Origin of the sequence: Streptomyces sp. NPDC059785 (assembly GCF_042732375.1) — a bacterium.
Classification (GTDB): domain Bacteria; phylum Actinomycetota; class Actinomycetes; order Streptomycetales; family Streptomycetaceae; genus Streptomyces.
In genome coordinates this window covers 1-57,036 of the sequence record NZ_JBHWHV010000032.1, presented here as the reverse complement: position 1 = coordinate 57,036, position 57,036 = coordinate 1, and the positions used below count along the sequence as shown (strand labels likewise).

Sequence of the window (57,036 nt, the reverse complement as noted above, 5' to 3'; positions counted from 1 at the left end):
GGTGTCGAGGGTGCGGCGGGTGCGGCGGAACTGGATGCGGGAGTGGGCGCGGGCGCGGGAGCTGACGGCCGAGCGGTAACGGAAACCGAGACCGGGGTCGGGACCGAGGCCGACTCGCAGGCCGAGACCGCAGCGGAGGCCGCAGCCGAGACCGCAGCGGAGGCCACAGCGGAGGCCGCAGCCGAGACCGCAGCGGAGACCGCAGCGGAGGCCGCAGCCGAGACCGAGGCCGGTTCGGAAGCTGAGGCAGGTTCGGAAGCCGAGGCCGGTTCGGCGGCTGAGGCCGGCTCGCAAGCCGAGACCGGCTCCGCAGCCGCGGCCGACTCCGCAGCCGTCACGGACTCCGCAACCGAAGCCGACTCCGCGGCCCTGACGGACCCCGCAGCCGTGGCCGACTCGGACGCGGTCAGCAAGACGGCCGCCGTGAGCGAGACCCCGGCCGACACCGACACCGCCACCGACGCCGGAACCCCGGCCGTGACCGGCACTCGGACCGAGACCCCGAGCCGGCCTCAGACCCGGACTCAGACCCGGACCCAGACCCAGACCCAGACCCCGGCCGCTTCCGCAGGTACCCACGACGTCACGCCGCCCGACGGTCCGCCTACCGGGCCCGGCCGGCCCGTGCGACCCTCGGGGCACTTCACGGTGCCGACCGCGGTGGCCGTCGTCCCGGCGGCGCCCCGGCGGCGGCCCCGGATCGAGGGCGGCTTCGACTTCTTCGGCACGCAGAAGCAGGACTCGCCGGCCGAGCTGGACGACGTACAGAACGAGGATCTCGCGGACGTCGTCGGCCAGGAGGCGCTCGCGGTGCACAAGGCGGAGTCCGAGGACCGGTTCAAGCCCGTCGACGAGAGCGCGCGCGGTGTCGGCCAGGTCATCGACCTGACCGCGCACGACGAGACGGAGCAGATCAATGTAGGGGAGCTGCGCAGCGCGGTTTCCTGAGCCCGCCAGGGGCGACCGCCGTCGAGCGGACCGCCGTACAGGGGTGGGCGGACGGACACACGGGTGAGGGCAGGAGCGGCAGCGCTCCTGCCCTCACCCGTGTCCGCCCGTGGTCTCCCCCTGCGCCATCCACCGGTCGGGCCGCGCTTCCCGGCGCCCCGTGCGGGAGCGGTCGGCCTGGGACTGGAGGAGCGTGGCGGCCTCCCCGGCGTCCCGCAGCCGGGCCGTCACCGTCTTGTCGGCGCCGGTGTCCACATGGACGTCGGCCAGAGACTTGAAGCGCGCCCAGGGCCCCTGCCGCAGCCGTACGCTCTGCACCTTGGCGTGCGGCACGATCGCCAGGCTGCGGCGCAGCAGTCCGTACCGCGCGATGAAGACGGTGTCGGTGATGGCGAGTCCGTAGCCGCGCCACCACACCGGTACGCACCAGCCGGCCCGCCGCGGAGCCCGCGACAGCGCGTCCGGCACCACCGCGCCCGGCAGCACGCGCGCGACCAGCGACTCGGCGACGTCGCGCGGGGCGACCGGTACGAGTACGGAGTTGGCGGACCCGGCCACGTCCAGCTCGACCCGGACCCAGCCGCGCCTGCGCCACAGCAGCGGTTCGACGATCCGTACCGTCTGCACCCGGCCGGGCGGCACCGTCTCGTGCGTACGGTCGAGGAGGCCGTGGTCGATGCGCAGGCCGTCCGGGGACTCGCCCACCGCCCAGTCGTAGTCGGTGACGAACCGGCCCACGCTGCTCGCGCCCGCCGCGCCGAGCAGGGGCAGGCCCGTCGCCAGGACCGTCCACACGCTGTGGGTGACCCACCACAGCAGGGACGGTACGACGACGGCGGCGGCCAGTGACGCCCAGGTGGCGCCGGTGAGCAGCAGGGAGACGGCGAGGACGGCCGGGGGGACGTGCAGGAGGCGGCGGGCCGGGGCCTCGCCGACCTGGTGCGCCGTCTCGGGTGCGAAGCCGGCGGCGCGGGCGAGGAGTTCGGCGCGCAGGGCGCGGGCCTCGTCCTCGCCGAGGTAGGCGAGCTCGTCCTTCTTGTCGGCGCCTATGACGTCGAGTTTGAGCTTGGCGACGCCCGCGACGCGGGCCAGCAGCGGCTGGGTGACGTCGACGGCCTGGAGCCGGTCGAGCCGGATGTGCGCGGTGCGGCGGAACACCAGGCCGGTACGGATGCGCAGTTCCGTACTGGTCACCGCGAAGTGGGTGAACCACCAGGTCAGGAAGCCGTACAGGGCACCGCCCAGGAGGAGCGCGGGCAGCGCGACGAGCACGGTGGTCGCGGTGAGCCGGGTCAGCTGCTCCTGCGTCTGGGCGGGGTCGTGCGCCGCCCACCCGGCGAGCACGGCGACGGGCGCCCAGGTCCGCCGCAACGGCGTCACGGGATGCAGCCGCCGCTCGCCCGGCGCTGCTTGCGGGCCTCGCGCGCTGCCGTGCCCGGTCGGTGCTGCTTGCGGGTTTTGTGCGGTGTCGTGCCCGGTCGGTGCTGCTTGCGGGTTTTGTGCGGTGTCGTGCCCGGTCGGTGCTGCTTGCGAGCCTCGCGCGGTGCCGTCCTCGCCCGGTGCTGCTTGCGGGCCTCGTGCGCTGCCGTGCCCGGTCGGTGCTGCTCGCGGGCCTCGCGCGTTGCCGTCCCCGGTCGGTGGGGGCGGTGTCGGCGGCGTCGTCACAGGCCCGCCGATCGGGCCTCGCCCAGCTCCGTGAGGCGGTCCCGCAGGCGTTCGGCCTCGGCCGGGTCGAGTCCCGGGATGCGGGCGTCCGTCGCCGCCGCGGCCGTGTGCAGCTGCACGCTCGCGATCCCGAAGTGCCGCTCCACGGGCCCGGAGGTCACCTCGACCAATTGCATGCGCCCGTACGGCACCACGGTCTCCTCGCGCCACAGCACGCCCCGGCTGATCAGCAGGTCGTCCGCGCGCTCGGCGTACCGCCAGGAGCGCCAGTTGCGCCCGAGCATGCGCCACGCCCAGAGCGCCGGTGCGAGCGGCAGCAGCGCGAGGGCCGCCCAGCCGGGTCCGGCGAGCAGCCCGAGCAGCAGCCCCACGCCGAGCGCGGCCACCCCCGCCCACACCACGAGCAGCAGCCGTCGCATGCGCAGCAGCCCAGGTGGCAGGCCGGTCCAGACCGGCTCGGCGTCCGCGCTGCGGGTGATCCCCGCGGTCCCCGTCTCCATGCCGCAAGCGTACGTACGACAGACTGTCCCCATGACTCCTACGACGGAGACCATGGTCGGTATCGGCGGCGCCGCGGAGAGCACCGACATGGTGCTCAACATCGGGCCCCAGCACCCGTCCACGCACGGGGTGCTCAGGCTGCGGCTCGTCCTCGACGGCGAGCGGATCGAGCACGCGGAGCCGGTCATCGGCTACATGCACCGCGGCGCCGAGAAGCTGTTCGAGGCGCGTGACTACCGCCAGATCGTCATGCTGGCCAACCGCCACGACTGGCTCTCCGCCTTCTCGAACGAGCTGGGCGTGGTCCTCGCCGTGGAGCGCATGCTCGGCATGGAGGTGCCGGAGCGCGCGGTGTGGCTGCGCACGCTGCTGGCCGAGCTCAACCGGGTGCTGAACCACCTGATGTTCCTGGGCTCGTACCCCCTCGAACTGGGCGGCATCACCCCGGTCTTCTACGCCTTCCGGGAGCGCGAGGAACTTCAGGCCGTCATGGAGGAGGTCTCCGGCGGGCGGATGCACTACATGTTCAACCGCGTCGGCGGTCTCAAGGAGGACCTCCCGGCCGGATGGACCACCCGCGCGCGCGAGGCGGTCGCCTCCGTCCGCTCGCGGATGGGCGTGTACGACGAGCTGGTCCTCGGCAACGAGATCTTCCGCGGCCGGACGCGCGGCGTCGGCGTGCTGTCCCCACAGGCGGTGCACGCCTACGGCGTGAGCGGCCCGATCGCGCGCGCCTCGGGCGTCGACTTCGACCTGCGCCGGGACGAGCCGTACCTCGCGTACGGCGAGCTCCAGGACACGCTGAGAGTGGTCACGCGGCAGGAGGGCGACTGCCTCGCCCGTTTCGAATGCCTCCTGGAGCAGACGCACGTCGCTCTGGCCCTCGCCGACGCCTGCCTCGACCGGCTCGCCGAGCTGCCGCCCGGCCCGGTGAACCAGCGGCTCCCCAAGGTGCTGAAGGCGCCCGAGGGCCACACCTACGCCTGGACCGAGAACCCGCTCGGCATCAACGGCTACTACCTCGTCAGCAAGGGCGAGAAGACCCCGTACCGGCTGAAGCTGCGCTCCGCCTCGTACAACAACATCCAGGCGCTCACCGAGCTGCTGCCCGGCACGCTGGTCGCGGACATGGTGGCGATCCTGGGGTCACTGTTCTTCGTGGTCGGGGACATCGACAAGTAGGTCCTCACCGGGGACATCGACAAACAGGTCCTCACCGAGGTCCAGGCCGTCGAGCAGGTCCGCCGGTACGGCGACGGGCTGGAGCAGCCAGCCGAAGTCGCCGAGGCCGCCCGCGGCGGTGAGTTCGGCGGCGGCGCCCGCCTCCGCCAGCGCCCGTACGTAGCCGGCGGGGTCCGTGGCGGCCAGCGACAGGGGCGGCCGGATGCCGCTGACGCCCAGGGCGCGCAGCGCCGCCCGCTGGGTGACCGCGCGCCCGCCCGGCAGCGCGCACGCGTCGAGCGCCACGTGCGCCGTGATGTCGCACGACCCGTCGGGCACGGGCGCGACCTGATTGCCCGCCCGGAAGCCGGTCAGGGTGCCGAACGGGGGGCGCGCGGCGGCGGTGTGCGCGTAGTCGGCGGCGACGGCGAGGCCGCGGTCCACGGTGGCGACCGCGCGGGCCCAGGCGGTGTCCCTGGGGAGGCCGATTTCCGCGCGGGAGCCCTCGCCGGACGCCGGCCACCAGCGCGCGAGCCACCGCGCCTCAGCGCCCCCGACGGGCGGCCCGAGCCGTTCGGCGCCGTCCTCGCGCACGAACACCAGGCGGCGGACGCCCGCCGCGTCGGTCTCGGCCACCTCCACGGGGACGTTGTCGAGCCACTCGTTGGCGAACAGCAGACCCGTGGTCCCCTCCGGCGGCTCGGGCAGCCACTCGATCCGGTGGTCAAGGCCCTCGGGGCGGTCCGCGCGCTCGACGGCCCGGCAGCGGGTGCGGGCGGCGACATCGGCGGGCAGCGCGGCGAGGACACCGGCGGCCAGTTCGCCGCGGCCCGCCGCCATGTCGACGAAGTCGAGCCGCGCCGGGTGCCCCAGCGCCTCGTCGACCCGGCACAGCAGCCGCGCCACGGCACGGGCGAAGAGCGGCGAGGCGTGCACCGACGTACGGAAGTGGCCCGCGGGCCCTTCCGGGCGCCGGTAGAACCCGGACGGGCCGTACAGCGCGTCCTCGGCGGCGGCGCGCCAGCCGGTCCAGCCGCCGGTCCGGTCATCGTCCTGCGGGCCGGTCCGGTCGGTCCGGTCGTCCGCCGCCTCGTGTGTCACCGGGCCAGGCTAGTGCCCCGGCAGGCAACGTTTGCCCGTCAAGGAGCGGTGTTCGGTGCGTGCTCTCGGCGTGCCGGGCGCAAGCCCTCGTACTGGACGTACTTGGGTTTGTGCCCGGTGCGGCGAGAGTGCGTGCCGGGCGTCGCGACGGGGCGAACGTTGCCTGTTGGGGCACTAGGCGGTGCGCTGCCCGGCTGATGCCTTGTGGTGCCGGTGGCTCCGGCGGCGGCCGATGCGGATCCGACGGGGGTGCCCGGCGCCGGCCGGACGGGGAGCGGGCCGTGGAGATGCGGCGGAGGTTCCGTGGGGATCCGGCGGGGGCCCGGCAGGCCGACGGGAACCGGGGGCCTCCACCTTGGGGAGTACGAGAGGAGGTTCCGGATCGGTCCTCCGGTTGACCCCCGGGGCCCGCACGCTTCCATACTCTGGGTTACGTGCAGCGCCTCTACGACTTCCTCCGCAGGTACCCGACGTGGGTCGACAGCTTCTGGGCCGTCGTCCTGCTCGGGATCTCGTGCGTGATCCTCACGCAGTCCTTCGGGGCGCCGGACCCGCAGGAGTCGGTCGGGGCGCGGCTGCCGATCATCGTCGTGCTCTGTGTGACGGTCGCGCTGCGGCGCCGGATGCCGGAGAAGATGCTGCTGCTCGGCGCCGCGGCCGGGGTGGCGCAGCTCGTCCTGGACGTCGAGGTGATGGTCACCGACTTCGCGCTGCTGGTGATCATCTACACGGTGGCCGCGAACGGCGCCCGCTGGGCCTCCAGGGTCGGTCTGATCGGCGGTCTGTGCGCGCCGGCCCTCTCGCTCCTGCGCTGGCGGGACGAGGCCGGGACCGCGCCCTTCCTGCTGATAGCGATCTTCCAGACGGTCCCGTTCGCGCTGGCCTGGGTGCTCGGCGACTCCCTGCGCACCCGCCGCGCCTACCTCGCCCAGCTGGAGGAGCGCGCCGCCCGTCTGGAGAAGGAGCGCGAGGCGCAGTCGAAGGTCGCCGTCGCCGCCGAACGCGCCCGCATCGCCCGCGAACTGCACGACGTGGTCGCCCACAACGTCTCGGTGATGGTGGTCCAGGCCGACGGCGCCGCCTACGTCCTGGACGCCGCGCCCGACCAGGCCAAGAAGGCCCTGGAGACGATCTCCGGGACCGGCCGCCAGGCCCTCGCCGAGATGCGCCGCCTGCTCGGCGTGCTGCGCACCGGCGAGCACCAGGAGAGCGGCGAGTACGTGCCGCAGCCCGACGTCGAACAGCTGGAGGACCTGATAGAGCAGGTGCGCACCGCGGGCCTCCCCGTCGACTACAAGGTGGAGGGCACCCCGCGCCCGCTGCCCAGCGGCGTCGAGCTGACCGCGTACCGCATCGTGCAGGAGGCGCTCACCAACACCCGCAAGCACGGGGGGCCCAACGCGGGCGCGAGCGTACGTCTGGTCTACTTCGACGACGGCCTCGGACTGCTGGTCGAGGACGACGGCAAGGGCGCCCCGCACGAGCTGTACGAGGAAGGGGGCGCCGACGGCCAGGGACACGGCCTGATCGGCATGCGCGAGCGCGTCGGCATGGTCGGCGGCACCCTGGACGCGGGCCCGCGTCCGGGCGGCGGTTTCCGCATCAGCGTCCTGCTGCCGCTCAAGCCCGCTCAGTGACACCTGTACATACGTGACCGGTTCACATCGAGTACGTATTGATTCGTGCGCGGAAGCGCCCGGGAAACGCTCAAATTCGGAGAAGGAGAAGGGAACCCGATGGCGATCCGCGTGATGCTCGTCGACGACCAGGTGCTGCTGCGCACCGGTTTCCGGATGGTGCTCGACGCCCAGCCGGACATGGAGGTCGTGGCCGAGGCGGGCGACGGCGTCGAGGCCCTGCAAATCCTGCGCGCCACCGCGGTCGACGTGGTGCTGATGGACGTCCGCATGCCGAAGCTGGACGGCGTGGAGACGACCCGCCGGATCTGCTCCGAGCCCGAGCCGCCGAAGGTGCTGATCCTCACCACCTTCGACCTCGACGAGTACGCCTTCTCCGGGCTGAAGGCGGGTGCCTCCGGCTTCATGCTCAAGGACGTGCCGCCGGGCGAGCTGCTGACCGCGATCCGCTCCGTGCACAGCGGTGACGCCGTGGTCGCGCCCTCCACCACCCGGCGCCTGCTCGACCGGTTCGCGCCTATGCTGCCCAACGCGAGCGGCCAGGAGCCCCGGCACAAGGAGCTCCAGCGGCTCACCGACCGCGAACGCGAGGTCATGGTGCTCATCGCGCAGGGGCTGTCCAACGGCGAGATCGCCGCCCGCCTCGTGCTGTCGGAGGCGACCGTGAAGACCCACGTGGGCCGCATCCTGACCAAGCTGGAACTGCGCGACCGGGTGCAGGTGGTCGTGCTCGCGTACGAGACGGGGCTGGTACGGGCGGGCGGGCGCGGCTGACAGGGCCGGCGTACGGCCCGGCGTGACCGGCGCGTGACCGGGGGCCACTAGGGTCTGCGCATGCTCCTGTGGATCAACGGCCCCTTCGGGGGCGGCAAGACACAGACCGCACACGAGATACAGCGACGGCTGTCCGGCTCGGTCATCTGCGACCCGGAACACGCCGGCTTCGGTCTGCGTCGCATGCTGCCGCCCGAACTGCGCGGCGACTTCCAGGACTTGGTGTCCTGGCGGCAGGGCGTGGTGGAGGTGCTCGATCTCGCCCTCACCAAGCACGACGGCGTGGTGATCGCCCCGATGACGGTCACGGATCCCCGCTACTTCGCGGAGACGGTCGGCCGGCTCCGTGAACTCGGCCACGACGTACGGCACTTCGCACTGCTCGCCGAGCGCGAGACCGTACTGAAGCGGCTGCGCGAGCGCGGCATCAACCGGCTGCTGAAGTACGTCGTGGGCAAGGACGCCCCGCCGCACCGGGAGAGCTGGGCCGTGCGACAACTCGATCACTGCCTGGAGCGGTTGCGCGAGCCGGAGTTCGCCGAGCATCTGTGGACCGACCACACGACGGTCGCCAGGACCGCCGACCGGATCGCCGTGCTGGCCGGGCTGACGCTCGCCCCCAACCGGGACGGCGCGCTGCGGGGCCGCGTGCGCCGGGCGTGGACGGGCGCGAAGCACATCCGGTTCGACTGAGAGGGCGCGTCCGGGCCCCGTAGCCGGCCTCCGGCGTCCCGCCGCCCCTAGGGCGTGTTGCGAAAGTTCCGCCTGCCGCGCGACGCCATGCACGCCCTCTCGCCGCACCGGGCGAAAGCCCAAGTACGTCCAGTACGAGGGCTTCCGCCCGGCACGCCGAGAGCACGCACCTGACGCCGCGCGGCCCGCCCTTCGGGCGAACGACGGGACTTTCGCAACACGCCCTAGCGGAGTATGCCCTCCAGGAAGTCGCTGCCCAGCCGGGCCACGACCGTCACGTCCAACTGGTGCAGCACGTACCGGCCGCGGCGGCGGGTGGTGATCAGGCCCGCCTTCTTCAGCAGGCTCAGGTGCCGCGATATCTCGGGGGCCGACATGCCGTGCACCTGCGCCAGCTCGCCCGTGGTGTAGGCGCTGCGGGCCAGATGGCGGCAGATCCGCATGCGGACCGGGTGGGAGAGCGCGGTCATCCGCAGGGTGAGCTGCTCCACGGAGGGCGGGGCGGCGAGCTCGGGGGAGCCGACCGGGTAGTGCAGCACCGGCTGCCACGCGTACCGGTGCAGCACCTGCAAGTGGGGCCAGCCGAGACTGGTCGGCACGAGCAGCAGGCCGCCGTCCGCCGTGGTCGTGAAGCCGTCGGAGAGCTTGTCCACGACGATCCGGCCGGCCGCCTCGTCCAGCGTCAGGGCGGGGGACACCGAGGGCAGCGCCTCGGCCGGGCCCTTGAGCCGCAGCAGGTCGGTCTTGTGGCGGGCGTCCGCGGCGAGCTGATGGCGCAGCCGGGACCAGGTGTCGGCGAAGAACGCCTCGTCGCAGTCGCGCAGGAACTGCCGCATCCAGGTCCGGACGCTCGGCGGGTCGTCGAGCAGCCGCCGGGCGAACCGCGCCTGCCTGGGGCCCCGCGAGGCCGCGAGGTCCAGGGCACGCGCGCGGACGACGGGGTCGGCCAGCGTGCCGGGCCCCGGCGAGTCGTACGCCGACGCGCAGGTGAACTCCAGGGCGGCGTCGACGAACTGCTCGTCCGAGAGCCGGTCCAGCAGGTCCAGGTCCTCGGCGAGCGTCGCGCCCGGCAGCGTGCGCCCGCCCGGGATCCCCGCGGCGGGCAGGAACAGGTCCGAGAACGTCGTACGCCACAGGAAGTCGGCCTCGCACATCCGGTCCGCGAGATGCGTGTCGAGTCCCGCGGCGACCGTGGTCGTCCAGCCCTGGAGTCCCGGGTGGTGTCCGGGCTCGGCGAGCGCGTGCAGGGCCATCCCCAGCTCGGCCAGCGGCGACGGCACGACGGAGATGCCGGCCCAGGCCCTCGGCTCGGTCCGCCCCGGCAGGTGTCCCCCCTGCCGCAGTCCGCTGATGTCGATGCGCACGCTCATGCCCTCATGGTGCACTCCGCCACTGACAACCCGGCCGCCGATTGACGCCGGGCGTCAAACGGGCCGTCGGGCGGCACCCGGTGTCGAACGGGGCGACAGCGGCCCCGGGCCGGGAGCGGCGGCCCCGGGCCGGGCGCAGTCCCGGCCACGTACCCGGATCCGGGCCGAGGCCGGCCGCGGGAAGCGCTCAGCAGGCTCCGCGCCCGCCGTCCGGTTCGCCGTCCAGCGCTCGTACTCGCTCCACGAAGTCGGCGACCGCCCGCCCGACGTCGTCCGCGGTCCATTCGAGGCCGTGCGACCGTACCGAGATCTCGGTGAACGCCAGCCCGGGGCCGCCGCGGTGCCAGGCGTCGGCGAAGAGCAGGACCCCGGTCTCCTCGGCCTGCCGCAGCGCCGCCTCCTCCAGCACCCCGCAGTCGTACGGCAGCCAGACCTGGAACTCGTGGGTGTGCGGCTCGGCGGGGTGGACGCGCGCCCACGGCAGACCGGCCGCCGCGAACCCCTCGCGCAGGGCGGTGGCGACCACGCGCGCGTGGGCCACGTACTCCGGCAGCCGGGGCAGCTCCCGCTCCAGTCCCGCGAGCGCCGACAGCACCGTGGGGAACTGGCTGATGATCATGCCGCCGTACCGGTGCCGCCAGGTCTTCGCCTCGTCGACGAGGGTCCTGGGGCCGGCGAGTGCGGCGCCGCCGAACCCGTCGAGCGACTTGTAGAACGAGACGTAGACGCTGTCCGCCAGGCCCGCGATCTCGTCCAGGGGACGCCCGAAGTGCGGCGCGCACTCCCAAAGGCGGGCCCCGTCGAAGTGGACCACCGCGTCGCGCTCCCGGGCCGCGGCGACGACCGCGGTGAGCTCGTCCCAGGACGGCAGGACGAAACCGGCGTCCCTGAGGGGCAGTTCCAGCATCAGCGCCCCGAAGGGCTCCTCGAAGTCGCGCACCTCCTCGGCCGTGGGCAGCCGGGGCTCGCCCGTCACGCGGACCGTGCGCAACCCGCTGACCGTGCCGAACGCGTCCCGCTCGTGCACCTCGGGGTGGCTGATCGCGTGCAGGGCGACGGTGCGGTTCCCGGTACGGGCCGCCCAGCAGCGCAGGGCCACCTGCTGGGCCATCGTGCCGGTGGGGAAGAAGGCGGCGGCCTCCGTGCCGAGCAGCCCGGCGACCCGCTCCTCCAGGGCCTCGACCACCCCGTTGCCGTAGACGTCCACGGGCTGGTCCAGGCCGCGCCGTCCAGGAGCGCGAGGCGCCGGCGGAGGGTGGCCCGGTGCCCGGGGCGTGCCAGGACGCGGCGGGCACCGCGGACGGCCGCGCCACGGCGCTCACGCCGCCGCACCGCCGCGGACTTCCCCGCCTCTCCAGCGCCCCCTCCATCCCCTCCGCCCGCACCGGTCGTCTCCCGGTCCGCCTCCCCGGTCTCCGTCCATCTCCGCGTATCGCCCCGCGGCGTCTCGCCCTGCGTATCGCTCATCCCTGAATCATCCCGTGTGCCGTGTCGCACAGGCATCCGCATTTCCGCACGCCGGGGAGCCCGAAAAGAACGCGGAAACCCACAGCCTGTGGACAACCGGCCGCCCCTGCAACCGATCGCGTTAACATGACGAGAAATCGTCCGGTACATCGTCCGGTACCCCGAGCGGACTGGAACGGGAAGGCCGCCGTCGAGTGAGTACATTCCAACAGCCAGACCCCAAGGACCGCCCCGCGCGGCTCACCGTCGGCGTCGTCGGCGCCGGCCGTGTCGGCCCCGCGCTGGCCGCCTCCCTGCAATTGGCCGGACACCGCCCGGTGGCCGTCTCCGGGGTCTCCGACGCCTCGCGGCGACGGGCCGCGCAGCTGCTGCCCGACGTGCCGCTGCTCTCCCCGGAGCAGGTGATGCAGCGCGCCGACCTGGTCCTGCTGACCGTCCCGGACGACGCCCTGCCCGGCCTGGTGGAGGGCCTGGCCGAGACCGGCGCCGTCCGGCCGGGCCAGCTCCTGGTGCACACCTCCGGGCGGTACGGCACGAGCGTGCTCGACCCCGCGCTGCGGGCGGGCGCGCTGCCGCTCGCCCTGCACCCGGCGATGACCTTCACCGGCACCCCCGTGGACGTGCAGCGGCTGGCCGGCTGCTCCTTCGGCGTCACCGCCCCCGAGGAGCTGCGGCTGGCCGCCGAGGCCCTGGTCATCGAGATGGGCGGCGAGCCCGAGTGGATCGCCGAGGAGAACCGCCCGCTGTACCACGCGGCCCTCGCCCTCGGCGCGAACCACCTGGTCACCCTGGTCGCCCAGGCCATGGACCTGCTGCGCGCGGCGGGCGTGGCGGCCCCCGACCGGATGCTCGGCCCGCTCCTCGGCGCCGCCCTGGACAACGCGCTCAGGTCGGGCGACGCGGCCCTCACCGGACCGGTCGCGCGCGGCGACGCGGGTACGGTCGCCGCGCACGTCGCCGAGTTGCACCGGCACGCCCCGGGCGCCGTCGCCGGCTACCTGGCGATGGCCCGCGCCACCGCCGACCGCGCGCTCGCGCACGGCCTGCTCAAGCCGGAGCTCGCCGAGGACCTCCTCGGGGTGCTCGCCGACGGAGCGACCCCGCCCGGCGAGGGGAGCGGCCGATGACCGCCGGACGCCCCACGGCCACGACCCTCGTGCGCACCGCGGCCGAGCTCCACGCGCGCGTACGCACCGGCCGCCGCGCCGTCGTCATGACGATGGGCGCCCTCCACGAGGGCCACGCCACGCTGGTCCGCGCCGCCCGCGAGCTCGCGGGGACCGGCGGCGAAGTGGTCGTCACGGTCTTCGTGAACCCGCTCCAGTTCGGCGCCGGCGAGGACCTCGACCGCTATCCGCGCACCCTGGAGGCCGATCTGAAGATCGCGGAGGAGTCGGGCGCGGACGTCGTCTTCGCCCCGTCCGTGGACGAGGTGTACCCCGGCGGCGAACCCCAGGTCCGTATCGCCGCGGGCCCCATGGGGGAGCGACTGGAGGGCGCGCACCGGCCCGGGCACTTCGACGGCATGCTCACGGTCGTCGCCAAGCTGCTGCACCTCACCCGCCCCGACGTGGCGCTGTACGGGCAGAAGGACGCCCAGCAGCTCGCGCTGATCCGCCGCATGGTGCGCGATCTGAACTTCGGGGTGGGCATCGTCGCCGTACCCACCGTGCGCGAGCCGGACGGGCTCGCCCTGTCCAGCCGCAACCGCTACCTGTCGCGCGAGGAGCGCCGCACGGCGCTCGCGCTGTCCCGGGCCCTGTTCGCGGGCCGCGACCGGCACGCCGCGCAGGAGGCCCTGCGCGCGCGGGCCCGTGAGGTACCCGCCTCGCACGCGCGCGCGGAAGCCCTCAGCGCGATAGGCGAGTCCCGGGCCGCGGCAGACGCGCACGCCGTCGCCAAGGCCGCCCCCGAGGGGACCTCGGGCCCGGCCGCCGTCCGCGCCGCCGCCGCGTTCGTCCTGGACGACGCCTCCCGGCTCCAGCCGCCGCTGGTTCTGGACTACGTGGCCCTGGTCGACCCGGCGGACTTCACCGAGGTCGCGGACGACTTCACCGGCGAGGCGGTCCTCGCCGTCGCCGCCCGGGTCGGCGCGACCCGGCTGATCGACAACATCCCCCTGACCTTCGGAGCCGCCCCGTGACCGGCACAGGCACTGAAACCGGCACTGGCACCGCCACTGCCATACGACTGCACGCGCCCGCTCCGGGCTGGTCCATCGAGGCCGACGTCGTGGTGGTCGGCTCCGGCGTCGCGGGACTCACCACGGCCCTGCGCTGCGAGGCCGCCGGGCTGCGCACCGTCGTCGTCACCAAGGCGTGCCTCGACGACGGCTCCACCCGCTGGGCCCAGGGCGGCGTCGCCGCCGCGCTCGGCGAGGGCGACACCCCCGAACAGCACCTGGACGACACCCTGGTGGCGGGCGCGGGCCTGTGCGACGAGCCGGCCGTGCGCACCCTCGTCACCGAGGGACCCGACGCCGTGCGCCGCCTGATGGCGACCGGCGCGCACTTCGACGAGTCCGCCGAAGGCGCCCTGGCCCTCACCCGCGAGGGCGGCCACCACCGTCGGCGCATCGCGCACGCGGGCGGCGACGCGACCGGCGCCGAGATCTCCCGCGCCCTGGTCGAGGCGGTCCGCGCGCGCGGGCTCCGTACGGTCGAGAACGCGCTCGTCCTGGACCTGCTGACGGACGCCGAAGGACACACCGCGGGCGTGACCCTGCACGTCATGGGCGAGGGCCAGCACGACGGCGTCGGCGCCGTGCACGCGCCCGCCGTGGTCCTCGCCACCGGCGGCATGGGCCAGGTCTACTCGGCCACCACCAACCCCGCCGTGTCCACGGGCGACGGCGTGGCCCTCGCCCTGCGCGCGGGCGCCGAGGTCAGCGACCTGGAGTTCGTGCAGTTCCACCCGACCGTGCTCTTCCTCGGCGCCGACGCGGAGGGCCAGCAGCCGCTGGTGTCCGAGGCGGTCCGCGGCGAGGGCGCCCACCTGGTCGACGCGGACGGCGTGCGCTTCATGACGGGACAGCACGAACTCGCCGAGCTGGCCCCCCGGGACATCGTCGCCAAGGGCATCCTGCGCCGGATGCAGGAGCTGGACGCCGAGCACATGTTCCTCGACGCCCGGCACTTCGGCGCCGACATGTGGGAGCGCCGCTTCCCGACGATCCTGGCCGCCTGCCGCGCCCACGGCATCGACCCGGTCACCGAACCCGTACCGGTCGCCCCGGCCGCCCACCACGCCTCCGGCGGCGTCCGCACCGACCGGCACGGCCGGACCACCGTGCCCGGCCTGTACGCGTGCGGCGAGGTCGCCTGCACCGGCGTCCACGGCGCCAACCGGCTCGCCTCCAACTCCCTCCTGGAGGGCCTGGTCTACGCCGAGCGCATCGCCGCCGACCTCGCCGCCCTCCGGGCTGCGGGCCGGCTCCACGCGCGCGTGCCGCAAGCCGTCCCGCAGCCGGAGCGGCCCGCGCACCCGCTGCTCGCCCCGGAGACCCGGTTCGCAATCCAGCGGATCATGACGCGGGGCGCGGGCGTGCTGCGCTCCGCCGACTCCCTGGCCACCGCCGCCGACCGCCTCCAGCGGCTGCACGAGGACGCCCGGGACGCCCTCGCCGAGAACGGCAAGACGGCCGAGCCCGGCGTCGACGCCTGGGAGGCCACCAACCTCCTGTGCGTGTCCCGCGTCCTGGTCGCCGCCGCCCGGCTGCGAGAGGAGACCCGCGGCTGCCACTGGCGCGAGGACCGGGCGGAGCGGGACGACACCGACTGGCGGCGCCACATCGTCGTACGGCTGAATCCCGACCGGACGCTCGCCGTGCACACCACCGACACAGCAGACTTCCCTCCGACCGTCCCCCGTCCCCGGGGGACCACCACCGTCCAGCCGGCGCACCGTCTTCAGGAGCAGTGACAGAAGTGAGCACCCCCGACCTTCCCCTCGTCCAGAGCGGCGGCTGCGGCGACGGCTGCGGCTGCGGCGCCGACGCGGAGGAGGAGTACCTGGAGTGCGGACTCGACCCCGCGCTCGCCGAGCTCCTCGCCGACGCCGGGCTCGACCCCGTGGAGGTCGAGGACGTCGCGCACCTGGCCGTCGAGGAGGACCTCGACCACGGCGTGGACGTGACGACCGTGGCGACCATCCCCGAGGACGCCGTCTCCACCGGTGACTTCACGGCCCGCGAGGCGGGCGTCGTGGCGGGCCTGCGGGTCGCCGAGGCGGTCCTGTCGGTGGTCAGCACCGACGAGTTCGAGGTGGAGCGGCACGTCGAGGACGGCGACCGCGTCGAGGCCGGGCAGAAGCTGCTCAGCGTCACCACCCGCACCCGCGACCTGCTGACCGCCGAGCGCAGCGCGCTCAACATCCTGTGCCGGCTCTCCGGCGTGGCGACCGCCACGCGCGCGTGGGCGGACGCCCTGGAGGGCACCGGCGCCCGCGTCCGCGACACCCGCAAGACGACGCCCGGACTGCGCTCCCTGGAGAAGTTCGCGGTGCGCATGGGCGGCGGCGTCAACCACCGCATGTCCCTCTCGGACGCCGCCCTGGTCAAGGACAACCACGTGGTCGCCGCAGGCGGCGTCGCCGAAGCCTTCCGGGCCGTCCGCGAGACCTTCCCGGAGCTGCCGATCGAGGTCGAGGTCGACACCCTGCACCAGCTCCGCGAGGTGGTGGACGCGGGCGCCGACCTGATCCTGCTGGACAACTTCACGCCCGCCGAGTGCGAGGAGGCGGTGGCGCTGGTCGCGGGCCGCGCCCTCCTGGAGGCGTCGGGCCGCCTGACCCTGGACAACGCGCAGGCGTACGCGAAGACGGGCGTCGACTACCTGGCGGTGGGCGCCCTGACGCACTCGGCCCCGATCCTGGACATCGGCCTGGACCTGCGCGAGGCACCGACGGACGAGGCGGAGTAGGGAAGATGCTGCTCACCATCGACGTCGGCAACACGCACACCGTCCTGGGCCTCTTCGACGGTGAGGAGATCGTCGAGCACTGGCGCATCTCCACGGACGCCCGCCGCACCGCCGACGAGCTGGCCGTGCTCCTCCAGGGCCTGATGGGCATGCACCCGCTCCTCGGCGACGAACTGGGCGACGGCATCGACGGCATCGCCATCTGCGCGACCGTCCCCTCGGTCCTGCACGAGCTGCGCGAGGTGACCCGCCGCTACTACGGCGACGTACCCGCCGTCCTCGTGGAACCCGGCGTCAAGACGGGCGTACCGATCCTCACCGACAACCCCAAGGAGGTCGGCGCGGATCGCATCATCAACTCGGTCGCCGCCGTCGAGCTCTACGGCGGCCCGGCGATCGTCGTCGACTTCGGCACGGCGACGACGTTCGACGCGGTCAGCGCGCGCGGGGAGTACGTCGGCGGAGTCATCGCCCCCGGGATCGAGATCTCGGTCGACGCGCTCGGCGTCAAGGGCGCCCAGCTGCGCAAGATCGAGGTGGCGAGGCCCCGCGCGGTCATCGGCAAGAACACCGTGGAGGCCATGCAGTCCGGCATCGTCTACGGCTTCGCGGGCCAGGTCGACGGCGTAGTGGAGCGCATGGCGCGCGAACTGGCCGACGACCCGGACGACGTGACCGTCATCGCGACGGGCGGCCTGGCCCCCATGGTCCTGGGCGAATCCTCGGTGATCGACGAACACGAACCGTGGCTCACCCTGATCGGCCTCCGCCTGGTCTACGAACGAAACGTCTCACGCACGTAGGCGCTCCCGACGCACCCACAGCAGACGACCGCCCCTGTCTGTCGGCCGCAGGCACCGCGCACCCGCAGCCGCACACGAAAGGGAAGGGGCCGGGCCGGTACGTGTACCGGCCCGGCCCCGACCCCCCACCGGAGCCGGCGCCCCCACGGGCCTGACGGCCAGGCGAGTGGGCCAGGCACGCCACAGCAATCCGATATGCCGAATTTTGTCTGATTAGCGCGTATCGTCACCGCATGCCCACGCCCTATGGATCCCGCGGTGGCATGGCGTTCGGCCCGGAGGAGCTGCGTGTGCTCCGCCGCGCTCTAGGCCGTGCCCTCCATCCCAGCCCCGTCTCGGCCGAGGACGTCCAGGACTGCCTCCGCCTCGCCGAGGCCGTCGACGAGGCGGCCCGCGAGGGCGCCAGGCTCCGGGCCTTCCTGCTGGCCGACCTGGCCCGCTACCGGGCCGCCCTCCCCGGCACCGCCACCGGCTACCTCCGGCTCCTGGACGACGCGCTCGGCAGCGGATACAAACCCTGCCCCGACGACCTCGCCGCCCTGCGCGCCCTGCGCGGCACCCCGGCCGCCGCCGCGCTCCTCGACCGCTGCCGCGCCCTGGCCGAACGCGACGTACGAGCCCGCCTCGCGGACGCGGCCGGCGCCCGGCCCACCGTCCCGGCCTCCCGCACCCGCCTGCTCGCCCTCCCCGGCGGACTCGCCGCCGACCGCCCGGTGTGCGACCGCCTCCCGGGCGCCCGTACGGCGTCCGAGAAGCCCGCGGAGAACCCCGGGAAGCGCCCCGCGCGACCGGAACCGCCGGGCCCGGTGAAGACGCCGCGCCCGGCCCGCCCCATCCCCACACCCGGGGAGGTCTTCCCGCCCAAGCGCAAGCCGGGCCCCCCGCCGGCCAGCCCGCAGCAACGGCTGGCGGCGGGCTAGCTACCCTGGAGACATGGACTATGTCGCCGCGCTCGTGCCCCCGGTCGTGATGGCCGTGTTCTTCGTCGGACTGATCGTGACGATCGTGAAGTCCCAGGGCGGAGAGAACAAGGCCAAGGAGGACGCCGCGGTGGACGCGGCCCTCGCGAAGCGCCGCGACACCGCCTGACCCGAGCACCCGCACCCCCGCGTAGCGCCCCCTCCGCACCCACATCGGCGTACGACTCGTAGGACCATCGAGTCGTACGCCCTTTTTGTTGCCCTTTTTCCACTATTGTTCTGAGCTGTGCCTCGCCCATTGGGAGAACTCGAAGACGCGGTCATGACGCGGGTGTGGAAGTGGAACCGCCCGGTGACTGTTCGGGAAGTCCTGGAAGACCTTCAGCAGGAACGGTCCATCGCGTACACCACGGTGATGACCGTTTTGGACAATCTCCATCAGAAGGGCTGGGTGCGCCGCGAAGCGGAAGGCCGGGCCTATCGATATGAAGCAGTCTCCACACGCGCTGCCTACGCGGCCGCGCTGATGAACGACGCCTGGTCCCAGAGTGACAACCCGGCAGCCGCACTCGTCGCCTTCTTCGGCATGATGAGCGAGGAACAGCGCCGCGCGCTCAGTGACGCCGTCCGCATCGTCCAGGGACCGGAAACGGCCGAAACGTCTGTCGAAACGCCCGTCGAAACCCCCGGCCCCGCCGAGGAGAACCCCGCCGCACCTCAGGACGGCACCAGGCGATAGCGTCCGCCCATGCCAGCAGAGCATCCCGAAGCCACCGCAAAAGCCCTCACCGTCCGCCGGGCCAGGACCAGCGATGTCCCCGCCGTGCGCCGCCTCCTCGACTCCTACGTGCAGCGCCGCATCCTGCTGGACAAAGCGACGGTCACGCTTTACGAGGACATCCAGGAGTTCTGGGTCGCGGAACGCGACGACAACGCCGAGGTGGTCGGCTGCGGAGCCCTGCACGTGATGTGGGAAGACCTCGCCGAAGTACGCACGCTGGCGGTGAACCCCACGGTCAGGGGCGCGGGCGTCGGCCACCAGTTGCTGGAGAAGTTGCTTCAGACCGCACGCTGGCTCGGCGTTCGCCGGGTTTTCTGTCTCACCTTCGAAGTCGACTTCTTCGCGAAGCACGGCTTCACCGAGATCGGTGAGACGCCGGTTGACACGGATGTCTACGCCGAGCTACTGCGTTCCTATGACGAGGGCGTGGCCGAGTTCCTGGGTCTCGAACGAGTGAAACCGAACACCTTGGGCAACAGCCGGATGCTTCTGCATCTGTGATCGCCGCCCTATTCCGACGAGGGACACTGCCCGGGTGCCCTATGTCCGAAACGCGCATGTTTCCGGGCTCCCGGTAGGCAGTGAGTCTCCGCCAGGGGTTTGTGTTTTTCCAGCAAAAGCGGTTTGCTTTCCGACGTAGTGCAGTACTGCATATAACAGGGGACGCGAAACAGCGGCGCACGCCGCAGGCCCTCGGCCCTGAAGTTATCGATGAAAGGAAATCCGGTGGCACAGAAGGTTCAGGTCCTTCTTGTCGACGACCTCGACGGCGGCGAGGCGGACGAGACCGTGACGTTTGCGCTGGACGGCAAGACGTACGAGATCGATCTCACGACCTCCAATGCGGACAAGCTCCGTGGCCTTCTCGAGCCCTACGTCAAGGGCGGTCGGCGTACCGGAGGCCGTGCATCTGGCGGACGTGGAAAGGCGCGTGCCGCTTCGGGCAGCAGCCAGGACACCGCGCAGATCCGCGCCTGGGCGAAGGAGAACGGTTACGAGGTCAACGACCGTGGCCGCGTTCCCGCGTCCATCCGCGAGGCTTACGAGAAGGCCAACGGCTGAGCGCACGCGCGCCGCAGCCGGACACGGTGACACTGCGTTGCCACCGTGTCCACCAGTCGTACGAGATCGGGGGCGCCCCCACCGCCCCCCACGGCCGACAGTGTCGGCAGCGAGGGTTCCACCTCGCACCCCGGCTCGGGGGGCCGCAGCCAGACGGCGGCCCCCTGTGGAGCGAACGGCCCGGCCGGCCGCGGTTCACCGCGGGCCGCGCCCGGCGGCAGCGGCGCCTCGGTGCGCCCGCCCGCGCCGATCGCCGTGAGGTCGAGCGCGAGCGCTCCCCACTCCAGCCAGTCGAGCAGCCCCGGCAGTTCCGCCGCGCTGCCCTCGGCCACCAGCAGCCGCATCCGGTCGCCCCTGAGTGCCACCGGAGACGCCGGACCCAGGTGCCGCAGCGCCGCGACCCCCGCCTCCGCGGGCACGTCGAGCACGTCGAACCGCACCCCCGTGACGAGCCGCACCGGCGGACCCGGCACCGTCACCCAGCCGAGCCCCTCCTCGTACCAGCGCCGCACCGGATCGACGGGTCCGGCGGGGCCGTGACCGTCGGGCCGCCGGCGGGGCGAGGGGATTGCGGAAGCCATGCCAAGCGCAACAGCCGCGGGAGCCCCGGAGTTACGCTGGGTGCTCGTACGAATACCCAGGGTGCCGAAGCCGGGGGCGTGCGGAGGTGCCCGCAGGCGCAAGGGTGTTCGCCCGTAGCGGAGGGAACCGGGGTGCGCGGCATGGAGTGTCAGTGCGTACGGGTAAGACATCCCTAGTGGGAGGGGGCGACACGCAAGGCGAGGTGGTCGCGCGTTCGCCATCGGCGTAGTGGTGGTGAGGGTAAGTGCCTGGCCTGCGGGAACATCGTCTCGCACCATCGGGTTGGAGCGTATGTCGGCGTTCGGGGTCAGGAGGCCATCGACGGGTGTCGGCAGTTGGAATGAGCGGTCCCCGCTTGCGGGACTAAGCTGCGGAAGGACAGCGAGGGGAGCGTCCCCTCACTGCCTGACCGCTCTGAGGAGCGATTAACGATGTTCGAGAGGTTCACCGACCGCGCGCGGCGGGTTGTCGTCCTGGCTCAGGAAGAAGCCCGGATGCTCAACCACAACTACATCGGCACCGAGCACATCCTCCTGGGCCTGATCCACGAGGGTGAGGGTGTCGCCGCTAAGGCCCTGGAGAGCCTCGGGATTTCGCTCGAGGCGGTCCGCCAGCAGGTGGAGGAGATCATCGGCCAGGGCCAGCAGGCCCCGTCCGGCCACATTCCCTTCACCCCCCGTGCCAAGAAGGTGCTGGAGCTGTCGCTCCGCGAGGCCCTTCAGCTCGGCCACAACTACATCGGCACGGAGCACATCCTGCTCGGCCTGATCCGCGAGGGCGAGGGCGTCGCCGCCCAGGTCCTGGTCAAGCTGGGCGCAGACCTCAACCGGGTGCGGCAGCAGGTGATCCAGCTGCTCTCCGGCTACCAGGGCAAGGAGACCGCCACCGCCGGCGGGCCTGCCGAGGGCACGCCCTCGACGTCCCTGGTCCTCGACCAGTTCGGCCGGAACCTCACGCAGGCGGCCCGCGAGTCCAAGCTCGACCCGGTCATCGGGCGCGAGAAGGAGATCGAGCGGGTCATGCAGGTGCTGTCCCGCCGTACCAAGAACAACCCGGTCCTCATCGGCGAGCCCGGCGTCGGCAAGACGGCCGTCGTCGAGGGCCTGGCGCAGGCCATCGTCAAGGGCGAGGTGCCCGAGACCCTCAAGGACAAGCACCTCTACACCCTCGACCTCGGCGCGCTGGTCGCCGGCTCCCGCTACCGCGGTGACTTCGAGGAGCGCCTGAAGAAGGTGCTCAAGGAGATCCGCACCCGCGGCGACATCATCCTGTTCATCGACGAGCTGCACACGCTGGTCGGTGCGGGTGCCGCCGAGGGCGCCATCGACGCCGCGAGCATCCTGAAGCCGATGCTGGCCCGTGGTGAGCTCCAGACCATTGGTGCGACCACGCTCGACGAGTACCGCAAGCACCTGGAGAAGGACGCGGCTCTCGAGCGCCGCTTCCAGCCGATCCAGGTCGCGGAGCCGTCGCTGCCGCACACGATCGAGATCCTCAAGGGCCTGCGCGACCGTTACGAGGCGCACCACCGCGTCTCCATCACGGACGAGGCCCTGGTGCAGGCCGCGACGCTCGCGGACCGCTACATCTCGGACCGCTTCCTGCCGGACAAGGCGATCGACCTGATCGACGAGGCCGGTTCCCGGATGCGCATCCGCCGGATGACCGCGCCGCCGGACCTCCGCGAGTTCGACGAGAAGATCGCCGGCGTCCGCCGTGACAAGGAGTCCGCGATCGACTCGCAGGACTTCGAGAAGGCCGCGTCCCTGCGCGACAAGGAGAAGCAGCTCCTCGCCGCGAAGGCCAAGCGGGAGAAGGAGTGGAAGGCCGGCGACATGGACGTCGTCGCCGAGGTCGACGGCGAGCTGATCGCCGAGGTCCTCGCGACCGCCACCGGCATCCCGGTCTTCAAGCTGACCGAGGAGGAGTCCTCGCGGCTGCTGCGCATGGAGGACGAGCTCCACAAGCGGGTCATCGGCCAGAAGGACGCCGTCAAGGCGCTCTCGAAGGCGATCCGCCGTACGCGCGCCGGGCTCAAGGACCCCAAGCGCCCCGGTGGTTCGTTCATCTTCGCGGGCCCGTCCGGTGTCGGTAAGACGGAGCTGTCCAAGGCGCTCGCCGAGTTCCTCTTCGGCGACGAGGACGCGCTGATCTCCCTCGACATGTCGGAGTTCAGCGAGAAGCACACGGTCTCGCGTCTCTTCGGTTCGCCCCCCGGCTACGTGGGCTACGAAGAGGGCGGGCAGCTGACCGAGAAGGTCCGCCGCAAGCCGTTCTCCGTCGTCCTCTTCGACGAGGTGGAGAAGGCCCACCCGGACATCTTCAACTCGCTGCTCCAGATCCTGGAGGACGGTCGTCTGACCGACTCCCAGGGCCGTGTCGTGGACTTCAAGAACACGGTCATCATCATGACGACCAACCTCGGCACGCGGGACATCTCGAAGGGCTTCAACCTGGGCTTCGCGGCGCAGGGTGACACGAAGTCCAACTACGAGCGGATGAAGAACAAGGTCTCGGACGAGCTCAAGCAGCACTTCCGCCCCGAGTTCCTCAACCGTGTGGACGACGTCGTCGTCTTCCCGCAGCTGTCCCAGGAGGACATCCTCAAGATCGTCGACCTGATGATCGACAAGGTCGACGAGCGCCTCAAGGACCGGGACATGGGCATCGAGCTCGCCCAGTCCGCGAAGGAGCTGCTCGCGCAGAAGGGTTACGACCCGGTGCTGGGCGCGCGTCCGCTGCGTCGCACGATCCAGCGCGAGGTCGAGGACACCCTGTCCGAGAAGATCCTCTTCGGCGAGCTGCGCCCCGGCCACATCGTGGTCGTGGACACCGAGGGCGAGGGCGAGAACAAGACCTTCACCTTCCGGGGTGAGGAGAAGTCGGCCCTCCCCGACGTCCCGCCGATCGAGCAGGCGGCCGGCGGTGCCGGTCCGAACCTGAGCAAGGAGGCGTAGCCCGCGGGGTTCGCTTCACCGGGGCTGCCCCGGGACTTGGTTCCAAGTCCCGGGGCAGCCCCGTTTTCCATGTGCTCGTCCGTGGGCTCACAGCATGCTGTAAGTCCGGTCGATGACGGGCGCGACCGGAAGCTGCTCCAAGGCGTGGTCCGGTACTTCTCGCAGCTCCGGGGCCAGGTGGAAGGTCAGCTCGCGCAGCCCGGGGAACAGCTCGGGAAGCCGCGACAGATCCTCTTCGCCGGTGAACTTGTTGAGCCGTAGCCGCGTGACGTCCGGGAGTACGGGGGCCGCGGCCCATCCCACCGCTTCCCAGTTGATTCGCAGCTCGTCCAGGGCCGGCAGCCGGGTGATCTCCGAGAAGTCGTCGGCGGTGAGCTTCTCCGTCAGGGTGGTGAGATTCAGGGACTTCACCGTGTGCCGCCGGTGCAGGCCGCGCAGCCCGGTAATGAGCAGGGCGTCCCTGGTGAAGCGCAGATATCGCAGCGACAGGTCCTGGGGAAGTGCCGCGTCCAGGGAGTCGCCGTGCAATGGGATGCCGAGGTGCAGAGAGTCGAGAGTCGCCGAGGCGGAGAGCGGGGCGAGCCCGCCCGGCCTCGCCAGGCCGGGCAGGTTGAACAGAGCCAGCCAGGTCAACGACAGCCCGGCGAGCGGCGAGAGATCGTCCACGTCCGGACTGCCGCTGACATCGAGACGGGCGAGCCGCCCCTGGTCCGAGAGGAAGCGCAGGTCGGACACCAGGCGGTTGCCCTCCATCACGAGCTCCTGCAACTGGTCGGGAAGGAGCCCGGCGCGCAGATCGACCTCGTCGATGTCGCCCACGATCTGTACCCGGGGCCGCCCGCCCAGCTCCCGGAGGGCGTACAGCTGGGCGGCGGAGTGCGCGGTGAAGTACAGCCCCTCCGGCTTCAGATGCGCGATGACCTCGGCCGCGTACCGCTCCGTGTCGAACCGGTGCCAGGTCCAGGTGAGCTGGGCGCGCACCGACAGGGCCGGATGCTCGCGGAAGCGGGCCAGTACGGGGACGGCGGCGTCGGTGCCGATCAGGGAGGCGGTGGCGACGACGGACCTGGCCTCGTCCTCGGTCAGTCCCTCCGGGCCCGGCAGCAGCTCAAGGACGAGCGGGCCGGCCGAGGCCAGAACCTGCGCCTCCTCGGGCGTACGGGGCGGGATCAGCGTGCCCGCGTTCTCCTCCACCAGGGCGCGTACGCGGGGGTCCAGTTCCGTCGCGTGTTCCAGACCGGCCAGGGCGAGAAGCCGTACGCGGGTGCTCTGGGCGCTGTCGGCCCGGCCCGCCGACTCGGTGAGGTCGCGCAGGAAGTCGGCCCGCTCGCGGGGCCGGGCGTGCGCCACCGCCATGCGGACCACGTCGGACCACTGGCTGTCGACGGCGTTGCGCACCAGCAGCCCGAAGTCGCCGTCCTCCACCGCCGCCTTGGCGCCCAGGTAGTCCTGGAAGGTGCGGTGGACGAACTCGACGGTGCCCAGGGCCGGTTCGCGGAGCAGTCCGCTGCGGACCAGCAGATGGCGCAGGATCGCGGGGGCGTCGCCCTGGGCCGCCGCGGCCGGCAGGGACGGCAGGATGTCGGCGATGATCCGTTCCGCCCGTTCGCGGTCCATCTCCGACTGGTTGTTGCGGATCAGCCAGTAGGCGAGCCGTTGCAGCAGCTGGATCTGCGGAAGTTCGGTGAGCCGGATGCCGTCCTCGTCGTCCTCGCCGTTCCGCGGGCGGAACATGTCGCGCTCCTCGTCCCGGCGGGACAGCAGCATCGACAGCGCCGCGTCGTACAGCTCCTGCCTGCCGTGCGGGAGGTAGCCGCGCCGGTCGCGGTGCAGGGCGCAGATCAGGCCGCACATCAGGGGGTTGGTGGCGAGGCGGCCGAGGTCGGGCTTGGTGGCGACCGCGTCGAGCAGGGAGCGTTCGTAGCCGTCGAGGCGTTCGGTGCCGGGTGCGCCGAGGCGGGCCGCGGTGTGCCAGCGGCGGATGAAGGCGGAGACGTCGCCGCGGCTCATCGGGGAGAGGGCCAGCTCGGTGAAGCCGTCGGCGGACAGCCAGTCCTCGCGTACGGCCGAGGGGCGGGAGGTCACCAGCCAGCGGTTGCCGGGATAGACCTCCATCAGCTCGCGCAGCCAGCGCCGGGTGCGTTCGCGCTCGCGCTCGGGGATCTCGTCCACGCCGTCGACCAGGAGCAGCCCGCGGCCCGCCGTGAGCACCCGGTCCGTCCAGCCGTCCGGCTGGCCCGCGTGGAAGGGGACGCGGACGGCGGCCAGCAGGCTGTCGGGGGCGGGGAGCCCGTCCGGGCGGCGGACCAGGGTGCGCAGCGGCAGTACGAAGGGGATGCGGTCGCCGCGCTCGCCGCGGGCGGCGGTCACCGCGATCCACTGCACGAGCGTCGTCTTGCCGGAGCCCGCGACCCCGCGCAGCAGCACCAGGTCGTGATCGGCGAGCGCCTCCTCGGCGGGGAGCGCGGCGGAGGGCGCGACGATCTGGCCCGCGTCCTCGTCGGCGGCCGGGCGGATCGCCTGGAGGCTCAGATAGGCGGCGTCCAGCGGCCAGCGCTCGGGGGAGTTGACCAGGTCGATGCCGTAGATGGTCAGGTGGCTGTGCTTGGTGGCGACGTAGGCGAGGTAGCGCTCCTCGAACCGGGCGTCCGTGCCGCCGGTCATCGGGGTGCGGGCGATCAGCTCGTCGACCTTGGCGATGAGCTCGGCCTGCCTGCGGGTCTGCTCGACCAGCGTGGCCCCGACGAACGTGGAGCGCTGGGTGAAGAAGTGCAGGATGTGCAGGCAGGCGGTGTCCAGCAGCCGCTCGTAGAACAGGGTGGCGTCGAAGGACAGGTGCCGCTCCGGACTGCCGCTCTTCGCCCGCAGTTCCAGGGCGAGGGCGGCGTGGCCGAGCTGGACGGCCTGTACGTCGCTCATGTCGAGGTCGCCGAGCGCGTACAGGGTGCGGGTGAGGGCGTCGGCGACGGCGTGCTCCTCGCCCGCGGCCAGCGGGCGCTCGCCGCCGCGCAGCGCCCGGGCGACCAGTTCGGCGACGAGCCGGGAGAGGTCCTTCCGGTCCAGGGTGCGTTTCTCGCCCCGGAAGGAGATGTAGCCGCTCAGGCGTACGGGCTTGTGGACGAGTCCGGCGCCGGGCCCCTCGGTCACGAACAGTTTCCTGATCAGCGGCGTGATCGCGCTGGACGCCAATCGGACGCCTACTGCTGGTTCCACGCAAGTCCCCCCTCGAACGTCCCGGCCAGTCTGCCCGCCGGTGCCGGACGGGGTCCAGATCACATTCGAGGGGGCCGGGAGCGGGCTCGCCGGTGACATGCGGCACAGGCGATATGTCCGGTACTAACCAGAATAGTGGACATGTTCGGAGGGGTGGCCGGGACCTTCGGCCCGGGGGTCCCGGGCCGCCGTGAACGGGGTGACCGCCGGTCGGAGCGGCCTGTCAAGAGGTCTGATGTTTTTCGTTCAAGTACGAGCTTTGATCGTAGATGGGGGGTTTTGGGATCGGCGGAGACGGCGGTTACCAAGGGATGGTCCGTTCGGGAGGCGCCTGCGCTCCGGGCGGACGTCCCGTCCCCGTCATGAAGAGGTTTCCATGCCGAAGCGCGTCACGTCCCCCTCCGCCCGTCCGTCCCGGCTCCGTACCCGTGCGGCCGCTCTGGCCGTCGGTCTCGGTGCCTCGGTGGCACTGGGCGCCGGGGTCGCGGCCGCCGACACCGTCCCCGCGACCGCCACTGCCGGTACCGCGGCCGGTGCCGTGAAGAGCCAGGCCGCCGCTCAGGCCAAGGCGGCCACCGACGCCAAGAAGGCCGCGGCGGCGAAGCAGGAGAGCGCCGCCAAGAAGGCCGCCTCCTGGGTCGACCCGGTCAAGAAGTACACCCTGTCCGCCACCTTCAACCAGGCCGGCGGCATGTGGGCCCACAAGCACTCCGGCCAGGACTTCGCCGTGCCGACCGGCACCGAGGTCGTAGCCGCCCACGGCGGCACCGTCGTGAAGGCCGGTGGCAACGGCGCCGGTGACGGCCCCGCCTACGGCAACGCCATCGTCATCAAGCACGCCAACGGCACGTACTCGCAGTACGCGCACCTGTCGCGGATCGACGTCAAGGTCGGCCAGGTCGTCACCACCGGGCAGCACATCGCCCTGTCCGGCTCCACCGGCAACTCCAGCGGCCCGCACCTGCACTTCGAGATCCGTACGACCCCGAACTACGGCTCCGCGATCGACCCGGTCGCGTTCCTGAAGTCCAAGGGCGTCACCGTCTGACGCACCCGGACCCCAGGGTCTACGACGCCGGGGCGCCGCCGTGCGCCTGCGTCACCAGATCGACGGCGACCTCGAGGACGGCCTTGCGCTTGTCCTCGGGGTCGGCTTCGACGTCCTTGAGGACGAACATCCCCGCGTGCATCGTGAAGAGCGCGCTGATGCAGCGGACCTGGTCGGCGAGGGGCGCCTCCGGGTCCTTGATGATCTCCAGCATGCTGAGCATGCGGTGTTTGAAGGTCTCGCCGATGCTCAGCTCCCGCACCGTCGCCTGGTTCTCCTGCATGAAGCGGAAGAGCGGTGCCGCGCCGGTCAGCGCCTCGCTGTAGCGGCGCAGCACCTCCTGCTTGGTGTGCAGGGTGTGCGGCTGCTGCTTGCCCCAGTCGATCAGCTCGTCCAGGGGCCTCGTCAGATCCGCGAAGAGACTGATGAGGATCTCTTCCTTGGTCTTGAAGTGGTAGTACAGCGCGGCCTTCGTGACGTCGAGATGCTCGGCGATCTCGCGCAGGGAGGTCTTCTCGTAGCCCTGCTCGGAGAAGAGTTCGAGGGCCACGTCCTGGATGCGCTGGCGGGTGTCCCCGCGCCGCTGCCGCTTGGTGCCGTCCATGGTGCCGCCCATTCTCCTGGTCCGTGCGCTTTCCGGAAATTTTACCTGTCGACCGGCTAGTAAACCCCACCCCGTAGAAACTTACTTGACGCCCGGCTAGTTACGGGGCTACCGTCCCGAGTGTAGTCAACTTGCCGGTCGGCAAGTAAGTGCCGGGACTCCGGGAGCCGCGCGCCAGCGGCCGGGAGCCGGCGGTACGTGAAAACAGGGGAAGCAGGGGAGTGGGGACGATGGCGGACACCACGGAAGCGGTCGCGCAGACCGGTGAACAGGACAAACAGCCGCGCAGCGTACGGGTCGTGCTGCTGGCTCTCATGATCGCGATGCTGCTCGCGATGCTCGACAACATGATCGTCGGCACCGCGATGCCCACGATCGTCGGCGAGCTCGGCGGCCTGGAGCACCTGTCCTGGGTCGTCACCGCGTACACCCTCGCGACCGCGGCCTCCACGCCCATCTGGGGCAAGCTCGGCGACATGTACGGGCGCAAGGGCGCCTTCATGACCTCGATCGTGATCTTCCTGATCGGGTCCGCGCTCAGCGGCATGGCCCAGGACATGGGGCAGCTCATCGGCTTCCGCGCCGTCCAGGGCCTCGGCGCCGGCGGTCTGATGGTCGGCGTCATGGCGATCATCGGTGATCTGATCCCGCCCCGGGAGCGGGGCAAGTACCAGGGTATGATGGCCGGCGTGATGGCCTTCGCCATGATCCTCGGCCCGCTGGTCGGCGGCACCATCACCGACCACTGGGGCTGGCGCTGGTCCTTCTACATCAACCTGCCGCTCGGCATCGTCGCCCTCCTCGCGGTCAGCGCCGTGCTGCACCTGCCCAAGAAGCGCAAGAAGGGCACCGTCGACTACCTGGGCGCGGGGCTGCTCACGCTCGGCATCTCCTCCATCGTCCTGGTCACCACCTGGGGCGGCACCGAGTACGCCTGGGGCTCCGCCCGGATCATGGAACTGATCGCCATCGGCGTCGCCTCGCTCGTCGGCTTCCTGTTCTGGCAGACCAAGGCGGCCGAGCCGATCATGCCGCTGCACATCTTCCGCAGCCGCAACTTCACGCTGATGTCCGTCATCGGCTTCATCACCGGCTTCGTGATGTTCGGCGCCGTGCTCTTCCTGCCGCTGTACCAGCAGTCCGTGCAGGGCGCGTCCGCCACCAACTCCGGACTGCTGCTCCTGCCGATGCTCGGCGCGATGCTCGCCGTCTCCATGGTCGCGGGCCGGGTCACCACCAACAGCGGCCGCTACAAGATCTTCCCGCTCGCCGGCAGCGCGCTGATGATCACCGGTCTGTTCCTGCTCGCGCAGATGGACACGGAGACGACGCGGCTGACCTCCGGCCTCTACATGGCCGTGCTCGGGGCGGGCATGGGCTGCCTGATGCAGGTCACCATGCTGGTGGCGCAGAACAGCGTCGAGATGAAGGACATGGGTGTCGCGTCCTCCTCGACCACCCTGTTCCGTACGCTCGGCTCCTCCTTCGGAGTCGCGATCATGGGCGCGCTCTTCAACCACCGGGTGCAGGACGTCATGGCCGAGCGGGCCGGGGCGATCGGGTCCAAGGTGACCGAGCAGTCCGCGCAGCTCGACGCGGCGAGCCTGGCGAAGCTGCCGGCGGTGGCGCGGGAGGCGTACCAGCACGCGGTGTCCTCCGGGACGCACTCCGCCTTCCTGCTCGGGTCGGTGGTGGCCGTGGTCGCGCTGGTGGCGGCGGTGTTCGTGAAGGAGGTTCCGCTGAAGGGGGCGGGGCCTGCGGCCGCGGCCGACGGGGGGAAGCCGGCCGGGGACGGGGCGGTGGCGTCTTCGGCGGTGGCGGAGACCGTCTGACCTGCGGTCGGCTTGCCGCCCGTCCCTCCAGCTCAAGGCCCCCGGCGTGTCCGCCCCGGGGGCCTTGGCCTTTGCTGGTTTCGCCCCCTCCGCCCCTTCCCGTCCCGTACCTGGGGGCTGTGCCCCCAGACCCCCCTTCGGCCTGGACGGCCTCGTCCTCAAACGCCGGACGGGCTAGGTGGCCGGTGGCAGCATCGGGTAGCTGCCCGTGTTCGTCGGGGCGTGTTCCGGGAGCCAGAGGACTGCCACCGCGCCCTCGGCGGGGACGTTCTCCGGGGCGCCGGCGGGGCGGACGTTGCGGAAGGTGAGGCGGGCGCCGAGGACGCGGGCCTGGCCGGCGGCGATGGTGAGGCCGAGGCCGTGGCCGTGGCCCGAGCGGTCGGTGCTGCCGGTGCGGAAACGGCTGGGGCCCTCCTGGAGCAGCTTCTCCGGGAAACCGGGGCCGTGGTCGCGTACCCGGATGACGCGGCCCTCGACGGTGACCTCGATGGGCGGCTTGCCGTGCCGGGCGGCGTTGGCGAGCAGGTTGAACAGGACGCGCTCCAGGCGGCGCGGGTCCGTGGTCACCTCGGACTCGTGAACCACCCGGACCTCGATGTCCGCGTCCTTCGCCGCCACCCGCCGGGAGACGAACTCGCCCAGCAGGATGTCCTGGAGCTCCGCCCGCTCGGACGCGCCGTCGAGGCGCGCCACCTCCAGGACGTCCTCGACCAGCGTGCGCATCGCCTGCGCGCGGTCGCGGACCAGCTCGGTGGGGCGCCCCGGCGGCAGCAGCTCGGCCGCCGTCAGCAGCCCGGTCACCGGAGTCCGCAGCTCGTGCGCGATGTCGGCGGTCACCCGGCGCTCGGCCTCGATGCGCTGCTGGAGCGCGTCGGTCATCGCGTCGACCGCCCGCGCCAGGTCGTCGGTCTCGTCGCGGACGACCCCGCCTATGGCGTCCCGTACCCGGACGTCGGTGTCGCCCTCGGCGACCTGGGTCGCGGCCGCCGCCGCCTTGCGCAGCCGGCGCGAGAGCTGGCCGCCGATGAGCACGCCCAGGGCGCAGCCGCCGAAGACGGCCGCGATGGAACCGATGATCAGCGCCTGGTCGAGATCCTTCATCACGGTGGCGCTGCGGTCGGTGAAGGCGGAGTGCAGGGAGAGCACCCTGCCGTCCTTGAGCGGTACGGCGGCCCAGATGTCCGGCGCCCCGTGCGAGCTCTCGGACACGTAGGTGGCGCGCCGCCCCTGGGCCACCTTGACCAGCAGGTCCCTGGGGATGCCCGGGTCGTCGACCTTGACCCCGAACGCCTGGGTGCGCCCGGACTCGTACATGCGCTGGGCGACCTGGATCCGCTCGTCGGCCAGGTCACGCGAGTTGTCGAGCATCGAGACCCGGGCCGCGTTGTGCACGACCAGGCTGAGCGCGACGGCGACCAGCGCCCCCACGAAGGCGATCGCCGCGCTGAGTTTCCACCGGATCCCGGTGTGCAGCCGGGTGCGCCTGTCGTTTCCCGCGTTCGCCGCGTTCGCCGCGTTCGCCGCGTTCGCCGCGGTCCTCGCGTTTCCCGCAGTCGCCGCCGGCGCCAGGCGTCGCCATGTCCCGCGCATCCCCCGCATACCCCTGCTCAGGCCTTCAACTTGTAGCCGAAGCCGCGGACCGTCTCGATACGGTCCTGGCCGATCTTCGTACGCAGCCGCTGCACATGGACGTCGACGACCCGCGTGTCACCGCCCCAGCCGTAGTCCCACACGCGCTCCAGGAGCTTGTCGCGCGACAGGACCGTGCCGGGCGCGGACGAGAACTCGAGCAGCAGCCGCATCTCGGTGGGCGTGAGCGCCACCGGACGGTCGCCGCGGCGCACCTCCATGCCCTCGGTGTCGACCACCAGGTCACCGAAGGAGAGCACCCCGCCGCCGTCGTCGTCCGCCTCCGGGCCCGCGCCGCCCGCGGGACCGCTCGCGTGCCCGAAGCGGCGCAGGACCGCGCGGATCCGTGCGACCAGCACAGCGCCGTCGAAGGGCTTGGTGACGTAGTCGTCCGCGCCCGCCTCCAGGCCGAGGACCACGTCGATGGAGTCGGCGCGCGCGGAGAGCATGATCACCGGGACGGTCGACTCGTCGCGGATACGGCGGCACAGGCTCACCCCGTCGAGCCCCGGCACCATGACGTCGAGCAGCGCGATGTCGGGACGGTCCGCCCGGAACGCCTCCAGGCCCGCGAGCCCGTCGGGCATGGCCGTGACCGCGAAGCCGTTGCGCTCCAGGGCGAGCTGGGTGGCCTCGCGGATGACGTCGTCGTCCTCCACGAACAGGACGTGGGTCTGCTCTGCCATCCTCTGCTCTCAGTTCGGCGCCGGGGTGGGCGATTCGCCGCCCACCGCCTTGCTGTAGTCGTTGTGGGTGCGCGCGACCTCGGAGAAGCGGTTCGCCGCCCAGCGGTAGGTGATCACTTCCTCGCTGGACGGGTACGACACCGGGTCGCCCTTCTTGTAGAGCTGCTGGGTGACGACCAGGTCGCCCCGGTCGATCTCCGCGTAGACGGGCGGCTCCTCGGCGTTGAAGACGTTCTTGTACGAGCCGCCCTCGCGCCGGTACACGTACGAGCCGACGCCCACCGCGTCGCCGCAGGTCATCACGTTCACCACGATGTCGTCGGCGGCGCCCGCCGTCAGGTTCCCGTACGAGACGTCGACCGGGTACTCGTCGCTGACGCAGGGCTTGAGGCCGCGCTTGACCGCCGCCGAGACCTCGGGGTCCTTCTTGACGAGCCGGATCGCGTCCACCGACTCGGCCGTTCTGGTCGCCGACCCGGACGGCGCGGTGGTGCCGGTGACCGAGTCGGAACCGGCCGGTCCCTCGTCCCGGGCGCCCGTGCCGCCGGTGGCGCACGCGGAGAGGAGAAGGCCGACGGCGGCGAGCACGGCCAGCGCCGTGATCACCGCCTTGAGGGCCCCGCGAAACCCGATGGCCCCAGTGCCTAGGCCGCGCAACGCTCCCGCTCCTCACCAGCCACGAGCGCGGCGGCGCCGCGCTCCTCCCGGTCCCGGCTCTCCAGCTCCTCGCGGAGCCGGGCCAGGGCCCGGTGCAGTGTGCTCTTGACCGTGCCGGCCGACATGCCGAGGGCCGCGGCCGTCTCCTCCGTGGACATCTGCTCCCAGTGTCGCAGCACCACGACACTGCGCTGCTTCGGAGCGAGCACTTTCATGATGTCCATCAGCAGCGCGCGGTCCGCGTGCTGCTCCGTGGCGTCGTCGACGCAGGCGTCCGGAAGCTGCTCGGTGGGCACCTCTTCGAGCTTGCGGGCCCGCCACCACTCGGTCCGGGTGTTGATCATGACGCGGCGCAGATAGGCGTCGGCGAGCCGCTTGTCCGCGATGCCCTCCCACCGCCCGTACGTCCGCACGAGGGCCGTCTGCAACAGGTCCTGGGCGTCGACCGGGTCGGGGACCAGCCGACGGGCGCTGCGCAGCAGCGCGTCCTGCCGGGTGCGGACGTACTCCTCGAACTCGAGCACCTCTGCCTGCGCCATTCCAACCGCCTCCATCCCCGTTCCGGCTGACTGCCGCCGGTGATCCGTAGCCTGCGCGCCGCGGTCTCCGCGGTACGGCACTGAAGCTACGGAGGCGTTGTCACGGGGCTGTGCGGGGCAGCCTGCGACGAGCGCTCGGCTGTCCGTCGGTTGTGTAACGGAAGTAGGCCGGGAGTAAAGGAGGGCGGTTGTTCGTCTGGGTATGCGGCGTTCTGGGGGCAGGGAGTCTGTCCGCGGGACGGCCGTCCGCTGTTGCCCGGCTGTGGGACGGCCGGTGTCGTCAGCCCAGCGGGAGGCGGTAGTGGCCGCTCGCCAGGGGCTCCACCAGACCGTCGGCGACCAGCCCGTCCAGGGCGCGGGCACGCTGTACCGGCTCCTCCCACACCCGGTCGAGGGCGGCCTGCGCGACCGGCGCCGTGGCCTCCCGCAACACGGCGAGCAGCCGCCCGCGGACCTGGCGGTCGGTGCCCGCGTACGTCTGGCCGCGGCGCGGCGGCCCGTCGTGCGCGGGCTTTCCGGCCTGCCGCCAGGCGCACAGCGCGGCGATCGGGCACCGGTGGCACGCCTCGTTCTTCGCCGTGCACACCAGTGCGCCGAGCTCCATGGACGCGGCGGCCCAGCGCGCGGCCGTGGACTCGTCCTCGGGCAGCAGGGCGCGCGCGAGCTTGCGCTCGGCGGCGGTGGTGGCGTTCGGCGGGTACTGCACCCCGGTCACGGCCCGCGCGAACACCCGCCGCACGTTCGTGTCGAGGACGGCGTGCCGCTGCCCGTACGCGAACGACGCCACGGCCGCCGCCGTGTACTCGCCGATCCCGGGCAGCGCGAGCAGCTGGGCGTGCTCGGCCGGTACGTCGCCGCCGTGCCGTTCCGTTATGGCGACCGCGGCGCCGTGCAGCCGCAGGGCGCGGCGCGGGTAGCCGAGCCGGCCCCAGGCGCGGACGGCCTCGCCCGGCGCCTCCGCGGCCAGGTCGGCCGGGCGCTGCCAGCGGGCCAGCCACTGCTCGTACACCGGGAGCACCCTGCTCACCGGCGTCTGCTGCAACATGAACTCGCTGACCATCACGCCCCACGGGCCGGCGTCGGGACGCCGCCACGGCAGATCACGGGCGTGCTCGTCGAACCAGTCGATGACCGGCTCGTGCAGCAAGGCGCCGTCGGCGCTGGGCGCCGCGGCGGACGGAGTACGGGGCGTGGGCATGGTGGGTGCAGTCATGGCGTCATCGATCCTGCCACGCTGCACGCCCGACACGGGCCAGCCACGGGGGTGGGTCGTAAGACCTGACGATCGGCAGGGCCTCGCGGCGACCGTGCCGGGGAGGGGGCTGTGCCGGTGAAGGGCGCTGCGCCGGGGAAGGGCGCTGCCCGGTCACCGCCCGGCGCGGCCGGGTACGCCGGATCCATGGCCATAGGTGCAAGCGCCGCGATCGCGAAGGCGCCCGCGGTGTCCCGGCACCACCTCGGCCATCGGGCGACGGCGGGCGACGGTGAACTGGACGCTGGCGGCGTCGGCGACGTCACCGTAAGGGCCGGACGCGGCTCGGGAGTTCACGGTCACGGACGGTAGGCGGTGGCCCGTTGTCGTCACGCCCCGCGACCGCCGGGCCGCCGACACCGCCCCACGTCGGGTGCGGACGGCGGCCGACCGGAATGATGATCAGAGAAAGTGGCGGTCAGGGCGGCGGGTGGGGCAAGGTAAGCGTCGGATCTCTCGTACAGTTTGCGCCGTGGGATCTCTGCGCAATCCGGTCGGGCCGCTTCCCTCCTCCATCTACTGGCGACGGAGGGCCGTCCTGCTGTCCGTGGTCGGTCTGTTGGCCCTGCTGGTCGTCTGGGTGGTGACCCTGCGCGGCGGAGGCGGCGGCGGCAACGGCGGCGGATCCGACGGGAAGGGCCCCGCGCCCTCGATCACTCCGGGACCGAGCAGTTCGGGCCCCGCGATCAGCCAACACCCGGGCGGCCGCGACGAGTCGAGCGGCGGCGGTGACGGGTCCGGCGGCGGCTCGGACGACAATTCAGGCTCCGGTGACTCCAGCGGCTCCGGCGACGGCAGTGGCTCCGACGGCAACTCGGCCGGAGTGGGCGGCGGTTCGGGCGACGGGGCCGCGGGCGGCGGCTCGGGCGAGCAGCTGCCCGCCGGTACGAGTCTGCCCGACTGCACCGCCGGTTCGGTCAAGCTGTCGCTGAGCAGCGTCCACAACGCCTACTCGCCCGGCCAGAAGCCGACCTTCGAAGTGACCGCCAAGAATTCCTCGGGCAGCGACTGCAAGCTCGATCTCGGCGCGAAGGAAACGGTCCTGACGATCACTCAGGCCGACAGCGACGACGACATCTGGACGTCGAGCGACTGCCCCGACGGCTCCGGCAGCCTGCTGCTGCGGGTCCCGGCCGACGGGCACGTGACACACACCGTGGAGTGGGACCGCAAGGCCAGCGCCCCGAAGTGCGCGACCCCCGCGGCGACTTCGGCCTCGGCCGGCACCTACCTGGTCGAAGCCAAGGCCCCCGGCCTGAAGAAGGCCCAGGCGTCCTTCGTCCTGGAGAAGGACTAGGGCGTGTTGCGAAAGTCCCGTCGTTCGCCCGAAGCGCGGCAGGCGGGACTTTCGCAACACGCCCTAGGGGCGCGGCCGGAGCCTCCGCGCCCCGTAGGGGCATGGGCGGTGTCCATGCTGGGTCCATGTGCGGCGCCGCCGCGTGGGCCCGCCCAGCCACTACAGACCCGCGGCCGCCCGGCACGGGGCGAGGCGGCCACCCCAGAACCCGCAGAGGCTCAGACGTACCGCTCGAGGATCGAGGACTCCGCCAGCCGCGACAGCCCCTCGCGGACGCTGCGCGCGCGGGCCTCGCCGACGCCGTCGACCGTCTGGAGGTCGTCGACGCTCGCGGCGAGCAGCTTCTGGAGGCCGCCGAAGTGCTCGACCAGCCGGTCGATGATCGCGCCGGGCAGCCGCGGCACCTTGGCGAGCAGCCGGAAGCCGCGCGGCGAGACGGCGGAGTCCAGGGCCTCGGGGGAGCCGGTGTAGCCCAGCGCCCGCGCGACCGTGGGCATTTCGAGCAGCTCGGCGTGGGAGAGCGCGTCCAGCTCGGCGAGCGCCTCGTCGACCGTGCGCGAGCGCTTGGCGGTCGGCTCCGGCACGTAGTCCCGGACGACGAGCTCGCGCTCGGGCTCGACGCCCGCGATCAGCTCGTCGAGCTGGAGGGCGAGGAGCCGTCCGTCGGTGCCCAGCTCGACCACGTACTCGGCGATCTCGGTGGCGATCCGGCGGACCATCTCCAGGCGCTGGGCGACGGCCGAGACGTCCCGGACGGTGACCAGGTCCTCGATCTCCAGCGCGGAGAGCGTGCCCGCGACCTCGTCGAGGCGGAGCTTGTAGCGCTCCAGGGTGGCGAGGGCCTGGTTGGCCCGGGAGAGGATCGCGGCGGAGTCCTCCAGGACGCGGCGCTGCCCGTCGACGTACAGGGCGATCAGGCGCATCGACTGGGAGACCGAGACGACCGGGAAGCCCACCTGCTTGGAGACGCGGTCCGCGGTGCGGTGGCGGGTGCCGGTCTCCTCGGTGGGGATGGTCGGGTCGGGCACGAGCTGCACGCCGGCCCGCAGGATTTTGGTGATGTCCTTGTCGAGCACGATGCCGCCGTCGAGCTTGCACAGCTCGCGCAGCCGGGTCGCGGTGAACTCGACGTCCAGCACGAAGCCGCCGGTACACATCGCCTCGACCGTCTTGTCCCAGCCGAGCACGATGAGCCCGCCGGTGTTGCCACGGAGGATTCGCTCCAGGCCGTCACGGAGGCCGGTGCCGGGTGCTACGGCGCTCAGTGAGGCGCGCATCAGCCCATCGGCACCGGAGCTCCCACCGGACTTTCCGGGAGCTGCTGCCCGGTCGTTGGCTGCCACTGCACTCCTCCGGTCGCAGGTTTCCAAGCGCCCCCGGTTCGTACGGACGGGCGAGACCTGGGCAAAGTCTACCGGCGCTCTTCCTCGTCCCGTGGGGCGTCTCTGCGACGAGAACGGGGAAGGACCCGCAGCGCGTCGCCCATGTCGGCCACTTCCAGGACCTTCATGCCGGGCGGGACCTTGCCCGGATCGGCCGGGACCAGGGCGTGCGTGAAGCCGAGCCGGTGGGCCTCGGCCAGCCGGCGCTGGACGCCCGTGACCCGTCTGACCTCGCCCGCGAGGCCCACCTCGCCGATCGCGACCAGGTTCTTCGGCAGGGGGGTGTCGCTGGCGGCGGAGGCGAGCGCGAGCGCCACGGCGAGGTCCGCGGCGGGCTCGGAGAGCTTCACCCCGCCGACCGTCGCCGAGTAGATGTCGCGCTTGCCGAGCGCGCTGATCCGGCCGCGCTGCTCCAAGACCGCCAGCATCATCGAGACGCGCGAGGTCTCAAGACCCGAGGTGGTGCGCCGCGGGGAGGGGATCTGCGAGTCGACGGTGAGCGCCTGCACCTCCGCGACCAGGGGGCGGCGGCCCTCCAGGGTGACGGTCAGGCAGGTGCCGGGCACCGGCTCGGCGCGCCGGGTCAGGAACAGGCCGCTGGGGTCGGCGAGGCCGGTGATGCCCTCGTCGTGCAGCTCGAAGCAGCCGACCTCGTCCGTCGTCCCGTACCGGTTCTTGACGCCGCGGACCAGGCGCAGGCGGGCGTGCCGGTCGCCCTCGAAGTGCAGCACCACGTCGACCAGGTGCTCCAGCAGGCGGGGGCCCGCGATCGCGCCGTCCTTGGTGACATGGCCGACCAGCAGCGTGGACATGCCGCGTTCCTTGGAGGCGCGGATCAGGGCGCCGGCGACCTCGCGGACCTGGGCCATGCCGCCCGGAGCGCCGTCGATCTCCGGGGAGGCGACGGTCTGCACCGAGTCGAGGATGAGCAGGGACGGCTTCACCGCGTCCAAGTGGCCGAGAACGGCGGCCAGATCGGTCTCGGCGGCCAGATACAGGTGGTCGTCGATCGCCTTGATGCGGTCGGCGCGCAGCCGGACCTGGCTCGCCGACTCCTCGCCCGTCACGTACAGCGTGCGGTGCTCGTCGCTGGCCGACTTGGCCGCCACGTCAAGGAGCAGCGTGGACTTGCCGACGCCGGGCTCGCCCGCGAGCAGGACGACCGCGCCGGGGACGAGACCGCCGCCGAGCACCCGGTCAAGCTCCGGCACGCCCGTGGTGCGGGCGGTGGCCTGGCGGCCGTCGACCTGGCCGATGGGCACCGCGGAGGTGGTGACCCGGCCCGGAGCCGTCGTACGCACGGCGGGCGCGCCGTACTCCTCGACCGTGCCCCAGGCCTGGCACTCGGGGCAGCGGCCGAGCCACTTGGCCGTCTGCCAGCCGCATTCGGTGCAGCGGTAGGACGGCCGGTCCTTCGCGGGTTTCGTACGGGCAGCCATGCACGGAACCGTAGCCGAGCCCACTGACAACCGGACCGGCCCCGCCCGCCCGTCGCCCCCGGTGACAGCCTGGGCCACGGTATGAGGGGCCGGTGTCCTCTTATGAGGGATCGTTTCACCCGTATGGATTAAATGCGCTCAAGGCGGCGGAAGCGGCCACCATCGGGCGCCTACGGTCGCACGGGTGATGAGCAGCAGTCCCGAAACCTTCACGCACACGACCGGCGCGCACCGGGCGTACGGAGACGCACGCAAGCGGGGTGCCGCGCCGCGTGGCGCGTCCTCCCGCACGCCGGCCCAGCGCCCACCCGCGCGCTACGAGCCCTTCCTGGACGGCTTGTTCACCTACTGCCTGTCGGTGCTGTGCGACCACGACGCCGCCACGGCCGTCCTGGGCGACGCCCTCGCCCTGGCCGAGCGGCGCGGCGGGCGCGGACCGCAGTCCCCGGACGACCGCAGGGCCTGGCTGTACGCCCTCGCGCGCTGGGCCTGCCTGCGCAGGCTCGCCGAGACCCGGCGCCACCGCCAGGCGGCGCACGCGGCAGGAGGCCGCCCCGATTCCGAGGCGGAGCGGAAGGCCGCCGCCGACCGGCGGGCGGCCCAGGCGCTCACCGTGCCGTCGGAGGAGGCCCAGCGCCGCCGCCGCGAACTCGCCCTGCTGGCCTGGCCGGAGGCGGCCGGCACCACGCCCGAGCAGCGCGAGGCGCTGGAGCTCGCCGTGCGCCACCAGCTCACCGCCGCCGAGGTCGCCGCCGTCGTCGGCCTGGACCCGGCCCGCGCGCGCGAACTGCTCGCCGGCGCCGCCTGCGAGGTGGAACGCACGCGCGCCGCCCTCGCCGTGGTCGGCACCGGCACCTGCCCAGGCGTCGCCCGCCTCACCGGCGACCACCAGCTCGTACTGAGCAGCACGCTGCGCCGCGAACTGGTCCGGCACGTCGACGACTGCCCGCGCTGCCGCCGCACGGCCGAGCGCGCGGTGCCCGGCACCTGGCCCGGCACCAGCGTCACCCCGGACGCGCTGCCCGTGGTGACGGCCCCGCGCGCGGACGTGCGCTTCGCCATGGAGCACGTCCCGCGCGCGCGGGGCGGCGCGCCGCGCTTCGACCGGCGCGGCTTCCCGATGGACCCCAAGGACCACGCCGCGCGAAGGCACCGGCTGCGCGCGCGTGCCGTGACCACCACGGTGGTCGCCACCGTCGTCGCCGCGCCGGTGCTAGCCCTCTGGGCGGCCTACCGGGGAGCGCCCATGACCGGGGAGGGCGAGGACGGCCGCGCGGTCAGCGCCAGCGAGGCGACCGGCCCCGACGGCGAGGGATCCGGCTACGAGAACGCGGGCAACGCGGGCGCGCACTCCGACGACCGCCTCCCCGGGGCCGGCCCGTCGTCGGACGTCTCCGTGGAGGTCGTCGGCGAGGGCGCGGGCGTGGCCGGACGGCTCTCCGTCACGGCCGCGGGCAGCGGCGGCACCACGCTCATCACACTGACGTCGTCCGCCGCCGAGCCCCTGCGCTGGTCGGCGTCGACCGCTGCTTCCTGGCTGTACCTGAGCAGGTCCACCGGCACCCTCGCCCCCGGCGAGACACTGACGATCAAGGTGTACGTGGACCATCTGCGCGAGCCGGTCGGCGCGTGGAGCGCGCGCGTGGCCGTCGCCCCGGCGGGCGCGGTCGTCACGATCCGGGGTCACGGCACCGCGCGCCCGTCCCACCCGGACCCGAACCCGGGCCCTCCGAAGCCCTCGGACCCGCACTCGTCGGAACCCGCACCGGGCACCCCGACACCCCCGACCAGCCGGCCGCCCACACCCACACCCACACCGACCCCCACGCCCACACCGACCCCCACGGACCCGAGCGGCGGCTCGAGCCCGTCCGACGGCACCGCCGACCCGAGCCCCTCCTAGCAGGGACCGGGCTCAGCCGGCGGGGTCCGCGGGATGCGCCGCCACCAGCGGGAGCTGCGAGGCCAGCCGCTGCTCGCAGAGCTCGACCAGCCGGTCGTAACCGGCCTTGCCCATCAGCTCGGTGAGTTCCGGGCGGTAGGAGACGTACACCGGGTCGCCCGCGCCGTGCGCCGAGGTCGCCGAGGTGCACCACCAGTGCAGGTCGTGGCCGCCCGGACCCCAGCCGCGCCGGTCGTACTCGCCGATGGACACCTGGAGCACGCGGGTGTCGTCGGGCCGGTCGATCCACTCGTAGGTCCGGCGCACGGGGAGCTGCCAGCAGACGTCCGGCTTGGTCTCCAGCGGCTCCCGGCCCTCCTTGAGCGCCAGGATGTGCAGCGAGCAGCCCATGCCGCCGGCGAAACCGGGCCGGTTCTGGAAGATGCAGGAGCCCTGGAACGGACGGGTCTGCCGCTCGCCGTCCTCACTCTCGGAGACCCAGCCGGTCTCCGTACCCACGGCGTGGTTCTGCCAGATGTCCGGCGTGAGCCGCGCCACGTACCCGGCCACGCGCTGTTCGTCCTCCTCGTCGGAGAAGTGCGCACCCAGCGTGCAGCAGCCGTCGTCGGCCCGGCCCGCCTGGATGCCCTGGCAGCCGCTCCCGAAGATGCAGTTCCACCGAGAGGTCAGCCATGTCAGGTCACAGCGGAACACCTGCTCGTCATCGGCAGGATCCGGGAACTCCACCCAGGCACGGGCGAAGTCGAGCCCCTGCTCGTCGGCCACCCGCGACTTCTTCTTCACCTTGGCCACCTTCGCCGGGGAAGAACCCCCCGACCCTCCTGCCTCCTGGGATCCCCCGAACCCCTTGGTGCTTTTGTCGGCCTTCGCCTTTTTCGTCTTTGGCACCCGTCCAGGGTAAGTCGCCCAAGGCCGCTCCGGGGACTGCCGAGGCGGCCTTGGGCAGTAGCGTTCCGTACATGAGACTCGGTGTCCTCGACGTTGGCTCGAACACGGTGCATCTGCTCGTGGTGGACGCGCACCACGGCGCGCGCCCCCTGCCCGCGCACTCGCACAAGGTGGAACTGCGGCTGGCGCAGCTCCTGGACGAGGACGGCGCCATCGGCGCCGACGGCGTGGAAAGACTCGTAGCCGTCGTCCGGGAGGCGCTGGAAGCGGCCGAGGACAAGGGTGTCGAGGACGTGCTGCCGTTCGCGACGTCCGCGGTGCGCGAGGCGACCAACGCCGACGACGTACTGGCCCGCGTACAGGCCGAGACCGGCATAGCCCTCCAGGTCCTCACCGGCCCCGAGGAGGCGCGGCTCACCTTCCTCGCCGCCCGCCGCTGGTTCGGCTGGTCGGCCGGGAAGCTGCTGGTCCTGGACATCGGCGGCGGTTCGCTGGAGATCGCGTACGGGATGGACGAGGAGCCGGACGCCGCGGTGTCGCTGCCGCTGGGCGCCGGACGGCTCACCGCGGGCTGGCTGCCCGGGGACCCGCCCGACCCGGCCGACATCAAGGCGCTGCGCAGACATGTCCGGGCACAGATCGCCCGTACGGTCGGCGAGTTCAGCCGCTTCGGCGCCCCCGACCACGTGGTCGCCACCTCCAAGACCTTCAAACAGCTCGCCCGGCTCGCCGGCGCCGCCCGCTCCACCGAGGGCATCTACGCCCAGCGGGAGCTGAAGCGGGAGTCCCTGGAGGGCTGGGTCCCCCGGCTCGCCGGTATGACGGTCGCCGAACGCGCCGAACTCCCCGGCGTCTCCGAGGGCCGCGCGGCCCAGCTCCTCGCGGGCGCGCTGGTGGCCGAGGGAGCCATGGACCTCTTCGGCGTGGAGACGGTGGAGATCTGTCCCTGGGCCCTGCGCGAGGGCGTCATCCTGCGCAGCCTGGACCACATGACGACGCACGACAGGGACGACCACGTGCGGGTCGCGGCGACGAGCACGTGAGCCCGGAGCACCCCGGTCCCCGGCCGATGTGACCGACTCGACATCCCGGACCGCAGGATCCCGCGGAACCCCAGGCGATCCGGTGCCGGAACCCGCCGGCAAGCGGTGCCACCCCTTCCGCGGGAACGTGCCCAGCTCCCGCCCGCGAAGGCATCCCCGCCCGCCCCCCGGCCCGGCCCCGTACGCTGTCCCCGTGGCAGAACCAGTGGTGCGCATCCCGGATGCGAAGGTCGCGCTCTCCACGGCCTCCGTGTATCCGGAGTCGACGGCGACGGCCTTCGAGATCGCCGCGCGCCTCGGCTACGACGGCGTCGAGGTCATGGTCTGGACCGACCCGGTCAGCCAGGACATCGAGGCGCTGCGCAGACTCAGCGACTACCACCGGATCCCGATCCTCGCGGTCCACGCACCCTGTCTGCTGATCACCCAGCGCGTGTGGTCCACCGACCCGTGGACCAAGCTCCAGCGCGCCCGTGCCGCCGCGGAGAAGCTCGACGCGGGCACCGTCGTCGTACACCCCCCGTTCCGCTGGCAGCGCCAGTACGCCCGTGACTTCGTGAACGGCGTCTGGCGCATGGCGAACGAGACCGACGTGCGGTTCGCCGTCGAGAACATGTACCCCTGGCGCTACCGCGACCGCGAGATGCTGGCGTACGCGCCCGACTGGGACGTGACCAAAGAGGACTACCGGCACTTCACCATCGACCTCAGTCACACGGCGACGGCCCGCACCGAGGCCCTGCAGATGGCCGCCCGCATGGGCGACCGCCTCGGCCACGTCCACCTCGCCGACGGCAACGGCTCGAACAAGGACGAGCACCTGGTCCCCGGCCGAGGCACCCAGCCCTGCGCGGAACTCCTCGAAGGCCTGGCGGCCACAGGCTTCGACGGCCACGTCGTCATCGAGGTCAACACTCGCCGAGCCATGTCCGGCGCGGAGCGCGAGGCCGACCTGGCGGAGGCCCTGGCCTTCACCCGCCTCCACCTCGCCTCGGCGGTCAAGGTGCCCAGGCCGTGACCGCCGCGGCCCCCACCCCGCGCCGCCGGGGCAGGCCCTCCCGTACCCAGACGGCGACGACCCCCGCGACCCGCGACATGATCCTCGCGGCGGCCCGCGAGGAGTTCTCGGCACGCGGCTACGACAAAACGTCGGTCCGAGGCATCGCCAAAACGGCAGGCGTCGACTCAGCCCTCGTCCACCACTACTTCGGCACCAAGGAGCAGGTCTTCGAGGCAGCGGTCGAGGTCGCCTTCGCCCCCGCCCTGAACGCCTCGGGCACCCTGGACGAGGGCCCCGTGGACACCATCGGCGAACGCCTGACCCGCTTCGTCTTCGGCGTCTGGGAGAACCCCGTCACACGGGCGCCCCTGCTCGCGATCGTCCGCTCCGCCGTGAACAACGAGGCCGCCGCAACGGTCTTCCGCCGCCTGATCGCAACCCAACTACTGCGCCGCGTCACCCGCCGACTCGACGTCCCCGACGCCGAACTCAGAGCCGAACTGGCCGCGGCCCAACTGGTAGGCGTGGCAATGCTCCGCTACGTGATCCGCATAGAGCCCCTGGCCGGGACAGACGCGGAACGCATCATCGAAAGAGTGGCCCCGGTGGTGCAGAACCACTTGACGGCCCCGTAGGGAAAGCCGCGACCCGCAGCCGTCGACGGACGGAAGGGACCGTGGCCGACGGTCCACGCCCCGCAGCCGCGATCGCGCGGATGTACCGGCACGGCCCCGACCCACCCACCACAGGGCGGACGCGCCACAGCCGACGGACGCCCCGCTCACAGCCCGCAACCCGAGACGCCCGTCCCGCATTCCGGACACAGGGTCCGAATCGTGGAGCGCGAGGCGTAGGCTCGACCCCTGTCACAACTCTCCGAAGGAGCGAGCGACGATGCCCGAGCTGAGGTCCCGCACAGTCACCCACGGCCGCAACATGGCGGGCGCCCGCGCCCTTATGCGCGCCTCCGGTGTACCGGGCGCGGACATCGGCCGCAAGCCGATCATCGCGGTCGCCAACAGCTTCACCGAGTTCGTCCCGGGCCACACCCACCTCCAGCCGGTCGGCCGCATCGTCTCCGAGGCGATCACCCAGGCCGGCGGCATCCCGCGCGAGTTCAACACCATCGCGGTCGACGACGGCATCGCGATGGGCCACGGCGGCATGCTCTACAGCCTGCCTTCCCGCGACCTGATCGCGGACAGCGTCGAGTACATGGTGGAAGCCCACTGCGCCGACGCCCTGGTCTGCATCTCCAACTGCGACAAGATCACCCCGGGCATGCTGATGGCGGCGCTCCGCCTGAACATCCCCACGGTCTTCGTCTCCGGCGGCCCCATGGAGTCCGGCCGCGCCACGCTCGTCGACGGCACGGTCCGCACCCTCGACCTGGTCGACGCGATCTCCGACGCCGTGAACGACAAGATCTCGGACGAGGACATCCTCCGTATCGAGGAGAACGCCTGCCCGACCTGCGGCAGCTGCTCCGGCATGTTCACGGCCAACTCCATGAACTGTCTCACCGAGGCGATCGGCCTGTCCCTCCCGGGCAACGGCTCCGTCCTCGCCACGCACACCGCCCGCAAGGCCCTGTACGAGAACGCGGCCCGCACGGTGATGGACATCACCCGCCGCTACTACGAGCAGGACGACGAGACGGTCCTGCCGCGCAACGTCGCCTCGATCGCCGCCTTCGAGAACGCGATGGCGCTGGACATCGCGATGGGCGGCTCGACCAACACGATCCTGCACCTGCTGGCCGCGGCCCAGGAGGCGGGCGTCCCGTTCGGCCTGGAGGAGATCGACGCGGTCTCCCGCCGCGTGCCCTGCCTGGCCAAGGTCGCCCCGAACGTGGCGAAGGACCGCACGTACTACATGGAGGACGTGCACCGCGCGGGCGGCATCCCCGCCCTCCTGGGCGAACTGCACAGGGCGGGCCTGCTCAACGAGGACGTGCACTCGGTCCACAGCCCGTCCCTCTCGGACTGGCTCAAGACGTGGGACGTCCGCGGCGGCTCCCCGTCCCCCGAGGCGGTCGAGCTGTGGCACGCGGCCCCCGGCTGCGTCCGCTCCGCCGAGGCATTCTCCCAGTCCGAGCGCTGGGAGGCACTGGACACGGACGCCGAGAACGGCTGCATCCGCTCGCTGGAGCACGCGTACTCCAAGGACGGCGGCCTGGCGGTGCTCAGGGGCAACCTCGCCGTGGACGGCTGCGTCGTGAAGACGGCGGGCGTCGACGAGTCGATCTGGACGTTCGAGGGCCCGGCGGTGGTCTGCGAGTCGCAGGAGCAGGCGGTCGAGAAGATCCTCAACAAACAGATCACGCACGGCGACGTCGTCGTGATCCGTTACGAGGGTCCCAAGGGCGGCCCGGGCATGCAGGAGATGCTGTACCCCACGTCGTTCCTCAAGGGCCGCGGCCTGGGCAAGACGTGCGCGCTGGTCACGGACGGCCGCTTCTCCGGCGGTACGTCGGGCCTGTCGATCGGCCACGCCTCGCCGGAGGCGGCGTCCGGCGGCACGATCGCGCTGGTCGAGGACGGCGACCGCATCCGCATCGACATCCCGAACCGCACGATCGAGCTGCTGGTGGACGACGCGGAGCTGGCCCGCCGCGACGAGGCCCTGAACGGCACGTACGCGCCGGCCGACCGTGACCGCAAGGTCTCCGTCGCGCTGCGGGCGTACGCGGCGATGGCGACGAGCGCGGACAAGGGCGCGGTGAGGGACGTCACGAGGCTGTCTTAAGCCCAGCGCACCCACCACAGCGCACCGGAGTCACAGCGCACCGGATTCGCAGCGCACCGGAGTCAAAGCGTCCCCCGCCACCCCTCGGGATCGTCCGCGCCCACGGCGAAGACGGTCCCGTCGGGGGCGCTCCCGTAGACCCGCCCGTCGCCCACCGAGGGCGTGGGCAGATCGGCGACGACCCGGTCGGACTGCGCGGACATCCGTACCCCGGTCTGCCCGAGCAGCTTGCCCGTCCGGGCGTCGACGGCGAGCAGCCGCCCGTCGGGCGAGCTGAAGTACACGTGCCGGGAGTCGGCGGCGGGCATCGACCCCAGGCTGACGGAGGTCTCGAGCCGCCACCGCTGCTTCAGCGCGTCGAGGTCGACGGCGACCATGCCGCCACCGGCGGCCAGCAGATACACGGTGTCCTTCAGCACCGTGGCCTGCGCCTGCGGAAGCGCCACGGGCAGCTTCACCCGGCGAGCCTTCTCCGCCGCCGGGTCGTAACGCACCACGACGTCCGTCTGGTCGTACTTGTCGGTCCCGGTGAGGACGAGTTCGTCCCCGAGCGTGCCGACGGGGGCGAGCGTGCCGTCCAGCTCGGTGTCCCAGCGCACGTCCCCGGTCTCCGGGTCGACCGCGGTGATCCGCGTGGTGGACCCGTCGGACGAGGTGGTCGTGGCGTAGGCGGGCCCGCCGCCGGGGAAGGCGGCGAAGACGGGGGTGGTGTACCCGGTCAGCCGCCGGGTCCAGCGGATCTTGCCGGTGGCGCCGTCCACCCCGGTGGCGGTCCCGTCGGCGCTGGTCAGCAGCACTGTGCCACCGGCGTGCTCCAGGGTGCCGTACGGCGCCAGGCCGAGCGACCACCGCCGCTTGCCGGTCTCCGGGGCGAACGCTTCGAGGCGCCTGCCGGACCGGGTCACGACGTGCACGAGACCGCCGGAGACGACGGGCCGCGGAACCGTGTCCTGCACCTCGTCGAAGGCGTGCCGCCAGAGCACCTTCCCGTCGGAGGGATCGAGCGCGGACAGCAGCCCGCGCTGCGCGCAGAAGAGCTTGCCCGCACCGTGCGCACACTGCGGAAGCCCGTCCGCGCCGTCGACCCCGTCGGCCCCGGCCCCCGGTTTCGTGTCCCAGGCGGCATGGGCCTGGGCGACGGCGGCGGGCGCGGACCGCTGCCCGCTGTCCTTGGGTGAGGCGGGACTGGGCGTGGCGAGCCACTGGGAGCTCACGAGCGCACCGGCCACGACGAGGGCGAGGACACCGCCTGCCGCCACCAGCGGCTTGCGCACACGCCGCTGCCCCCCGGCCTCCCGGACGTGGGTGGAAGCCTCCCGACCACCTGTGCCACCGGAACCCGCACCACCCGAACCCTCTTTACTGCCCGAGCCATTTCCACCACCCGAGCCATTTCCACCACCCGAGCCCCCGCCATCACCACCCGAGCCCCCGCCATCACCACCCGAGCCCCCGCCATCACCACTCAGAACATCCCGCTGAGCAGGTATGAACGCCTGGGTGTCGTAAGAGGCGGCCACGGAGCGCAGCTCGCGCATGAGCTCGTCGGGGGTGGGCCGGTCCTCCGGCTCCTTGGCGAGGCAGCGGGTGACGAGCGGTGCGAGGTTCTCCGGTACGCCGGTCAAGTCGGCCTCGTCGTGCACGACTTGGTAGGCGACGATGTACGGACTGTCGGAGTCGAAGGGCCCGCGGCCGGTCGCCGCGTGCACCATCACCGACCCCAGGGCGAAGATGTCCGCGGCCGGCCCCACCTGCCGCGGCCGCCGGAACTGCTCGGGCGCCATGAAGGGCGGCGTGCCGATCAGCTTCCCGGTCTCGGTGCGCAGCTCGCTGTCGGATGGCCGGGAAATACCGAAGTCGATGACCTTGGGCCCGTCCTCGGCGAGCAGCACGTTGCTCGGCTTGAGGTCGCGGTGGACGACACCCACACGGTGGATGTCGCGCAGCGCCTCGGCGAGCCCCGCCATCAGCCGGCGCAGCTGTCCGGGCGGCATCGGACCGTTCCGCTTCACATGCTCGGCGAGGGTGGGCCCCGGGATGTACAGCGTCGCCATCCAGGGCCGCTCACCGTCGGCGTCGGCGTCGACGACGGGCGCGGTGAAGGCACCGCTCACCCTGCGCGCGGCCGCGATCTCCTGTCGGAAACGCCCTCTGAACTCGGGATCCTTGGCGAACTCGGCGTGCACGACCTTGACCGCGAGGCGCAGCCCCGAACCACTGCGGGCGAGGTGGACGACGCCCATGCCGCCCGAACCGAGGCGCTCCTCAAGGCGGTAGTGACCGGCGTACCGGGGAAGTTCCGCTTCCGCGTCAGTGCCGGTGTCCCGCTGTGGCGCCATGGACCCACCCCCGTGCTGTTCGTCGCTGTTCGTCCGCGCGCACGACGCACGGAGCCTAGTCGAAGTCTCGTCGCGGACAGAGGCGGCTTGCTAGCCTCCGCGTGCGACATGGGCACACCAACACATTTGGCGTGATCCAGTTCTTCCACAACCAACGGGGGAGGCCGACATGGCCATCGACAGCACGGAAACCCAGCCCGAACCGCAGCCCGAGACCCAGACCGAGACCCAGCTCCAGACCGACACCCAGGTGCTGGCGGCAGCGGCACAGGTCACCTACTACACCACCGCACCGGTCACCCTGAACGTCCGCAGCGGCCCCGGCACCGGCTACAGCATCGTCCGCACCCTGCCCGGCAGCTCGCGGGTGCCGATCGTCTGCCAGCGCCCGGGAACGACCGTGAGCGGCACGTACGGTACGTCGAACATCTGGGACAACATCGCGAGCGGCCAGTACATCTCGGACGCCTACGTGAAGACGGGCAGCGACGGCTACGTGGCCGCCCGCTGCTCCTGACCCCTGCTAAGCCCTGCTGAGCACGGCTGACCCCTGCTGAGCACGGCCGAGCACGGCGGGCCGGGGCCCCGCGGCGGAACCGGGCGATAATCGACGCGTGAGCGACGAGACCCAGCCCGGCACCCCCGCGGGCCCCCAGCCCGAACCCATCCGCTTCTTCGGAACCACGTGGGTGCGGCACGACGGCGGGTACGCGGCCCGCCGCGCGGGCGTGGCCGCCGGCTCCCTCGTCGCCGCGGCCGCCGCCTGCTTCGTACTGCGTTTCGCCTACGAGGGCCTGACCATCGCCGACGTGGGCAAGCCGGTGACGCTGCTGGTCGTCGTCATGTTCGCGGTGTGCAGCGCGCTCGCGTTCCGGCACACCTGGGAGGGCTTCGCCAAGCGCCACGACCCCGGCCGGCAGGCGTCGCTGCGCGGCCTGCTCGCGATCGGCTTCATCGGCTCCCTCCTGGCCTACTTCGTCCGCTCGCTCACCGAGGCCCCGGGCGAACGGCTGCACCGCCGGGAGTACGAGACGGCGCGCGAGCAGTACGAGCGCCGCAGCAGCCGCCGCACGAAGAACCCGTCGAAGAAGCGCCGCTGACCCGCGCCGCCGCGCTCACCGGCACACCCCACTCACCAGCACCCCCAGGCGTCCTCCCGCTCACCCCCCACACGAGCCACCATGGACGTATGACCACCGCCCACAACCGCAACCAATCCGACCACCCCGACCACCCCGACCACCCCGACCACCCCGACCACCCCGACCACCCCGACCACCCCGACCACCCCGGCCACCCCGGCCACCCCGACGACCTCCGCACCGCCCGAGCGCACTCCTTCAACGCCGCGGCGGCGCAGTACGCGGCGAACCGCCCCGACTACCCGCCCGCGCTCTTCGACGCGGTCGAGGAGCTGGCGGGCCGGCCGCTCGCCGGAGCGAGGGTGGCCGACGTGGGCGCGGGCACGGGCATCGCGACCGCCCTGCTCCACGCGCGGGGCGCGAACGTGGTCGCCGTGGAGCCCGGCGCGGGCATGGCGGCCGAGTTCCGCCGCAGGCTCCCGGCCGTACCGATCCTGCGCGGCGACGGCAACGCGCTCCCGCTCGCCGACGCCTCCGCCGACTTCCTCACGTACGCCCAGTCCTGGCACTGGACCGAACCGGCCCGCTCGGTCCCGGAGGCGCTGCGGGTGCTGCGTCCGGGCGGCGCGCTGGCCCTGTGGTGGAACACGGACGCGCGGGACGTGCCGTGGATCGCCGCGCAGGCCAGGCGTCTGGAACACCGCCTCGGCACCGGCAAGGGCACCATCGGCCCGCGCGCGGAGGCCGCGTTCACCGGCGCTGCGCACGTCCCGGACTTCGCGTTCCGCCGGGTCCGCTGGAGCCGTACCGTTTCGGTCGGCACGCACCTGGCGAACCTCGGCAGCCACTCGATCTTCCTCGTCCTCGGCGAGGAGGACAGGTCCGCCTTCCTCGCCGAGGAGCGCGACCACCTCCTGGAGGTCTTCCCGGAGGGCCTGGTCGAGGAGGTCTACGACGTCCTGTTGATCGTGGCCGTGCCCGAGCCCGAGCCCGTGTCCGCAGCCACCGACCCCGACTCCGACCCCGATCCCGCCTCCCACTCCTGACCGCGGGCGGCGGTCCAGCCCTCAAGGGCCGCCGCACACGCGTGGTCCACGTGCCGCAGCCCGCCGAGATCGAGGCGTACGTCGCGATCGTGCGGCAGCGCTTCCAGCGCGTCGAGCAGCTTCGGCAGCCGGAGGAAGGTCGCGTGCCCCGCGACCCGTACGACCAGCCCGGCGTCGCCCCGGTCCTCGGTCTCCACGTGGACGTGGCTGGTGTCCCAGGCGGTCTTGGCGACGGCGAGCGCGAGCCCGACCAGCACGCCCTGGAAGAGGTCCCCGGCCACGATCGCCACGGCGGTCACGGCCAGCACGACCACCTCGCCCCGGTGCGTGCGCCACAACGGCGCCAGTTCCCGTACCGGCACCAGTTTGCAGCCCGCGTGCACGAGCAGCCCGGCCAGTGCCGCGACCGGGATCACCCCGAGCGCGGCGGGCAGTGCGGCGACGAACACCAGCAGCCACACGCCGTGCAGGACCCGCGACAGCTTCGTCCGCGCCCCGGCCCGTACGTTCGCCGAACTGCGTACGATCACCGCGGTCATCGGCAGCGCACCGAGCACCCCGCAGACCGTGTTCCCGGTGCCCTGCGCGATCAGCTCCCGGTCGTAGTCGGTACGCGGCCCGTCGTGCAGCCGGTCCACGGCCGCCGCGCTGAACAGGGTCTCGGCCGACGAGATCAGCGCGAACGCCAGCACCGTGCCGAGCGCGCCGACTTCCGTGAGCCGGCCCAGCTCCGCGGCGGACGGCGAGTGCACCGCCGCGAGGAGCCCGTGCACCTCGACCCGGCGCACCGGCAGGTCGAACAGCGCGGTCGCCGCCGAGGCGAGCGCCACCGCGGGCAACGGCGCCGGCACCGTACGCGCCCCGCGCTCCCAGCGCGGCCAGAGCACCAGCACCAGGACGGTGCCGCCGCCGACCGCGAGCGCCACGGGATCGGCGGCGGCGGGCAGCGCGAGCAGCCCGGCCAGCTTCTCCGGCCCGCTCGCGGGCGTCGCCGTGTCACCGAGCGCGTAAACCTGCCCGGCGACGATCACCAGCCCGATCCCGGCGAGCATCCCCTGCACGACGGCGACGGACACGGCCCGGAACCACCGCCCGAGCCGCAGCGCGCCCAGTGCGAGCTGCACCAGACCCGCGCCGAGCACGAGCACCCCGAGCGCCTGGACCCCGTACTCCCGCACGGCCTCGTAGACCAGGACGGTCAGGCCCGCGGCGGGCCCGCTCACCTGGAGGCTGCTGCCGGGCAGCGCCCCGGCCACCAGGCCGCCGGCGATTCCGGTCACCAGACCCAGTTCGGCGGGCACGCCGGAGGCGACGGCGACGCCCACGCAGAGCGGCAGCGCCACGAGGAAGACGACGAGGGACGCGGTGACGTCGGCGCGCCACGGGAGGGCGCGTATACGGGAGGGGAGCACGCGGACGCGCTGGACGGCCGGGCGGGATCGACGGGCTGGACTTGGTTGAGCGGTTCGGTTCCTGCGCGTGATGCGGATCCTGCGCATGAGCGGCACCTCCGTGAGCGAACGGGAGATGCGTGGGCCGCCGCGCCAGGGGGAGGACGCGGCAGGGCGCCGGCCCGCCGACCGTTCCCCACGACCGGCACGACGAGCACGGCGGACGCGCCCGGCATATGACCAGGCACTGAAATCCATTGTCAGGTGCGGTAGTCGGGATCGCACCCTTCGCCCGTTACGGACAGGTGAACGCGGAAGCGTACGCGGCGCATCTCCACGGAACGCCCCCTTCCGATCACTCCGCCACGCGCCTGCGCCCACCACCGCGCCCGGCTTGACGGGGCGGTATGAAGGCGCGCCATAATCATCACATGATGAATATAAAGCGCCGTCCACCGGACGACGCGTCCCAGCCACCGCACGCCGTCAGCTCCCAGCCACCGCAGGCCATCCGTGCCGAAGCCCTCACCGTCGTCCGCGGTCCCCGCACCGTCCTGCGCGGACTCGACTTCACCGTGCCGCGCGGACAGATCACCGGCCTGCTGGGCCCGTCCGGCTGCGGCAAGTCGACCCTGATGCGCGCCGTCGTCGGCACCCAGGCCAAGGTCTCCGGCACCCTCGACGTCCTGGGCCGCCCCGCGGGCGCCGCCGCCCTCCGCTCCCGCATCGGCTACGTCACCCAGGCCCCCTCCGTCTACGACGACCTGACCGTCCGCCAGAACCTGGACTACTTCGCCGCGGTCCTCGACCCCGGAGGCGCCGCCGCCGACCGCCGCCGCGAACACGTCACCCGCGCCATCGCCGACGTCGACCTCACCTCGCACGCCGACGCGCTGGCCGGCAACCTCTCCGGCGGCCAGCGCAACCGCGTCTCCCTCGCCGTCGCGCTCCTCGGCACCCCCGAACTCCTCGTCCTCGACGAGCCCACCGTCGGCCTCGATCCCGTCCTGCGCCGCGACCTGTGGGACCTCTTCCACGCCATCGCCGCCGACCGGGGCGCCACCCTCCTCGTCTCCTCGCACGTCATGGACGAGGCCGAGCGCTGCCACCGCCTGCTGCTGATGCGCGAGGGCGAGATCCTGGCCGACGACAGCCCCGGGGCCCTGCGCGACCGCACCGGCTGCGACACCGTGGAAGCCGCCTTCCTCCGCCTGGTCGACGAAGCCGCCGCGTCCGATCCCCGAGGCATGAGCTCCGGCGACCGGCCGGACAATGCCCAAGGCATGAGCTCCGGCGACCGGCCGGACAAGGAGACCGCCCGATGAGCGCCGTCAACCTCTCCCGCACCACCGCCACCGCGACCCGCGTGCTGCGCCAGCTCCGCCACGACCCCCGCACCGTGGCCCTGATGATCCTGGTCCCGTGCGTGATGCTCCTGCTGCTGCGCTACGTCTTCGACGGCAGCCCGGGCACCTTCGACTCCATCGGCGCGTCCCTGCTCGGGATCTTCCCGCTGATCACGATGTTCCTCGTCACCTCCATCGCCACCCTGCGCGAACGCACCTCCGGCACCCTCGAACGGCTCCTCGCCATGCCCCTGGGCAAGGGCGACCTCATCGCCGGTTACGCCCTCGCCTTCGGCGCCGTGGCGGTCGTCCAGTCGGTGCTGGCCACCGCGCTCGCCGTCTGGGCCCTCGGCCTGGACGTCACGGGCTCGCCCTGGCTCCTGCTCCTCGTCGCCCTGCTCGACGCGCTGCTGGGCACGGCCCTCGGCCTCTTCGTCTCGGCGTTCGCGGCGTCGGAGTTCCAGGCGGTCCAGTTCATGCCGGCGGTGATCTTCCCGCAGCTCCTCCTCTGCGGCCTGTTCACCCCGCGCGACAAGATGCACCCCGCCCTCGAAACGATCTCCGACGTCCTGCCCATGTCCTACGCGGTCGACGGCATGAACGAGGTGCTGAAACACACCGACATGACCGCCACGTTCGTACGCGACGCCCTGATCGTCGCGGGCTGCGCCCTGCTGGTCCTGTGCCTGGGCGCCGCGACCCTGCGCCGCCGGACGGCGTGACGCACCGCCGTACGCGCCCCGTCCGCCCACCGGACGTCCGAGCCGCGCCCGCACCCCCGGTGCGAGGATGAACCCCGGACGACGCACACCCGGGAGGGCACCCGCACATGAGCCAGAAAGTCGCAGTCCTCGGTACCGGCAAGATCGGTGAAGCCCTGCTCAGCGGAATGATCGGAGCCGGCTGGGCCCGCGCCGATCTGCTGGTCACCGCCCGCCGCCCGGAGCGCGCCGCGGAGCTGCGGGAGCGCCACGGGGTCACGCCGGTCGGCAACGCCGAGGCGGCCAAGTCCGCCGACACCCTGATCCTCACGGTCAAGCCCCAGGACATGGGCACCCTGCTCGACGAACTCGCCCCGCACGTCCCCGCCGACCGTCTGGTCATCAGCGGCGCGGCGGGCATCCCCACCTCGTTCTTCGAGGAACGCCTGACCACCGGCACGCCCGTGGTCCGGGTCATGACGAACACCCCCGCCCTCGTCGACGAGGCCATGTCGGTCATCTCCGCGGGCACCCACGCCACCGCGGCCCACCTCGCCCACACCGAGGAGATCTTCGGCGCGGTCGGCAAGACCCTCCGGGTCCCCGAGTCCCAGCAGGACGCCTGCACGGCCCTCTCCGGTTCGGGTCCCGCGTACTTCTTCTACCTGGTCGAGGCCATGACGGACGCGGGCATCCTGCTCGGCCTGCCCCGGGACAAGGCCCACGACCTGATCGTCCAGTCCGCGATCGGCGCCGCCAAGATGCTCCGCGACAGCGGCGAACACCCGGTGAAGCTCCGCGAGAACGTCACCTCCCCGGCGGGCACGACCATCAACGCCATCCGCGAACTGGAGAACCACGGCGTACGGGCGGCTCTCATCGCCGCTCTGGAAGCGGCCCGCGACCGCAGCCGCGCGCTGGCCTCCGGCAACAACTGACCACCGCGCCACCGGGCGGCGACCGGGCACCGGGCCGTGAGGCCCGGCACCCGATCACGTCCTTCGACCGTCACGCGGGCAGCAGTCCGATCGCCCGGTAGGCGGCGTCCACGGTCGGCCGCGCCCGCTCCCGCGCCTTCTGCGCACCGAGCCGCAGCACCTCCTCCACGTACGAGGGATCAGCGCACAACGCCTTGTGCCGCTCCTGGAGGGGCCTGAGGACCTCGACCACAGCGTCGGCGGTGTCCTTCTTCAGCGCACCGTACGAGTCGTACGACCCGGCCAGAACGCCCGGCTCCCCGCCCGTACAGGCCGCGAGAATCTCCAGCAGGTTCGAGACACCGGGCCGCCCCTCGGGATCATGGACGACATCCGTCCCGCTGTCCGTCACGGCCCGCATGACCTTCTTCCGTACGACGTCCGGCTCGTCGAGGAGATAGATGATCCCGGGCCCGGAGTCGTCGCTCTTCCCCATCTTGGACGTCGGCTCCTGAAGGTTCATGACCCGGGCCGCCACCTGCGGACCGACCGCCCGGGGCACGGTGAACACGTGCCCGTACCGCTGGTTGAACCGCACCGCCAGATCCCGCGTCAGCTCGACGTGCTGCGTCTGGTCGTCCCCGACCGGCACCTCGTCCGCCCCGTACGCCAGGATGTCCGCCGCCATGAGCACGGGATAGGTCAGCAGCGACAGCCGCACACTCCCGCCCCGGGCCCGCTCCCGCGCGGCCTTCTCCTTGTACTGGATCATCCGCCGCATCTCCCCGTCGGTCGCGACGCACTCCAGCACGTACGACAACCGCGCGTGCTCGTCCACATGACTCTGTACGAAGACGGTGCACACCTCGGGATCGAGCCCCGCGGCCAGCAGCAGCGTCGCCGCCTGCCGGCTCAGCCTGCGCACCCGCCCGGGATCGTGGTCCACGGTGAGCGCGTGCAGATCCACGACGCAGAAGACAGCGTCGGCCCGGTGCTGGTCGAGCTCGGCCCACCGCCGCACGGCGCCCAGGTAGTTCCCCAGCGTCAGATGCCCGGTCGGCTTGACCCCGCTGAAGATCCGCGTCATCTCTCCACCTCCTGATAGAGGCCGCCGCGCCCGTCGGCCGGCCTCCGGGTGGAGAAACGAGAACGGCCGCCGAGGCGGCGGCCGTGGGTACATGCGTGAGTACGGCCGCCGTCAGGCGGCCCACCACTGCTGGGTGCACGCATGTGTCGTCATACCCCCGAGGGTACGCCCAGGGGTGCCCCTGAGGAGCGAAGTTGACACGCCCCGGTCCACTCCGTAATGTTCTCCGAGCTGTTCAGCGTGAGCGCCGACCCCGGTCGGTCCCCGAACGGCCATTCCGCACCAAGCACTCAAACGAACGGCGACTCGTTGTCGGCTCGTTTCCATGCGCTTTTGCGAAATGAGGAATCCGCGTTCGACAGAGCGCCACCCCGATTAGGTCGGGAGCCCGGATTCCGCTAAAGTCTCACTCGTCGGAACGGCCCAAGGGCCGCAAAGACAAAGCCCGCTGACTGGGAATCAGGCCCGAAAGGATCTGATAGAGTCGGAACCGCCGGAAAGGAAACCGCGAGAGCGGAAACCTGGAAAGCACCGAGGAAATCGGAACCGGAAACGGTCTGATAGAGTCGGAAACGCAAGACCGAAGGGAAAAGCCCGGAGGAAAGCCCGAGACAGTAACTCGGGTG

The 57,036-nt window shown here is 72.4% G+C and carries 48 protein-coding genes and 1 pseudogene (1 of these 49 only partly in view); 30 read left to right on the top strand and 19 right to left on the bottom strand.

What is annotated here, in order from left to right:
• Positions 1–948, top strand: partial view of a hypothetical protein gene (locus ACFV6E_RS23895; RefSeq protein WP_385464425.1) — the 3' portion only. It extends 681 nt beyond the left edge of the window; the window shows 948 of its 1,629 coding nt (coding positions 682–1,629); its start codon lies off the left edge, out of view; it ends in the stop codon at positions 946–948.
• A gap of 93 nt (positions 949–1,041) precedes the next feature.
• Here ACFV6E_RS23895 and ACFV6E_RS23890 read toward each other — a convergent pair whose 3' ends face one another.
• Positions 1,042–2,337, bottom strand: a complete 1,296-nt coding sequence (locus ACFV6E_RS23890; RefSeq protein WP_385464469.1) for a PH domain-containing protein — start codon at positions 2,335–2,337, stop codon at positions 1,042–1,044.
• A 272-nt stretch (positions 2,338–2,609) separates the two neighbouring features.
• Positions 2,610–3,113 carry a PH domain-containing protein gene (locus tag ACFV6E_RS23885; RefSeq protein ID WP_385464423.1) on the bottom strand — a complete coding sequence of 168 codons (504 nt, stop codon included), beginning with the start codon at positions 3,111–3,113 and terminating at the stop codon, positions 2,610–2,612.
• 31 nt (positions 3,114–3,144) lie between these two features.
• Between ACFV6E_RS23885 and ACFV6E_RS23880 the strand changes: the two genes are divergently transcribed.
• Positions 3,145–4,296, top strand: coding sequence for an NADH-quinone oxidoreductase subunit D (locus ACFV6E_RS23880; RefSeq protein ID WP_385174149.1), 1,152 nt, complete (start codon positions 3,145–3,147; stop codon positions 4,294–4,296).
• Here the strand turns inward: ACFV6E_RS23880 and ACFV6E_RS23875 are convergent.
• Positions 4,261–5,274 carry an SAM-dependent methyltransferase gene (locus ACFV6E_RS23875; protein WP_385464466.1) on the bottom strand — a complete coding sequence of 338 codons (1,014 nt, stop codon included), beginning with the start codon at positions 5,272–5,274 and terminating at the stop codon, positions 4,261–4,263. The two genes, ACFV6E_RS23880 and ACFV6E_RS23875, sit on opposite strands and share 36 nt — an antisense overlap.
• Before the next feature lie 536 nt (positions 5,275–5,810).
• Here ACFV6E_RS23875 and ACFV6E_RS23870 point away from each other — a divergent pair.
• The 3 genes from ACFV6E_RS23870 to ACFV6E_RS23860 all read left to right on the top strand — a co-directional run bounded on the left by ACFV6E_RS23870 (position 5,811) and on the right by ACFV6E_RS23860 (position 8,480).
• Positions 5,811–7,013, top strand: coding sequence for a sensor histidine kinase (locus ACFV6E_RS23870; RefSeq protein ID WP_385177879.1), 1,203 nt, complete (start codon positions 5,811–5,813; stop codon positions 7,011–7,013).
• A gap of 99 nt (positions 7,014–7,112) precedes the next feature.
• A complete protein-coding gene (locus tag ACFV6E_RS23865) occupies positions 7,113–7,787 on the top strand; it encodes a response regulator (RefSeq protein WP_385177877.1) in 675 nt (224 codons plus the stop codon).
• A gap of 60 nt (positions 7,788–7,847) precedes the next feature.
• Positions 7,848–8,480 carry an AAA family ATPase gene (locus ACFV6E_RS23860; RefSeq protein ID WP_385464420.1) on the top strand — a complete coding sequence of 211 codons (633 nt, stop codon included), beginning with the start codon at positions 7,848–7,850 and terminating at the stop codon, positions 8,478–8,480.
• A gap of 224 nt (positions 8,481–8,704) precedes the next feature.
• On the opposite strand, the gene ACFV6E_RS23855 is transcribed toward ACFV6E_RS23860, so the two are convergent.
• Positions 8,705–9,850 (bottom strand): DUF5937 family protein, encoded by a 1,146-nt coding sequence (locus ACFV6E_RS23855; RefSeq protein ID WP_385170279.1) that lies wholly within the window; start codon positions 9,848–9,850, stop codon positions 8,705–8,707.
• 187 nt (positions 9,851–10,037) lie between these two features.
• Positions 10,038–11,317, bottom strand: a pseudogene (locus tag ACFV6E_RS23850) (threonine aldolase family protein).
• 194 nt (positions 11,318–11,511) lie between these two features.
• Here ACFV6E_RS23850 and ACFV6E_RS23845 point away from each other — a divergent pair.
• From ACFV6E_RS23845 to ACFV6E_RS23800, 10 genes are all read left to right on the top strand, one after another.
• Positions 11,512–12,444, top strand: a complete 933-nt coding sequence (locus tag ACFV6E_RS23845; RefSeq protein WP_385464417.1) for a Rossmann-like and DUF2520 domain-containing protein — start codon at positions 11,512–11,514, stop codon at positions 12,442–12,444.
• The gene (panC, locus tag ACFV6E_RS23840; protein WP_385170269.1) at positions 12,441–13,460 is read left to right on the top strand and encodes a pantoate--beta-alanine ligase; all 1,020 of its coding nucleotides are present in this window, start codon (positions 12,441–12,443) and stop codon (positions 13,458–13,460) included. The genes ACFV6E_RS23845 and panC overlap by 4 nt, the downstream gene beginning before the upstream one ends.
• The gene (locus tag ACFV6E_RS23835) at positions 13,457–15,238 is read left to right on the top strand and encodes an L-aspartate oxidase (protein WP_385464414.1); all 1,782 of its coding nucleotides are present in this window, start codon (positions 13,457–13,459) and stop codon (positions 15,236–15,238) included. Before panC ends, ACFV6E_RS23835 begins: the two co-directional genes overlap by 4 nt.
• A 5-nt stretch (positions 15,239–15,243) precedes the next feature.
• Positions 15,244–16,236 carry a carboxylating nicotinate-nucleotide diphosphorylase gene (gene nadC, locus ACFV6E_RS23830; RefSeq protein ID WP_385170263.1) on the top strand — a complete coding sequence of 331 codons (993 nt, stop codon included), beginning with the start codon at positions 15,244–15,246 and terminating at the stop codon, positions 16,234–16,236.
• A gap of 5 nt (positions 16,237–16,241) precedes the next feature.
• On the top strand, positions 16,242–17,039 hold the full coding sequence (locus ACFV6E_RS23825; protein WP_385170261.1) for a type III pantothenate kinase: 798 nt from the start codon (positions 16,242–16,244) through the stop codon (positions 17,037–17,039).
• Positions 17,040–17,302: 263 nt separating this feature from the next.
• On the top strand, positions 17,303–17,959 hold the full coding sequence (locus ACFV6E_RS23820) for a hypothetical protein (RefSeq protein WP_385170333.1): 657 nt from the start codon (positions 17,303–17,305) through the stop codon (positions 17,957–17,959).
• Between the two features lie 13 nt (positions 17,960–17,972).
• Positions 17,973–18,128 carry a hypothetical protein gene (locus tag ACFV6E_RS23815; protein ID WP_385170258.1) on the top strand — a complete coding sequence of 52 codons (156 nt, stop codon included), beginning with the start codon at positions 17,973–17,975 and terminating at the stop codon, positions 18,126–18,128.
• Between the two features lie 153 nt (positions 18,129–18,281).
• Entirely contained in the window at positions 18,282–18,698 is a 417-nt protein-coding gene (locus ACFV6E_RS23810) for a BlaI/MecI/CopY family transcriptional regulator (protein ID WP_385170330.1), read from the top strand.
• Between the two features lie 9 nt (positions 18,699–18,707).
• Entirely contained in the window at positions 18,708–19,241 is a 534-nt protein-coding gene (locus ACFV6E_RS23805) for an amino-acid N-acetyltransferase (RefSeq protein ID WP_385170255.1), read from the top strand.
• 225 nt (positions 19,242–19,466) lie between these two features.
• On the top strand, positions 19,467–19,802 hold the full coding sequence (locus ACFV6E_RS23800; protein WP_385170252.1) for an Lsr2 family protein: 336 nt from the start codon (positions 19,467–19,469) through the stop codon (positions 19,800–19,802).
• On the opposite strand, the gene ACFV6E_RS23795 is transcribed toward ACFV6E_RS23800, so the two are convergent.
• Positions 19,781–20,383 (bottom strand): SCO3374 family protein, encoded by a 603-nt coding sequence (locus tag ACFV6E_RS23795; RefSeq protein ID WP_385464411.1) that lies wholly within the window; start codon positions 20,381–20,383, stop codon positions 19,781–19,783. The two genes, ACFV6E_RS23800 and ACFV6E_RS23795, sit on opposite strands and share 22 nt — an antisense overlap.
• Positions 20,384–20,815: 432 nt before the next feature.
• On the opposite strand from ACFV6E_RS23795, the gene ACFV6E_RS23790 reads away from it, so the two are divergent.
• Positions 20,816–23,341, top strand: coding sequence for an ATP-dependent Clp protease ATP-binding subunit (locus ACFV6E_RS23790; RefSeq protein WP_385170246.1), 2,526 nt, complete (start codon positions 20,816–20,818; stop codon positions 23,339–23,341).
• 87 nt (positions 23,342–23,428) lie between these two features.
• On the opposite strand, the gene ACFV6E_RS23785 is transcribed toward ACFV6E_RS23790, so the two are convergent.
• Entirely contained in the window at positions 23,429–26,554 is a 3,126-nt protein-coding gene (locus ACFV6E_RS23785; protein ID WP_385464408.1) for an NACHT domain-containing protein, read from the bottom strand.
• A 376-nt stretch (positions 26,555–26,930) separates the two neighbouring features.
• Here ACFV6E_RS23785 and ACFV6E_RS23780 point away from each other — a divergent pair, with 376 nt between their 5' ends.
• Complete coding sequence (locus ACFV6E_RS23780; protein ID WP_385177482.1) at positions 26,931–27,602, top strand: M23 family metallopeptidase; 672 nt, start codon at positions 26,931–26,933, stop codon at positions 27,600–27,602.
• Positions 27,603–27,621: 19 nt separating this feature from the next.
• On the opposite strand, the gene ACFV6E_RS23775 is transcribed toward ACFV6E_RS23780, so the two are convergent.
• The gene (locus tag ACFV6E_RS23775) at positions 27,622–28,218 is read right to left on the bottom strand and encodes a TetR/AcrR family transcriptional regulator (RefSeq protein ID WP_385177481.1); all 597 of its coding nucleotides are present in this window, start codon (positions 28,216–28,218) and stop codon (positions 27,622–27,624) included.
• A gap of 218 nt (positions 28,219–28,436) precedes the next feature.
• On the opposite strand from ACFV6E_RS23775, the gene ACFV6E_RS23770 reads away from it, so the two are divergent.
• The gene (locus tag ACFV6E_RS23770) at positions 28,437–30,038 is read left to right on the top strand and encodes an MDR family MFS transporter (protein ID WP_385177480.1); all 1,602 of its coding nucleotides are present in this window, start codon (positions 28,437–28,439) and stop codon (positions 30,036–30,038) included.
• A gap of 174 nt (positions 30,039–30,212) precedes the next feature.
• Here ACFV6E_RS23770 and cseC read toward each other — a convergent pair whose 3' ends face one another.
• The 5 genes from cseC to ACFV6E_RS23745 form a co-directional block, all read right to left on the bottom strand.
• Positions 30,213–31,628, bottom strand: a complete 1,416-nt coding sequence (gene cseC / locus ACFV6E_RS23765; RefSeq protein ID WP_385464405.1) for a two-component system sensor histidine kinase CseC — start codon at positions 31,626–31,628, stop codon at positions 30,213–30,215.
• A 17-nt stretch (positions 31,629–31,645) separates the two neighbouring features.
• Complete coding sequence (gene cseB / locus ACFV6E_RS23760) at positions 31,646–32,353, bottom strand: two-component system response regulator CseB (RefSeq protein WP_385177601.1); 708 nt, start codon at positions 32,351–32,353, stop codon at positions 31,646–31,648.
• 9 nt (positions 32,354–32,362) lie between these two features.
• The gene (locus ACFV6E_RS23755; protein ID WP_385464402.1) at positions 32,363–33,010 is read right to left on the bottom strand and encodes a hypothetical protein; all 648 of its coding nucleotides are present in this window, start codon (positions 33,008–33,010) and stop codon (positions 32,363–32,365) included.
• Entirely contained in the window at positions 32,998–33,549 is a 552-nt protein-coding gene (locus ACFV6E_RS23750; protein WP_385177599.1) for a SigE family RNA polymerase sigma factor, read from the bottom strand. The genes ACFV6E_RS23755 and ACFV6E_RS23750 overlap by 13 nt, the downstream gene beginning before the upstream one ends.
• 280 nt (positions 33,550–33,829) lie before the next feature.
• Entirely contained in the window at positions 33,830–34,762 is a 933-nt protein-coding gene (locus ACFV6E_RS23745; RefSeq protein ID WP_385177598.1) for an A/G-specific adenine glycosylase, read from the bottom strand.
• Between the two features lie 511 nt (positions 34,763–35,273).
• Between ACFV6E_RS23745 and ACFV6E_RS23740 the strand changes: the two genes are divergently transcribed.
• Positions 35,274–36,098: a hypothetical protein gene (locus ACFV6E_RS23740; protein ID WP_385464399.1), complete on the top strand. Its 825-nt coding sequence runs from the start codon at positions 35,274–35,276 to the stop codon at positions 36,096–36,098.
• 218 nt (positions 36,099–36,316) lie between these two features.
• Here the strand turns inward: ACFV6E_RS23740 and disA are convergent, their stop codons facing one another.
• Positions 36,317–37,441, bottom strand: a complete 1,125-nt coding sequence (disA, locus tag ACFV6E_RS23735; RefSeq protein ID WP_385173081.1) for a DNA integrity scanning diadenylate cyclase DisA — start codon at positions 37,439–37,441, stop codon at positions 36,317–36,319.
• Positions 37,442–37,509: 68 nt separating this feature from the next.
• Positions 37,510–38,919, bottom strand: coding sequence for a DNA repair protein RadA (radA, locus tag ACFV6E_RS23730; protein ID WP_385464397.1), 1,410 nt, complete (start codon positions 38,917–38,919; stop codon positions 37,510–37,512).
• Positions 38,920–39,106: 187 nt separating this feature from the next.
• Between radA and ACFV6E_RS23725 the strand changes: the two genes are divergently transcribed.
• On the top strand, positions 39,107–40,822 hold the full coding sequence (locus ACFV6E_RS23725) for a hypothetical protein (protein ID WP_385464394.1): 1,716 nt from the start codon (positions 39,107–39,109) through the stop codon (positions 40,820–40,822).
• Between the two features lie 12 nt (positions 40,823–40,834).
• On the opposite strand, the gene ACFV6E_RS23720 is transcribed toward ACFV6E_RS23725, so the two are convergent.
• A complete protein-coding gene (locus tag ACFV6E_RS23720) occupies positions 40,835–41,710 on the bottom strand; it encodes a hypothetical protein (protein ID WP_385464391.1) in 876 nt (291 codons plus the stop codon).
• Positions 41,711–41,781: 71 nt separating this feature from the next.
• Between ACFV6E_RS23720 and ACFV6E_RS23715 the strand changes: the two genes are divergently transcribed.
• The 4 genes from ACFV6E_RS23715 to ilvD all read left to right on the top strand — a co-directional run bounded on the left by ACFV6E_RS23715 (position 41,782) and on the right by ilvD (position 46,501).
• Positions 41,782–42,753, top strand: a complete 972-nt coding sequence (locus ACFV6E_RS23715; RefSeq protein WP_385173071.1) for a Ppx/GppA family phosphatase — start codon at positions 41,782–41,784, stop codon at positions 42,751–42,753.
• Positions 42,754–42,946: 193 nt separating this feature from the next.
• Positions 42,947–43,771 carry a sugar phosphate isomerase/epimerase family protein gene (locus ACFV6E_RS23710; protein ID WP_385173068.1) on the top strand — a complete coding sequence of 275 codons (825 nt, stop codon included), beginning with the start codon at positions 42,947–42,949 and terminating at the stop codon, positions 43,769–43,771.
• Positions 43,768–44,388 (top strand): TetR family transcriptional regulator, encoded by a 621-nt coding sequence (locus tag ACFV6E_RS23705; RefSeq protein ID WP_385173066.1) that lies wholly within the window; start codon positions 43,768–43,770, stop codon positions 44,386–44,388. Before ACFV6E_RS23710 ends, ACFV6E_RS23705 begins: the two co-directional genes overlap by 4 nt.
• Positions 44,389–44,647: 259 nt before the next feature.
• Positions 44,648–46,501, top strand: a complete 1,854-nt coding sequence (ilvD, locus tag ACFV6E_RS23700; RefSeq protein WP_385173063.1) for a dihydroxy-acid dehydratase — start codon at positions 44,648–44,650, stop codon at positions 46,499–46,501.
• Positions 46,502–46,563: 62 nt separating this feature from the next.
• Here ilvD and ACFV6E_RS23695 read toward each other — a convergent pair whose 3' ends face one another.
• A complete protein-coding gene (locus tag ACFV6E_RS23695; RefSeq protein ID WP_385464388.1) occupies positions 46,564–48,840 on the bottom strand; it encodes a serine/threonine-protein kinase in 2,277 nt (758 codons plus the stop codon).
• A 169-nt stretch (positions 48,841–49,009) separates the two neighbouring features.
• Between ACFV6E_RS23695 and ACFV6E_RS23690 the strand changes: the two genes are divergently transcribed.
• The 3 genes from ACFV6E_RS23690 to ACFV6E_RS23680 all read left to right on the top strand — a co-directional run bounded on the left by ACFV6E_RS23690 (position 49,010) and on the right by ACFV6E_RS23680 (position 50,968).
• The gene (locus ACFV6E_RS23690) at positions 49,010–49,357 is read left to right on the top strand and encodes a hypothetical protein (RefSeq protein ID WP_385173058.1); all 348 of its coding nucleotides are present in this window, start codon (positions 49,010–49,012) and stop codon (positions 49,355–49,357) included.
• Between the two features lie 97 nt (positions 49,358–49,454).
• A complete protein-coding gene (locus ACFV6E_RS23685; protein WP_385173055.1) occupies positions 49,455–49,940 on the top strand; it encodes an EamA/RhaT family transporter in 486 nt (161 codons plus the stop codon).
• Between the two features lie 89 nt (positions 49,941–50,029).
• Complete coding sequence (locus ACFV6E_RS23680; RefSeq protein ID WP_385464385.1) at positions 50,030–50,968, top strand: class I SAM-dependent methyltransferase; 939 nt, start codon at positions 50,030–50,032, stop codon at positions 50,966–50,968.
• Here the strand turns inward: ACFV6E_RS23680 and ACFV6E_RS23675 are convergent.
• Positions 50,872–52,467: a SulP family inorganic anion transporter gene (locus tag ACFV6E_RS23675; protein WP_385173050.1), complete on the bottom strand. Its 1,596-nt coding sequence runs from the start codon at positions 52,465–52,467 to the stop codon at positions 50,872–50,874. The genes ACFV6E_RS23680 and ACFV6E_RS23675 overlap by 97 nt on opposite strands.
• Positions 52,468–52,790: 323 nt before the next feature.
• Between ACFV6E_RS23675 and ACFV6E_RS23670 the strand changes: the two genes are divergently transcribed.
• The 3 genes from ACFV6E_RS23670 to proC all read left to right on the top strand — a co-directional run bounded on the left by ACFV6E_RS23670 (position 52,791) and on the right by proC (position 55,344).
• Complete coding sequence (locus tag ACFV6E_RS23670) at positions 52,791–53,684, top strand: ABC transporter ATP-binding protein (RefSeq protein WP_385173047.1); 894 nt, start codon at positions 52,791–52,793, stop codon at positions 53,682–53,684.
• Positions 53,681–54,427 carry an ABC transporter permease gene (locus ACFV6E_RS23665; RefSeq protein ID WP_385173044.1) on the top strand — a complete coding sequence of 249 codons (747 nt, stop codon included), beginning with the start codon at positions 53,681–53,683 and terminating at the stop codon, positions 54,425–54,427. Before ACFV6E_RS23670 ends, ACFV6E_RS23665 begins: the two co-directional genes overlap by 4 nt.
• A gap of 107 nt (positions 54,428–54,534) precedes the next feature.
• On the top strand, positions 54,535–55,344 hold the full coding sequence (proC, locus tag ACFV6E_RS23660; protein WP_385173042.1) for a pyrroline-5-carboxylate reductase: 810 nt from the start codon (positions 54,535–54,537) through the stop codon (positions 55,342–55,344).
• 70 nt (positions 55,345–55,414) lie between these two features.
• Here the strand turns inward: proC and trpS are convergent, their stop codons facing one another.
• Positions 55,415–56,410, bottom strand: a complete 996-nt coding sequence (trpS, locus tag ACFV6E_RS23655; protein WP_385173039.1) for a tryptophan--tRNA ligase — start codon at positions 56,408–56,410, stop codon at positions 55,415–55,417.
• Positions 56,411–57,036: the final 626 nt, after the last annotated feature.

What these genes read in the sequence shown, in the direction of transcription:
- ACFV6E_RS23885 (WP_385464423.1), bottom strand. Translation starts at nt 3,113, where the DNA reads ATGGAGACGGGGACCGCGGGGATCACCCGCAGCGCGGACGCCGAGCCG.
- ACFV6E_RS23880 (WP_385174149.1), top strand. Translation starts at nt 3,145, where the DNA reads ATGACTCCTACGACGGAGACCATGGTCGGTATCGGCGGCGCCGCGGAG.
- ACFV6E_RS23865 (WP_385177877.1), top strand. Translation starts at nt 7,113, where the DNA reads ATGGCGATCCGCGTGATGCTCGTCGACGACCAGGTGCTGCTGCGCACC.
- ACFV6E_RS23860 (WP_385464420.1), top strand. Translation starts at nt 7,848, where the DNA reads ATGCTCCTGTGGATCAACGGCCCCTTCGGGGGCGGCAAGACACAGACC.
- ACFV6E_RS23855 (WP_385170279.1), bottom strand. Translation starts at nt 9,850, where the DNA reads ATGAGCGTGCGCATCGACATCAGCGGACTGCGGCAGGGGGGACACCTG.
- panC (WP_385170269.1), top strand. Translation starts at nt 12,441, where the DNA reads ATGACCGCCGGACGCCCCACGGCCACGACCCTCGTGCGCACCGCGGCC.
- ACFV6E_RS23825 (WP_385170261.1), top strand. Translation starts at nt 16,242, where the DNA reads ATGCTGCTCACCATCGACGTCGGCAACACGCACACCGTCCTGGGCCTC.
- ACFV6E_RS23820 (WP_385170333.1), top strand. Translation starts at nt 17,303, where the DNA reads ATGGCGTTCGGCCCGGAGGAGCTGCGTGTGCTCCGCCGCGCTCTAGGC.
- ACFV6E_RS23815 (WP_385170258.1), top strand. Translation starts at nt 17,973, where the DNA reads ATGGACTATGTCGCCGCGCTCGTGCCCCCGGTCGTGATGGCCGTGTTC.
- ACFV6E_RS23810 (WP_385170330.1), top strand. Translation starts at nt 18,282, where the DNA reads ATGACGCGGGTGTGGAAGTGGAACCGCCCGGTGACTGTTCGGGAAGTC.
- ACFV6E_RS23805 (WP_385170255.1), top strand. Translation starts at nt 18,708, where the DNA reads ATGCCAGCAGAGCATCCCGAAGCCACCGCAAAAGCCCTCACCGTCCGC.
- ACFV6E_RS23795 (WP_385464411.1), bottom strand. Translation starts at nt 20,383, where the DNA reads ATGGCTTCCGCAATCCCCTCGCCCCGCCGGCGGCCCGACGGTCACGGC.
- ACFV6E_RS23790 (WP_385170246.1), top strand. Translation starts at nt 20,816, where the DNA reads ATGTTCGAGAGGTTCACCGACCGCGCGCGGCGGGTTGTCGTCCTGGCT.
- ACFV6E_RS23780 (WP_385177482.1), top strand. Translation starts at nt 26,931, where the DNA reads ATGCCGAAGCGCGTCACGTCCCCCTCCGCCCGTCCGTCCCGGCTCCGT.
- ACFV6E_RS23775 (WP_385177481.1), bottom strand. Translation starts at nt 28,218, where the DNA reads ATGGGCGGCACCATGGACGGCACCAAGCGGCAGCGGCGCGGGGACACC.
- ACFV6E_RS23770 (WP_385177480.1), top strand. Translation starts at nt 28,437, where the DNA reads ATGGCGGACACCACGGAAGCGGTCGCGCAGACCGGTGAACAGGACAAA.
- cseC (WP_385464405.1), bottom strand. Translation starts at nt 31,628, where the DNA reads ATGCGCGGGACATGGCGACGCCTGGCGCCGGCGGCGACTGCGGGAAAC.
- cseB (WP_385177601.1), bottom strand. Translation starts at nt 32,353, where the DNA reads ATGGCAGAGCAGACCCACGTCCTGTTCGTGGAGGACGACGACGTCATC.
- ACFV6E_RS23750 (WP_385177599.1), bottom strand. Translation starts at nt 33,549, where the DNA reads ATGGCGCAGGCAGAGGTGCTCGAGTTCGAGGAGTACGTCCGCACCCGG.
- ACFV6E_RS23745 (WP_385177598.1), bottom strand. Translation starts at nt 34,762, where the DNA reads ATGACTGCACCCACCATGCCCACGCCCCGTACTCCGTCCGCCGCGGCG.
- radA (WP_385464397.1), bottom strand. Translation starts at nt 38,919, where the DNA reads ATGGCTGCCCGTACGAAACCCGCGAAGGACCGGCCGTCCTACCGCTGC.
- ACFV6E_RS23725 (WP_385464394.1), top strand. Translation starts at nt 39,107, where the DNA reads ATGAGCAGCAGTCCCGAAACCTTCACGCACACGACCGGCGCGCACCGG.
- ACFV6E_RS23715 (WP_385173071.1), top strand. Translation starts at nt 41,782, where the DNA reads ATGAGACTCGGTGTCCTCGACGTTGGCTCGAACACGGTGCATCTGCTC.
- ilvD (WP_385173063.1), top strand. Translation starts at nt 44,648, where the DNA reads ATGCCCGAGCTGAGGTCCCGCACAGTCACCCACGGCCGCAACATGGCG.
- ACFV6E_RS23695 (WP_385464388.1), bottom strand. Translation starts at nt 48,840, where the DNA reads ATGGCGCCACAGCGGGACACCGGCACTGACGCGGAAGCGGAACTTCCC.
- ACFV6E_RS23690 (WP_385173058.1), top strand. Translation starts at nt 49,010, where the DNA reads ATGGCCATCGACAGCACGGAAACCCAGCCCGAACCGCAGCCCGAGACC.
- ACFV6E_RS23680 (WP_385464385.1), top strand. Translation starts at nt 50,030, where the DNA reads ATGACCACCGCCCACAACCGCAACCAATCCGACCACCCCGACCACCCC.
- ACFV6E_RS23675 (WP_385173050.1), bottom strand. Translation starts at nt 52,467, where the DNA reads ATGCGCAGGATCCGCATCACGCGCAGGAACCGAACCGCTCAACCAAGT.
- ACFV6E_RS23670 (WP_385173047.1), top strand. Translation starts at nt 52,791, where the DNA reads ATGATGAATATAAAGCGCCGTCCACCGGACGACGCGTCCCAGCCACCG.
- ACFV6E_RS23665 (WP_385173044.1), top strand. Translation starts at nt 53,681, where the DNA reads ATGAGCGCCGTCAACCTCTCCCGCACCACCGCCACCGCGACCCGCGTG.
- proC (WP_385173042.1), top strand. Translation starts at nt 54,535, where the DNA reads ATGAGCCAGAAAGTCGCAGTCCTCGGTACCGGCAAGATCGGTGAAGCC.
- trpS (WP_385173039.1), bottom strand. Translation starts at nt 56,410, where the DNA reads ATGACGCGGATCTTCAGCGGGGTCAAGCCGACCGGGCATCTGACGCTG.